General features: G+C 59.9%; 50 protein-coding genes and 1 pseudogene (2 of these 51 running past the window's edge). 23 read left to right on the top strand and 28 right to left on the bottom strand.

Annotated elements, in window-relative coordinates; genetic code table 11:
- Both DQ405_RS09700 and DQ405_RS09695 read left to right on the top strand, forming a co-directional pair.
- Nucleotides 1-1,404, top strand: partial view of an ATP-binding cassette domain-containing protein gene (locus tag DQ405_RS09700; RefSeq protein ID WP_168424020.1) — the 3' portion only. It extends 507 nt beyond the left edge of the window; only the last 1,404 of its 1,911 coding nucleotides appear in the window; its start codon lies beyond the left edge, outside the window; the stop codon is at nt 1,402-1,404.
- A 113-nt stretch (nt 1,405-1,517) separates the two neighbouring features.
- Entirely contained in the window at nt 1,518-2,210 is a 693-nt protein-coding gene (locus DQ405_RS09695; RefSeq protein ID WP_168424019.1) for a DUF6901 family protein, read from the top strand.
- 32 nt (nt 2,211-2,242) lie between these two features.
- Here the strand turns inward: DQ405_RS09695 and DQ405_RS09690 are convergent, their stop codons facing one another.
- Entirely contained in the window at nt 2,243-2,683 is a 441-nt protein-coding gene (locus DQ405_RS09690) for a universal stress protein (RefSeq protein WP_168424018.1), read from the bottom strand.
- Nucleotides 2,684-2,895: 212 nt separating this feature from the next.
- Between DQ405_RS09690 and DQ405_RS09685 the strand changes: the two genes are divergently transcribed.
- The 3 genes from DQ405_RS09685 to DQ405_RS09675 are packed head-to-tail and all read left to right on the top strand — an operon-like array spanning nt 2,896 to nt 4,731.
- Complete coding sequence (locus DQ405_RS09685) at nt 2,896-3,363, top strand: MFS transporter (RefSeq protein WP_168424017.1); 468 nt, start codon at nt 2,896-2,898, stop codon at nt 3,361-3,363.
- Nucleotides 3,364-3,415: 52 nt separating this feature from the next.
- Nucleotides 3,416-4,192, top strand: a complete 777-nt coding sequence (locus DQ405_RS09680; RefSeq protein WP_168424016.1) for a class II glutamine amidotransferase — start codon at nt 3,416-3,418, stop codon at nt 4,190-4,192.
- Nucleotides 4,192-4,731: a DUF2937 family protein gene (locus tag DQ405_RS09675; protein WP_168424015.1), complete on the top strand. Its 540-nt coding sequence runs from the start codon at nt 4,192-4,194 to the stop codon at nt 4,729-4,731. Before DQ405_RS09680 ends, DQ405_RS09675 begins: the two co-directional genes overlap by 1 nt.
- Here the strand turns inward: DQ405_RS09675 and DQ405_RS09670 are convergent.
- The 5 genes from DQ405_RS09670 to DQ405_RS09650 all read right to left on the bottom strand — a co-directional run bounded on the left by DQ405_RS09670 (nt 4,706) and on the right by DQ405_RS09650 (nt 9,007).
- Nucleotides 4,706-5,236, bottom strand: a complete 531-nt coding sequence (locus DQ405_RS09670) for a hypothetical protein (RefSeq protein WP_168424014.1) — start codon at nt 5,234-5,236, stop codon at nt 4,706-4,708. The two genes, DQ405_RS09675 and DQ405_RS09670, sit on opposite strands and share 26 nt — an antisense overlap.
- Before the next feature lie 32 nt (nt 5,237-5,268).
- Complete coding sequence (locus DQ405_RS09665; protein WP_168424013.1) at nt 5,269-6,447, bottom strand: vWA domain-containing protein; 1,179 nt, start codon at nt 6,445-6,447, stop codon at nt 5,269-5,271.
- A gap of 48 nt (nt 6,448-6,495) precedes the next feature.
- Entirely contained in the window at nt 6,496-6,894 is a 399-nt protein-coding gene (locus tag DQ405_RS09660; protein WP_168424012.1) for a GFA family protein, read from the bottom strand.
- Between the two features lie 52 nt (nt 6,895-6,946).
- Nucleotides 6,947-7,792: an AAA family ATPase gene (locus DQ405_RS09655; RefSeq protein WP_168424011.1), complete on the bottom strand. Its 846-nt coding sequence runs from the start codon at nt 7,790-7,792 to the stop codon at nt 6,947-6,949.
- A 141-nt stretch (nt 7,793-7,933) separates the two neighbouring features.
- Nucleotides 7,934-9,007 carry a DUF748 domain-containing protein gene (locus DQ405_RS09650; protein ID WP_168424010.1) on the bottom strand — a complete coding sequence of 358 codons (1,074 nt, stop codon included), beginning with the start codon at nt 9,005-9,007 and terminating at the stop codon, nt 7,934-7,936.
- 145 nt (nt 9,008-9,152) lie between these two features.
- Between DQ405_RS09650 and cysK the strand changes: the two genes are divergently transcribed.
- A complete protein-coding gene (cysK, locus tag DQ405_RS09645) occupies nt 9,153-10,127 on the top strand; it encodes a cysteine synthase A (protein WP_168424009.1) in 975 nt (324 codons plus the stop codon).
- 177 nt (nt 10,128-10,304) lie between these two features.
- On the opposite strand, the gene DQ405_RS09640 is transcribed toward cysK, so the two are convergent.
- Complete coding sequence (locus DQ405_RS09640; protein ID WP_168424008.1) at nt 10,305-11,606, bottom strand: NTP/NDP exchange transporter; 1,302 nt, start codon at nt 11,604-11,606, stop codon at nt 10,305-10,307.
- A gap of 55 nt (nt 11,607-11,661) precedes the next feature.
- Nucleotides 11,662-12,717, bottom strand: a complete 1,056-nt coding sequence (locus DQ405_RS09635) for an oxidoreductase (protein WP_168424007.1) — start codon at nt 12,715-12,717, stop codon at nt 11,662-11,664.
- 161 nt (nt 12,718-12,878) lie between these two features.
- Between DQ405_RS09635 and DQ405_RS09630 the strand changes: the two genes are divergently transcribed.
- Nucleotides 12,879-13,778: a LysR family transcriptional regulator gene (locus tag DQ405_RS09630; RefSeq protein WP_168424006.1), complete on the top strand. Its 900-nt coding sequence runs from the start codon at nt 12,879-12,881 to the stop codon at nt 13,776-13,778.
- Between the two features lie 73 nt (nt 13,779-13,851).
- Here the strand turns inward: DQ405_RS09630 and DQ405_RS09625 are convergent, their stop codons facing one another.
- From DQ405_RS09625 to DQ405_RS09615, 3 genes are all read right to left on the bottom strand, one after another.
- Nucleotides 13,852-14,295, bottom strand: a complete 444-nt coding sequence (locus DQ405_RS09625; protein ID WP_168424005.1) for a DUF421 domain-containing protein — start codon at nt 14,293-14,295, stop codon at nt 13,852-13,854.
- 9 nt (nt 14,296-14,304) lie between these two features.
- The gene (locus DQ405_RS09620; RefSeq protein WP_168424004.1) at nt 14,305-14,814 is read right to left on the bottom strand and encodes a hypothetical protein; all 510 of its coding nucleotides are present in this window, start codon (nt 14,812-14,814) and stop codon (nt 14,305-14,307) included.
- Nucleotides 14,815-15,201: 387 nt separating this feature from the next.
- On the bottom strand, nt 15,202-16,677 hold the full coding sequence (locus DQ405_RS09615) for an FAD-dependent oxidoreductase (RefSeq protein ID WP_168424003.1): 1,476 nt from the start codon (nt 16,675-16,677) through the stop codon (nt 15,202-15,204).
- A gap of 311 nt (nt 16,678-16,988) precedes the next feature.
- Here DQ405_RS09615 and grxB point away from each other — a divergent pair, with 311 nt between their 5' ends.
- Complete coding sequence (gene grxB, locus DQ405_RS09610) at nt 16,989-17,633, top strand: glutaredoxin 2 (protein ID WP_168424002.1); 645 nt, start codon at nt 16,989-16,991, stop codon at nt 17,631-17,633.
- Between the two features lie 51 nt (nt 17,634-17,684).
- On the opposite strand, the gene DQ405_RS09605 is transcribed toward grxB, so the two are convergent.
- On the bottom strand, nt 17,685-18,167 hold the full coding sequence (locus DQ405_RS09605) for a DUF1641 domain-containing protein (protein WP_168424001.1): 483 nt from the start codon (nt 18,165-18,167) through the stop codon (nt 17,685-17,687).
- Nucleotides 18,167-21,130, bottom strand: coding sequence for a formate dehydrogenase subunit alpha (gene fdhF, locus DQ405_RS09600; RefSeq protein ID WP_168424000.1), 2,964 nt, complete (start codon nt 21,128-21,130; stop codon nt 18,167-18,169). The genes DQ405_RS09605 and fdhF overlap by 1 nt, the downstream gene beginning before the upstream one ends.
- Before the next feature lie 853 nt (nt 21,131-21,983).
- On the opposite strand from fdhF, the gene DQ405_RS09595 reads away from it, so the two are divergent.
- Nucleotides 21,984-22,727: a Crp/Fnr family transcriptional regulator gene (locus tag DQ405_RS09595; RefSeq protein ID WP_274597410.1), complete on the top strand. Its 744-nt coding sequence runs from the start codon at nt 21,984-21,986 to the stop codon at nt 22,725-22,727.
- A gap of 84 nt (nt 22,728-22,811) precedes the next feature.
- Here the strand turns inward: DQ405_RS09595 and DQ405_RS09590 are convergent, their stop codons facing one another.
- The 9 genes and pseudogenes from DQ405_RS09590 to imuA all read right to left on the bottom strand — a co-directional run bounded on the left by DQ405_RS09590 (nt 22,812) and on the right by imuA (nt 35,170).
- Nucleotides 22,812-23,558 carry a glycosyl transferase family 2 gene (locus tag DQ405_RS09590; RefSeq protein ID WP_174824661.1) on the bottom strand — a complete coding sequence of 249 codons (747 nt, stop codon included), beginning with the start codon at nt 23,556-23,558 and terminating at the stop codon, nt 22,812-22,814.
- On the bottom strand, nt 23,555-24,241 hold the full coding sequence (locus DQ405_RS09585; RefSeq protein WP_168423998.1) for a DUF2064 domain-containing protein: 687 nt from the start codon (nt 24,239-24,241) through the stop codon (nt 23,555-23,557). Before DQ405_RS09585 ends, DQ405_RS09590 begins: the two co-directional genes overlap by 4 nt.
- A gap of 96 nt (nt 24,242-24,337) precedes the next feature.
- Nucleotides 24,338-26,491 (bottom strand): FAD-dependent oxidoreductase, encoded by a 2,154-nt coding sequence (locus DQ405_RS09580; protein ID WP_168423997.1) that lies wholly within the window; start codon nt 26,489-26,491, stop codon nt 24,338-24,340.
- A gap of 161 nt (nt 26,492-26,652) precedes the next feature.
- Nucleotides 26,653-27,630, bottom strand: coding sequence for an arsenosugar biosynthesis radical SAM (seleno)protein ArsS (gene arsS, locus DQ405_RS09575; protein ID WP_168423996.1), 978 nt, complete (start codon nt 27,628-27,630; stop codon nt 26,653-26,655).
- Nucleotides 27,631-27,683: 53 nt separating this feature from the next.
- Nucleotides 27,684-28,364 (bottom strand): haloacid dehalogenase type II, encoded by a 681-nt coding sequence (locus DQ405_RS09570; protein ID WP_168423995.1) that lies wholly within the window; start codon nt 28,362-28,364, stop codon nt 27,684-27,686.
- Nucleotides 28,365-28,646: 282 nt separating this feature from the next.
- Nucleotides 28,647-29,866, bottom strand: a pseudogene (locus DQ405_RS09565) (MFS transporter).
- Between the two features lie 183 nt (nt 29,867-30,049).
- On the bottom strand, nt 30,050-33,133 hold the full coding sequence (locus tag DQ405_RS09560) for an error-prone DNA polymerase (RefSeq protein ID WP_168423994.1): 3,084 nt from the start codon (nt 33,131-33,133) through the stop codon (nt 30,050-30,052).
- On the bottom strand, nt 33,130-34,545 hold the full coding sequence (locus DQ405_RS09555; protein WP_168423993.1) for a Y-family DNA polymerase: 1,416 nt from the start codon (nt 34,543-34,545) through the stop codon (nt 33,130-33,132). Before DQ405_RS09555 ends, DQ405_RS09560 begins: the two co-directional genes overlap by 4 nt.
- A gap of 7 nt (nt 34,546-34,552) precedes the next feature.
- Nucleotides 34,553-35,170, bottom strand: coding sequence for a translesion DNA synthesis-associated protein ImuA (imuA, locus tag DQ405_RS09550; protein ID WP_168423992.1), 618 nt, complete (start codon nt 35,168-35,170; stop codon nt 34,553-34,555).
- A gap of 331 nt (nt 35,171-35,501) precedes the next feature.
- Here imuA and ccoN point away from each other — a divergent pair, with 331 nt between their 5' ends.
- The 11 genes from ccoN (at nt 35,502) to rpsA (ending at nt 50,909) form a co-directional block, all read left to right on the top strand.
- A complete protein-coding gene (ccoN, locus tag DQ405_RS09545) occupies nt 35,502-36,941 on the top strand; it encodes a cytochrome-c oxidase, cbb3-type subunit I (protein WP_168423991.1) in 1,440 nt (479 codons plus the stop codon).
- 121 nt (nt 36,942-37,062) lie between these two features.
- The gene (locus tag DQ405_RS09540) at nt 37,063-37,644 is read left to right on the top strand and encodes an RBBP9/YdeN family alpha/beta hydrolase (protein WP_168423990.1); all 582 of its coding nucleotides are present in this window, start codon (nt 37,063-37,065) and stop codon (nt 37,642-37,644) included.
- Nucleotides 37,645-37,713: 69 nt separating this feature from the next.
- Nucleotides 37,714-38,355: a peroxiredoxin gene (locus tag DQ405_RS09535; RefSeq protein ID WP_168423989.1), complete on the top strand. Its 642-nt coding sequence runs from the start codon at nt 37,714-37,716 to the stop codon at nt 38,353-38,355.
- 251 nt (nt 38,356-38,606) lie between these two features.
- Nucleotides 38,607-39,683, top strand: coding sequence for an S-methyl-5-thioribose-1-phosphate isomerase (mtnA, locus tag DQ405_RS09530; RefSeq protein ID WP_168423988.1), 1,077 nt, complete (start codon nt 38,607-38,609; stop codon nt 39,681-39,683).
- A gap of 123 nt (nt 39,684-39,806) precedes the next feature.
- Nucleotides 39,807-42,614 (top strand): DNA gyrase subunit A, encoded by a 2,808-nt coding sequence (gyrA, locus tag DQ405_RS09525; protein ID WP_168423987.1) that lies wholly within the window; start codon nt 39,807-39,809, stop codon nt 42,612-42,614.
- 137 nt (nt 42,615-42,751) lie between these two features.
- Nucleotides 42,752-43,837, top strand: a complete 1,086-nt coding sequence (gene serC / locus DQ405_RS09520; protein WP_168423986.1) for a 3-phosphoserine/phosphohydroxythreonine transaminase — start codon at nt 42,752-42,754, stop codon at nt 43,835-43,837.
- Nucleotides 43,837-44,934: a prephenate dehydratase gene (gene pheA, locus DQ405_RS09515; protein WP_168423985.1), complete on the top strand. Its 1,098-nt coding sequence runs from the start codon at nt 43,837-43,839 to the stop codon at nt 44,932-44,934. The genes serC and pheA overlap by 1 nt, the downstream gene beginning before the upstream one ends.
- Nucleotides 44,935-45,015: 81 nt before the next feature.
- Nucleotides 45,016-46,125, top strand: a complete 1,110-nt coding sequence (gene hisC / locus DQ405_RS09510) for a histidinol-phosphate transaminase (protein ID WP_168423984.1) — start codon at nt 45,016-45,018, stop codon at nt 46,123-46,125.
- Between the two features lie 32 nt (nt 46,126-46,157).
- A complete protein-coding gene (locus DQ405_RS09505; RefSeq protein WP_168424049.1) occupies nt 46,158-48,368 on the top strand; it encodes a bifunctional prephenate dehydrogenase/3-phosphoshikimate 1-carboxyvinyltransferase in 2,211 nt (736 codons plus the stop codon).
- On the top strand, nt 48,365-49,051 hold the full coding sequence (gene cmk / locus DQ405_RS09500) for a (d)CMP kinase (RefSeq protein ID WP_168423983.1): 687 nt from the start codon (nt 48,365-48,367) through the stop codon (nt 49,049-49,051). Before DQ405_RS09505 ends, cmk begins: the two co-directional genes overlap by 4 nt.
- Before the next feature lie 172 nt (nt 49,052-49,223).
- Nucleotides 49,224-50,909, top strand: coding sequence for a 30S ribosomal protein S1 (rpsA, locus tag DQ405_RS09495; RefSeq protein WP_019339331.1), 1,686 nt, complete (start codon nt 49,224-49,226; stop codon nt 50,907-50,909).
- Nucleotides 50,910-51,173: 264 nt separating this feature from the next.
- Here the strand turns inward: rpsA and DQ405_RS09490 are convergent, their stop codons facing one another.
- Nucleotides 51,174-51,617 (bottom strand): MarR family winged helix-turn-helix transcriptional regulator, encoded by a 444-nt coding sequence (locus DQ405_RS09490; RefSeq protein ID WP_168423982.1) that lies wholly within the window; start codon nt 51,615-51,617, stop codon nt 51,174-51,176.
- A gap of 79 nt (nt 51,618-51,696) precedes the next feature.
- On the opposite strand from DQ405_RS09490, the gene DQ405_RS09485 reads away from it, so the two are divergent.
- Complete coding sequence (locus tag DQ405_RS09485) at nt 51,697-52,863, top strand: aminotransferase-like domain-containing protein (protein WP_168423981.1); 1,167 nt, start codon at nt 51,697-51,699, stop codon at nt 52,861-52,863.
- A gap of 37 nt (nt 52,864-52,900) precedes the next feature.
- Nucleotides 52,901-53,506 (top strand): glutathione S-transferase family protein, encoded by a 606-nt coding sequence (locus DQ405_RS09480; protein ID WP_168423980.1) that lies wholly within the window; start codon nt 52,901-52,903, stop codon nt 53,504-53,506.
- A 74-nt stretch (nt 53,507-53,580) separates the two neighbouring features.
- Here the strand turns inward: DQ405_RS09480 and folE are convergent, their stop codons facing one another.
- From folE to DQ405_RS09460, 4 genes are all read right to left on the bottom strand, one after another.
- Nucleotides 53,581-54,126, bottom strand: a complete 546-nt coding sequence (gene folE, locus DQ405_RS09475; protein WP_168423979.1) for a GTP cyclohydrolase I FolE — start codon at nt 54,124-54,126, stop codon at nt 53,581-53,583.
- Between the two features lie 117 nt (nt 54,127-54,243).
- Nucleotides 54,244-54,801, bottom strand: coding sequence for a Smr/MutS family protein (locus DQ405_RS09470; RefSeq protein WP_168423978.1), 558 nt, complete (start codon nt 54,799-54,801; stop codon nt 54,244-54,246).
- 82 nt (nt 54,802-54,883) lie between these two features.
- Nucleotides 54,884-55,201 (bottom strand): hypothetical protein, encoded by a 318-nt coding sequence (locus DQ405_RS09465; RefSeq protein WP_168423977.1) that lies wholly within the window; start codon nt 55,199-55,201, stop codon nt 54,884-54,886.
- A gap of 87 nt (nt 55,202-55,288) precedes the next feature.
- Nucleotides 55,289-55,882: a cysteine hydrolase family protein gene (locus DQ405_RS09460; protein WP_168423976.1), complete on the bottom strand. Its 594-nt coding sequence runs from the start codon at nt 55,880-55,882 to the stop codon at nt 55,289-55,291.
- A 189-nt stretch (nt 55,883-56,071) separates the two neighbouring features.
- Here DQ405_RS09460 and prmB point away from each other — a divergent pair, with 189 nt between their 5' ends.
- Nucleotides 56,072-56,992: a 50S ribosomal protein L3 N(5)-glutamine methyltransferase gene (gene prmB, locus DQ405_RS09455; RefSeq protein WP_168423975.1), complete on the top strand. Its 921-nt coding sequence runs from the start codon at nt 56,072-56,074 to the stop codon at nt 56,990-56,992.
- A 15-nt stretch (nt 56,993-57,007) separates the two neighbouring features.
- On the opposite strand, the gene DQ405_RS09450 is transcribed toward prmB, so the two are convergent.
- Nucleotides 57,008-57,498 carry the 3' portion of a hypothetical protein gene (locus DQ405_RS09450; RefSeq protein ID WP_168423974.1) on the bottom strand. It continues 295 nt past the right edge of the window, so 491 of the gene's 786 nt are visible here — the last part of the coding sequence; its start codon lies beyond the right edge, outside the window; the stop codon is at nt 57,008-57,010.

Below are 57,498 nucleotides of genomic sequence, written 5' to 3'. Positions count from 1 at the left end.
TCCGAGCCCGATCTGCTGCTGCTGGACGAGCCTACCAACCACCTGGATATCGGCGCGATCGCCTGGCTGGAAGAAGCGCTCACCGGTTTCAACGGCGCCGTGCTGTTCATCACCCACGACCGGGCATTCCTGCAGAACCTGGCGACCCGGATCCTGGAGCTGGATCGGGGCCATATGATCGACTGGAATGGCGACTACGCCAGCTTCCTGGTTCACAAGGAGCAGCAGATGGCGGCCGAAGAGACCGCCAATGCACTGTTCGACAAGAAGCTCGCCCAGGAAGAGGTCTGGATCCGCCAGGGCATCAAAGCCCGTCGTACCCGCAACGAAGGCCGCGTACGTGCGCTCAAGGCACTGCGTGCCGAACGCAGCGAACGCCGGGAGCATCAGGGCAAGGCCAATATCCAGATCGATGCAGCGGAAAAATCTGGCAAGCAGGTCATCGTCGTTGAGCATGCAAGCTTCGCCCATCCCGGCGGTGAGCCGCTCATTCGTGATTTCTCGATGGTTCTACAACGCGGCGATCGCATCGGATTACTTGGTGCCAACGGAACCGGCAAGACCACGCTGCTTAAGCTGTTGCTTGGTGACCTGCAACCTACCAGCGGTAAGGTGGAAGCCGGAACCCGCCTGGAAGTGGCGTATTTCGACCAGTTGCGTCACCAGCTGGAACTGGAAAAAACCGTTATCGACAACGTTGCGGAGGGCCGTGATTTCATCACTATCGATGGCCAGAACCGCCACGTGCTCAGCTATCTCGGCGACTTTCTGTTCAGTCCGCAGCGCGCCCGCACGCCGGTAAAGGCCCTGTCTGGCGGAGAACGGGCACGGCTCTTGCTGGCCAAGCTGTTCAGCAAGCCGGCCAACCTGCTGGTACTCGACGAGCCGACCAACGATCTGGATGTGGAAACCCTCGAGCTGTTGGAAGAGGTCCTGCTCGCCTTCCAGGGCACGGTGTTGATGGTCAGTCACGATCGGGCATTTCTCGACAATGTGGTTACCAGCACATTGGTATTTGAGGGTAACGGTGTTGTTCGTGAATACGTCGGTGGTTATCAGGACTGGCTGCGTCAGGGCGGGTCGCCCAGGCTGCTCGGGGTAGCGGAGGCCAAGGAAACGAAGGAGCCGAAGGTCGAAACGTCGCAAGGCCAACCCACGGCATCGGCCGTCGAACCCGCCCCGACCAAGAAGAAGCTCAGCTACAAAGTGCAGCGCGAGTTAGAGGCACTGCCGGGAAAAATAGACGCAGTCGAAAAAAGCATCGCTGCGTTGCAGACGGAAATTGCGCAACCTTCGTTCTATCAGCAGACTGCCGAGCGCACCGCCGAAACCCTCGCTCGCCTAGAGACGTTGCAGAAAGAACTCGACGAGTTGCTAGAGCGTTGGGCCGAGCTGGAAGGTTGAGGCGAATACGCCGGCTGGAATCGCCATGGTTGCAATTCACAGGTTCCGCCCGGCGGGACGCGGACTGTCACTGAACACACCAACGACATCTGTCAGCACTGGACGGAGCATAGATGGCAATTGATTACCGCATCGTCCTGGACGACGAACATGAGTTCAGCTATCGGATCGAACTGGACCGTGGCTACGATCACGAGGCAGCCGCACAGGCGCCTAAATGGACGCGCCTGGATCACCAGCAATGCAACAATTGCCCACTGAGCCGGGAGAATTTCACGCATTGTCCCGCTGCGGTGGATCTGCATCGGGTCATTGAAGACTTCCAAGGCCTGCCGGCTGTGAAAAAAGCGCAAGTGCGGGTACGCACACCGGAGCGCGAGTACAACAAGCTGGTGGGGCTGGATGAGGGGCTGCGGGCGCTACTCGGCGTGATCATGGCCACCAGTGCTTGCCCGGTCCTGGGCCGGCTCAAGCCGATGGCCCATCAGCATCTGCCGTTCGCCAGCAATCAGGAGTTCGTGCTGCGGGCAGTCTCGCTTTACCTGGCTCGGCAGTATTTCAATTTGCGCGAAGGCCGTCATGCCGACTGGGAGCTGCGTGGGCTGGTGCGGTCCTTTCAGCAGTTGCAGCTGGTCAACCAGGCGTTCTGGCAGCGTATCCACGACACCTGTCACGGCGACTCGAATCTGAAAGCCTTCCTTACCTTCTTCTCCATGGCGTCCAGCCTGACCTACTCGCTGGAAACCCAGCTGAAGAAGATCAGGCCGATGGTCATGAGTGCCGGTGAGGGCGTAGAGATGGCCTGAGCCCGGAGGGCTCAGGCACTCGATCCAGTTGGTTATTCAGGTTTCTTCAGCCGGACCGCCAGGACATCACAGGGCGCTCCGTGGAGGATGTCGTTGGCGGTAGATCCGAGCAGCAGCGCCAAGCCGTGGCGGCCATGGCTGCCGACTACTACTAGATCACAGCCTTGCTCCTTGGCCAAACGGTGGACTTCCTGGCGCGGTTGGCCATAGGCCAGGTGCCGTTGTTCAGTGGTCAGGCTGGGGTAACGGTCGGCGAAACCGGCCATGCGCTCACGGGCTTGATCGAATTGCTGTTGCTGAAGCATGGACAAGTCCATTGGAACATCGCCGCCAAAGGCCATGGCCATGGGCTCGATGACGTGCACCAATGCGAGCCTGGCGCCACTCGCTGTCGCCAGGGCCTGGGCTCGTGCGACGACCGGGTGACATTCGTCGGTCAGGTCGACAGCGACCAGAATATGCTGGTAGGTCATGATGGCTCTCCTGATTTATCCGTGTGACAAGTATGGCTGCTTGGCACGCTATTGGGGGCGCTGGGCCTTTATTGTTTTCAGCGTTTATACGGCGTTAGATGCATCATGACCAGCGCCATTACATCGCAAGCTGGCTGCCGGCGGGCTCGTGACTGGTATCATGCGCGCCGCCACGCGCCGGTATGTGTATCCGGCCCACACAAGAGACTGTCATGTACCTATTCGCCAACGATTATTTGCTCGCCTGGACAGCCTACGGAATTGCAGCGCTGGGTTGTCTACTGGTGTGGTTTCGCATCACGCGGCCTATGTGGCGCTGGCTGCGCGAGCCGCTGCGATTGATCGTCGCCGTGCTGCTGCTGACGCCAACCATCGTCGATCCTGCCCGGGAGCTGTTCGCTCCGGCAGTGGCGATTACTGCGTTGGATGTGCTGTTCAACGTCGGCAATAACGCCTGGCGCGCCGTTGCGGATCTGGCGCTCTACGGCCTGATCGCATTTGTGCTGTACGGCGCGCTGGTGGCGCTGCGCTGGCCGATCGAGCGTCGCCTGAAACAGCGACGCGCAGCGTCCGCAGCCGACGACGACCCGCGTACGCTGCGCGAGCGTCTCGAGGACGAGGACGAGGACGACTACCGCCCCGCCAGTCGCTACCAGACACGAACCGAACCCAGGCTGTAACGGCATCGACCCGGCAGACAGGCATGGGCAAGACGTAACGGGAGACACCTGCATGTGTGAACTGCTCGGCATGAGCGCCAACGTACCGACCGACATCCATTTCAGTTTTACCGGTCTGATGCAGCGCGGCGGGCGTACCGGGCCGCACAAGGATGGCTGGGGTATCGCGTTCTATGAAGGCCGCGGTTTACGCTTGTTTCAGGACCCCGTGGCCAGCTGCGACTCGGAAGTGGCGAAGATGGTCCAGCACTATCTGATCAAGAGCGAGGTGGTGATCGGCCATATCCGCCACGCCAACGTCGGTAAGGTCGCCCTGGTCAATACTCATCCTTTTGTACGTGAGCTGTGGGGGCAACATTGGTGCTTCGCCCACAACGGCCAGCTCACTGATTTCGACCCCGCACGGGGTTTCTATCAGCCGGTTGGGGATACAGACAGTGAAGCGTCGTTCTGCGACCTGCTTAACCGGGTGCGCACCGATTTTCCTGAGCGCGTCGCGGCCGAAGATCTCCTGCCGCGTCTGCTCGAAGCCTGCGCCGATTATCGTGCCAAGGGCGTATTCAATTGCCTGCTGAGCAACGGAGAGTGGTTGTTCAGTTTCTGCACCACCAAGCTCGCGCAAATCACGCGTCGCGCGCCCTTCGGGCCAGCCCAGCTGAAGGATGCAGAATTGACCGTGGATTTCACCGCTGAAACCACGCCGAATGACGTCGTCACCGTGCTGGCGACCGAACCGTTGACTGACAACGAGCAATGGGATGTTCATCAGCCGGGCGAGTGGACGCTCTGGCGGCTGGGCGAATGCGTTGCGCGCGGGCAGGTGCAGTGATGATCCGGAGCTATCTGCGGTTGACCCTGTTTGCCCTTGGCTTGTTGGTCGGGATTCAGGTGCCGGCCTTCATCGAGGCATACGAGCGGCACGTCGAGGCGCGCCGGATCGAGGCGCAGCAGGGCCTGCTGGGTTTTCAGGACACGGCAGGACGCTTCTTCGAGGGCAACCTGAACGCGTTGGTGGAGCATTATCGTGCCAGCGACGACCCGGTCATCCAGAGCGATGCGCGCAGCGTTGCTGCGCTTGTGGAGCGCGCGCGTTTGTTGGATAGGGAATGGCGGATCATGCAAGGGCCTTGGTTTGCCCAGGCCTGGCATGTATTGATCGGCGCTGATCGGGACTTGCGGCGCCAGGTCTGGAACAGCTATCGCTTCCAGGTTCTGCTGGCGCCTGAAGCGATTGCCTGGGGGCTTTGCTCTGCGTTGCTGCTGGCCTGGGTGATTGAGAGTATCTATCTGCTGTTGCGCCGGGCATTTTTTCCGGAGCGTCATCGACGCCGGCGGCGTACCGCTAAGCCGCTTCCGCCTGCGAAATAGTCGAACTCATCTGGCGTTGGGCTGATGATTGGCCAGAGCGATATGCCCATTCGCCCAAGATAAGCTGAAGGGCAGGTATGCAGAACGTCAAAGGTATCAACCAGCTGAGTTCGGTGCCCTTTATGATCGTAAGGGTACCGCCTCCGGTGAGCCCATCGGACAGACCGGACACCTGATACAGCACGCCAAGCACGGCGGCCCATACCGTCACAGTCTCTATCGCCAGCCAGCCACTGAACGCGACGTTGGCCAGTCTGAGGCGAGGGCGGCGAGTTGGCCTGATTGTCGCGGCTAGCCACCAGAGCAGCATTAGAGTAGACACGATCAGTTTTGCCGTGTTGATGAGTCGTTGATGTTCAAGTAGCCAGTTGGTGAATGCTGATGCCCTGACGGCGGTGTTTTGCGTGGCGGCCTCGCCTGACAGCTCGACCGTTAGTAACAGATCTCCTGCTGCGATGAATGCCGTCAACGCTACAACGGCGCACAGCGCCCATCGATTTCTCATCCCCGCGCATCCTTGCAGTCGTTAGGAACGGCTTATTTCGACAGAAACTTCATGCCTTCCTCAAGCCCGTTGAGCGTCAGCGGATACATACGATCCTCAACGAGATCACGGATGATGCCGGTCGATGCGGTATACCCCCAGGTGTCCTTGGGGTAGGGATTGATCCAAATGAGCTTCTTGTATTTCTCCATGAAGCGCTGCATCCAGACGTAGCCCGCTTCCTCGTTCCAGTGCTCGACACTGCCACCGGGCTGAGTCACTTCGTAGGGCGCCATGGCGGCATCGCCCACGAACACCACTTTGTAATCGGCGCCATACTTGTGCAGCAGATCGAGCGTAGAGGTGCGCTCGGAGGTACGGCGGAAGTTGTTCTTCCAGACCGATTCGTAGATGAAGTTGTGGAAGTAGAAGTACTCCAGGTGCTTGAACTCGGTCTTGCAGGCGGAGAACAACTCCTCGCAAACCTTCACATGGGCGTCCATCGAGCCGCCGATGTCGAACAGGATCAGCAGCTTCACGGCGTTACGCCGCTCCGGGCGCATCTGGATGTTGAGCAGTCCGCCGTCGCGGGCGGTGTGGTCGATGGTGCCATCGAGGTCCAGCTCGTCCTGCGCGCCCTGGCGAGCGAACTTGCGCAGGCGGCGCAGGGCTACCTTGATGTTGCGGGTGCCGAGCTCAACCTGATCGTCGAGGTTCTTATACTCGCGCTGATCCCAGACCTTCACTGCTTTGCCCTGACGCTTGCCGGCGTCACCGATGCGGATGCCCTCCGGGTTGTAACCGCCCGAACCGAAGGGGCTGGTGCCGCCGGTACCGATCCACTTATTGCCCCCGGCGTGCTTTTTCTTCTGCTCCTCCAGGCGCTTCTTGAACTCCTCGATCAGCTTATCCAGCCCGCCGAGTGATTCAATCTTGGCGCGCTCTTCATCGCTCAGCGAACGTTCGAACTCCTTGCGCAGCCATTCCTCTGGAATCAGCGCCTCTATGTGCTGATCGAGATTTTCCAGCCCCTTGAAGTAGGCGCCGAAAGCACGGTCGAACTTGTCGAAATGGCGCTCATCCTTGACCAGGATGGCCCTCGACAAATAATAGAACTCGTCCATATCGGCAAAAATCACGTTGTGTTTCAACGCGTTGATCAGATCGAGCAGCTCGCGTACCGACACCGGTACCTTGGCGGCACGCATCTCATTGAACAGGCCAAGCAGCATGGCAGAACCTCGGGTATACCGTCGTAACGGCACCTTGCGTTTGATGGGTCAGAGGTCTTCGTCGTGTTCCGCGAGCCCGTCGCTGATCTCGTACCAGTCCGCCTTGGAGCCGACGAAGATATGCTCCTGGGGCGGGACCGGCAGCGAGGAGTCGAGCGTGCCGGCCGCAACGCCGAGTTCATGCTCACGATTATCGACGAATTGCAGGTTGGATCCGCAGCGAATGCAGAACGTACGCGTCACATGTTCGGAGGAGTGGAAGACCCCCAACTGATCCTTGCCAGACAGGAAGTGGAACGCTTCCAACGGCACGCTTGCGTAGGTCGCAAATGCAGCGCCATGTGCCTTGCGACACATCTTGCAGTGGCAGTGGGTCAGCTCGTTGATCGGTGCGTCGATGCGGTACCGCACGACACCGCAGAGGCAACTACCGGTATGCGTTTGCATGGCTCTTCCTCCAGTAAGTGAGGCGGCCGGCTCCGCTTGGAACCGCCGTCGTTCAGCGGCTGGCGCGACGACTCATGAACGCCAGGCGCTCAAGTAATTGCACGTCCTGTTCGTTTTTCACCAGAGCGCCGGCCAGTGGCGGAATCGCTCGGGTCGGATCGCGCTCGCGTAGCACGGCTTCGCCGATGTTGTCGGCCATCAGCAACTTCAGCCAGTCGACCAGTTCGCTGGTGGATGGCTTCTTCTTCAGCCCCGGTACCTTGCGGACATCGAAGAACACGTCGAGGGCCTCGGCGACCAGATCCCTTTTGATATTCGGGTAGTGCACATCGACGATCCTCTGCAGCGTTTCGCGATCGGGGAACGCGATGTAATGGAAGAAGCATCGGCGCAGGAAGGCGTCGGGCAGCTCCTTTTCGTTGTTCGAGGTAATGATGATGATCGGCCGCTGTATGGCCTTGATGGTTTCATTGGTCTCGTAGACGTAGAACTCCATCTTGTCGAGTTCTTGCAACAGGTCGTTGGGAAACTCGATGTCGGCCTTATCAATTTCGTCGATCAGTAGAATGACCCGCTGTTCGGCCTCGAAGGCTTCCCACAACTTGCCCTTCTTGATGTAGTTGCGCACATCGTGCACCCGATCGGAATCCAGCTGCGAATCGCGCAGACGGCTCACGGCATCGTATTCGTACAAGCCCTGATGCGCCTTGGTGGTGGATTTGACGTGCCAGGTGATCAGCTTCGCACCGAAGGACTCAGCCAGTTGCTCGGCGAGCATGGTTTTGCCGGTGCCCGGCTCACCCTTCACCAGCAGCGGACGCTCCAGCGTAATGGCAGCGTTAACCGCCAGTTTCAAGTCATCGGTGGCGACGTAAGACTGGGTGCCTTCAAACTTCATCGGGGTTTCCTTGATCGGGCCTGGCACGCAGGCGCTTCATGTTTTGGTTAGACGATCGACTATAAGGGATGGGCTCCTCAGTGTGAACGCGAGCGGATCATTCAGTCACTGAATGGGCGCGGACATTTTGCCTGTTCCCGTTTATTCATCGTCTTCGCTCAATGAACGCTCGAAGCGGGCCGAGAACGCCTCGACGAAGGCATTTCGCAGGATCGCGATGAATGTTTGAAAGGGGCTGACATCGGCATTCTTCGTGCTGCCGGAGAGCTCCACCCGCGTCGCGAACTGATCCTTGCTCTGATTCTGCAGAACTTCCTCACCGCCACCGACCACTGCTTCCCAGATGCCACGGAAGAACCCCTTGTCTTCGTTTTCAACGTCCTGCTCGAAATTGAAAACGTCGACGTTGTGCAACAGAGGCTTGATATAGCCCGACAGCTCGCTGTCGTTGGCCTCGACCTCCATGACCAGATCGCCGGTGCCGCCTGCAAAATCGAAATTGCCGTAGGCGTTGCTGAAGTCGTTCAGCTTCGTCAGATCCACGCCGGTCACGCGCAGGTTCACTTCAAAATCTTCCCAATTGGTATAGGGATCGAAGTTCGCGGTGGCTTCCATCGGGGCGTGGTTGAGAAACTTGGCGGTGCCTTCGAATGTGGCGACGCGGCCCTGTCCATCGGCCGTGTTGGTCAGGTTGTAAAGGCTTGCGTTGATCGCATTGGCGTAGAGATGTACCTGCGGATCGGACTCGAAGTTGCGAAACGACAGTTGACCGTCGACCACGCGGAGTTCGTTCAGGGTAAAGGGCGTCAGCTCTTCCAGCCGCTCACGCCAATCGACACCTTCGCCGGTCTGCGAGTCGCCGGTGTCCTCGCCATCGACGAAATTCAGCTGTGGCTGTTCCAGCGTCACCTCGCCGACCAAAGCTTGCTCTTCCCAAAGAGCGCGCCAGCTCAAGCCGATATCGATCGTGGGTGCGGTGAACAGCGGTGCCTGGACTTCTTCGTTCTTCTTTTCGATGAGTACGCCGTCGGCTCGGTAAGCGCCACGCCACCAGGCCAGATCAACATCATCGACATGACCTCGGTATTCGCCCATGTCTGCCAGCTTATCGTTCAGATAATTGAGCACCAGGTAAGGTAGGGCGAGGTGAACGATCAGCAGTAGCAGGGCGATTGACAGCAGTATCCAAAACGGAATCCGGTAGCGTTTCTTCATGATGGGCCTGGTCTGGTCGAGGGAGTCATCGCTGAATGGCTTACCTCTGGGTGGACCCCCACACGCATCGGTGAGTTCGGCTGGACGAGTCATCAGACTGGGCATAGGCTCATCAGTCCGTTTTTCCAATTGCAGGGACACTGTCATGAGTCGCATCTTCGCTGACAATGCGCAGGCCATCGGGAATACCCCGTTGGTCATGATCAATCGGCTGGGCCCGAAGGGCGTCACCATCATGGCCAAAATCGAAGGCCGCAACCCGGCACACTCAGTGAAATGCCGGATCGGCGCCGCGATGATCTGGGATGCCGAGAAAAATGGCCTTCTCAAACCGGGCATGACCATCATTGAGCCGACGTCGGGGAATACCGGCATTGGCCTGGCTTTCGTCGCGGCGGCACGTGGTTACAAGCTGATGCTGACCATGCCGGCGTCCATGAGCCTGGAGCGACGCAAGGTACTGAAGGCGCTCGGAGCGGAGCTGGTGCTTACGGAACCGGCAAAAGGCATGAAGGGCGCCATCGAGAAAGCGGCAGAAATCGCTGCGTCGGACCCAGAGCTTTATTACCTGCCACAGCAGTTCGAAAACCCATCCAACCCGGCGATCCACGAGAAGACCACCGGGATGGAGATCTGGAACGACACCGAAGGCAACATCGACGTGCTGGTCTCCGGCGTCGGTACAGGCGGCACCATCACCGGTGTGTCGCGCTACATCAAAAACACCAAGGGCAAGAAGATACTCAGCGTGGCGGTCGAACCGATCAGTTCGCCTGTGATCAGCCAGACGCTCGCTGGGGAGGAAGTCAAACCCAGCCCACACAAGATTCAGGGCATCGGTGCTGGCTTTGTGCCGAAGAACCTAGATCTGTCCATGGTCGATCAGGTCGAACAGGTGAGCGACGAGGAGTCCAAGGCCATGGCGCTGCGCCTGATGCGCGAAGAAGGCATCCTCTGTGGCATCTCTTGCGGCGCGGCCATGGCTGCGGCGGTGCGCATGGCTGAACGTCCTGAAATGCAAGGTAAGAATATCGTGGTGATCCTCCCTGACTCCGGCGAGCGTTATCTGTCCACCATGCTGTTCGCCGATATGTTCGGTGAGCAGGAACTGCAACAGTGATTCTCGCTGCGCCGGCCTGCTTTTGCGGCGCCGGCGCAGTGTCTGATTCCTCGGTGTTCTGTTTGCCACGCGGTTCCGTAGCGCCTGCGCCACCGGCTAGTCCCTCCTGCCGCTTTACGAACCGGCGCACATAGCGACGCTTGACGAGCGATCGAATAGGCGTTGGTACCGTCACCCTCAATCGGCAGTCATCGGCTGCGCCTGCTTGTCTGCCTGATTGCCGAGACGCCACCCGAGATAACCCCACAGCATCGCGCAGATGGCGCCGACCACCGCCACGAGCCCCGTGCCCTGGCCAAGCATGTCCAGCGCGCTCTTGACCCAGCCGCTCATGGCATCGCCGGCGCGATAGACGACGGTATCAATGAAGTTCTTGGCCTTGTACTTGCTCTCGGCGTCGAGGGGCGCGAACAGCATTTCCCGGCCCGGTCTGACGAAGGCGTACTCACCGATACGTCGCACGATCATCAGGGCTGCGAGCATGGCGAAGCTGGGCGCCAGGGCAAGTCCGAGAAAGCCGATGCTCACGATCAAGGGCACGATCATCAGGAGCATGCGGACCCCCAGCTTCTGCGCGACGCGCCCCGCGATGAATACTTGCGACAGCAAGGCGCCGGCCTGGACGATCAGATCTATGGTGCCGAACACGCGGATCTGTGCGTTGCGGTCCGGAAACAGCTCGGCCACCAGGCGCGCCTGCTCGAAATAGAGGAACGTATTGGCGGTTGCCAGCAGTACGACGAAACCGGCGATACCCATCAGATAGGGTGACTGCAAAACCCGGGTCATGCCGCTAAAAGGGTTGCCGGGTAACGGCCTGCGCGTGCTTTCAGCTGGCGCCGCGCCCGGGCGACCGGCTCCGCCTACCTCACGCCAGCGCATCAGCAGGAATTTGAGTGCGAGCGCTACCCCGAGCAGCAGACTGGCGAGCAGCATGAGTCCCGCTTCGCCCAGGCTGGCAACCAAGAGCGCGCTGAGCGCCGGTCCCACCAGTCCGCCAACGCTTGCTCCGGCGGCAATGAAGGCGAACAGGCGTTTGGCCTGATGCGCATCGAACACGTCCGCCATCAGGCTCCAGGCAACTGACACGACGAACAGGTTGTAGACCGATATCCAGACAAAGAAGACCCGGGCCATCCAGGCGTTGTCTCCGTGATGCTGGAACAGAACGCTGAATATCAGCAGGTTCACGCTGAAGAAACCGAACACCCAGTCGATGAAATGCAGACGCGGTACTCGAGAACTGAGCCAGGCGAACAGCGGTACCGCGACGAGCATGGCGACGAAGGTGGCGGTGAACAGCCATTGCAGGTTGTCTACGCCCGCCGCGACGCCCATCGACTCGCGGATGGGGCGCAGCATGAAGTACCCGGCGAACAGGCAGAAAAACAATAGAAAACCAGACAGTGCGGCGTGCAGTTCATGGTCTTCTGCATTGATTGCGACACTCAGGCGATGTGAGACGGATACCGTGCTCATGGAGCAGCTCCTGCAAGGCGAAGGGCGGCGGGACGGGAAATAGATTCTTGCGTGTTCAGGGGTAGGCCACGCCAGTGAGACGTTCGGACAGTTGCCATAGCTTGTCAGCGTCTGCACGCGTCGTGGCGGTCTCAGGCGTTTGGGCAAAGCCCAGCGGTCCGCGCTTTTCTTCCTCACCGGTTGGACCGTAATAGGCGCCACCTATCGCCTCTGGCGCGGTCGCGGCATACAGCGTGGAGAGTGCACCTTGAGCGGCGGAGTGGTACTCGTCCCGATCCTCTGCCCACCTCATGCCAAACTGGCTGTCCAGCCCCGGGCCGCGTTCGACCAGTTCGGTAACGGCAACGCCCGGATGCGCCGCAATACTGCGGACACCCCAGCCGGATGCTTCGCTGCGCCGTTGCAACTCGAATGCCCACTGGAGTACGGCCAGCTTGGATTGCGCATAAGTGGCGTAGGGGTTGTATGTCTGTTCGGCCTGCAGGTCGTTGAAGTTTATCGTGCCGCGGCTGGCGGCGATACTCGACAGGCTGATGACGCGACCATCATCGCTCTCGCGCAACAATGGCATCAGCAGTCCGGTCAGCGCGAAGTGCCCGAGATAGTTGGTCGCCAGCTGCAACTCGTAGCCATCGGCAGAGATCTTGCGTTGCGGCGGTGCCATGATGGCGGCGTTGTTGATCAGCACATCCAGCCGCGCCAGGCGCTCGTTGAGGCGCGTAGCCAGGTTGCGTACCGAGGCCAGGTTGGCCAGATCCACCGCTTCGAATCGTACGTCCGCATCCGGTACTTGTTGGCGTATCCGCTCGATCGTCTGCTGTCCTCGCTCGGCGTTGCGGGCCGCAATGATGACCTCAGCGCCGGCACGGGAAAGGGCGAGGGCGTCCTCGTAACCCATGCCGCTGGTGCCGCCGGTAATCAGGACGATACGGCCTTCCTGCGATGGCATGTCGCTGACCGTCCAGTCCGGCTTCGGCGGCACGCGATTAGCGGCTTCGGTTGTAAAAGCGGCTGCTAGCGCAACACTGGCGAACACGGACCTGGTTATCTTCATAAGATGGCGGGCGCGGCTGATGCCACTCGGTTCAGGCGTGGTTGTTCTTCCCCACATAATTGCGTCCTCATCGTCGTTCAACGGGAATGACCATGGCTCTGGCTGAGCGGGTGGTCGACGCGGGCAGTATCACCGTCCGAGAACGCCGTGATAATCGGGGTGTCTGTGGACGGGCTGTGCGGTGAGTCGTACAGTTGGGCGCGGCCAGGAGAAACCCGATGCGTCAACCCAATCTGACTGATGTTGCGCTTTTCGCCGCGGTGGTCGAGGCGGGAGGCTTTCGTTCCGCTGCGCAGAAACGCGGCATGTCGGCGTCTTCGCTGAGCGATTGCATGCGCCGCCTGGAACGCGATGTAGGCCTTCGCCTGCTCAATCGCACCACTCGCAGCGTCACGCCAACCAGTGCTGGGGCGCGTTTGCTCGAACGTCTGCGCCCGGCGCTTGAGGAAATCAGTGCTGCATTCAACGATCTTGATGATGAAGCCCAGCGTCCGGTTGGTACATTGAAGCTGAACGTGCCCGTACCGGTGGCACGTTACGTTCTGCCTGACATGCTGAGCCGCTTCCTCGCGCTCTATCCCGGCGTTAACGTCGAGGTGGTCATGGAGAACACGTTCATTGATGTCATCGGGGCCGGTTATGACGCGGGGGTGCGCTACGAGGAGAGTCTGGCCAAGGACATGATTGCTGTCCCCATCGGACCTAGGCGACAGCGCTTCGTCGCGGCTGCAGCGCCAGCTTACTTGAAGGCTCACGGCACGCCTCAGCATCCCGATCAGCTGACCGACCATCAGCTGATCGGTCATCGTTTCGAGAACGGCAAGATTGGCATTTTTGAATTTGAGAACGACGGCCGAATCCTGCGGGTTCCACCTCGGGGACAGCTAGTGACGTCTTCACATGACCTCAGGATCAGCTCCGCCATCAAGGGGCTTGGCATCGTTTATATCTTCGAAGACTTCCTCCGCGAGCCGCTTGAGGATGGTCGGCTGAGCCCTATCCTTCAGCAGTGGTGGCAATCCTTCGACGGACCCTATTTGTATTACCACGGGCGTCGTCATATGCCGTCACCGCTCAGGGCCTTCGTCGATTTCGTTAAATCCGAGGCGCAGCAGTAAAGCCAGCTTGCATTGGTAACGGGACTGGCTGATACGGTTCTCGGCCGGGCGTACGACGGGGCGCCAGAAAGAGTTACCCGTTTGGAATGATTGAAATCTTCCCGTCCTTTTCCAGAATGGCGAACTTGATCTGGTCAAGCCGCTCCAGGCCCTGCGAATTCCGTGCAGCTTCCAGAATATCGCTTTCATCTATCCGAGCCTTCTTGGCTCGATAACCCAGCATCTGGCCATGTTCGACGATTATGATTGGCTCGCCATCAATGATTTTGGCGAACCATAGCGACCTGCGTTTGGTTAGGGACAAGGCGATATCAAACCCTACCAGCGATACGATAACAATGGCTGCGTTGGTAACTGAAAAGTCGTCACCTAGCAGCGCCTGTTGTGTTGCCTCACCAATGATAAGAAGTAACACGAAATCAAAGGTGGTCAGGTCCGAGAGTGTTCTTCTACCCGCTATTCGAAAAACAATCAAAACTATTAAGTAGATCGCGGCGGCGCGGAGTACAGAGTCCATGGCAGCACCTTATGGGTAGATGAACTGAGTAAATGCAATGTGCTCTCCATCAGCATGTACCGCGCTTTCGGTTAAACCCAGCCCGCTCGGACGCAAGCTGAAATAAGCCGTGGTTCGGCCTTCAGGACCTGATTGAAATCTCAGTCGAAGTCCACGACCGAAGCTTTCTGAGCTGATCGGCTCAGGTTGTATGCTTTCAATGGTGAAACTCTCAAGCATGTCGCCATCCAGCGTCAGCCATACTTGCCCATCCTTACCGGCCCGGGTATTGATCTTTATTTCCGTGGATGCGCCGTGTCGCTCGAAACGTTGGTATTGGACTTGTATATCTCCGGCTGCAGTTTGCGCGATAACTCTGCTTAAGGGGCCGGTGCTAAACACGCCCGTAAATGTGATCAGTATTATTCCAATCAATATGGTCCAGCCGATCCGCTCTGTTTTCCACATTCTTGACTGCAGCACCATATCTTCTTGGATGGGATAGTTTCGGCTGCTGAGCTCATCTGTTCTAGAAGACATCCGAGGCCCCCTGACGATCGTTGAAGGACGGTAATCAGTAGAGATGGCAAGCGAAGCATAAGTTCGCCGGTCATCCCGGTGGACTTGTACGCTGTGGTTATGGGCTTTTTAGCTTAGTAAAAGAGAAAGGACTTGCTTGCTTGAGAGTTAAACTGCTATTTCGAAACGGTTTAACTGCGGGGCAGCCTTGCCTTCCGATCCGGTGCACCAATTGGAAAATTCTTTAAAAATTTTTGCGGCGTGAACGGCAAAAACACAGGCGCCGCGAACGCCCGTTGGCATGTCGATGCGAACGTATGTCGGCGTTGCGGCTGGCTGATGACTACAGCGCCGGGGAGCTGGAGGAGCGCCGGCGATAATCCGCTGATCCGAATGGGTTCTCCGTGATCAAAGCGGCCTGGCTGGTAGCGGCTGGCGAGCGGGGCCATGGATGACTTCGCCATTTGCCTCGAATATCGAACCGTGGCACGGGCAGTCCCAGGTGCGGTCGGCGTTGTTCCAGGTCACGGTGCAGCCCATGTGTGTGCAGGCCGCGGCGACGCCGTGCAGCATGCCGGAGTCGTCTCGCCACACCGCAATCTTCTCATCGCCACGGGTGATAACGCCGCCCTCGCCGTGACCGATGGTTTCCGTTCCTTCTACCAGGGACTGGCTGTCGCCGCTCTGGTTGTAGTCGTCCGGGGCCGGTCGTTTGAGATCGAAGAGGTCCTTCCATGGCCGGCGACCGGTAATAATCTGACGAGCGATGCCCAGCCCGGCGGCGGTGCCGTTGCTGATTCCCCAGGCGTTGAAGCCGGTGGCGACGAAGAGTCCTGGCGATTGCTCCGGATCCGGCTCGCCGACGTAGGCCATGCGATCAGCGGTGTCGTAATCCTCGTTGCACCAGCGCCATACCGCTTCGCCGACCGGAAGATTGCTCCGTGCCCACTGTTCCAGGTCAACGAAGCGTCGCGCTACGTCGCCGTCCTGGCCGGTGTTGAAACGCGGGCCGAGCACAACCAGCAGCGGGCCTTCAGCATCGCGACCCATACGTATCGAATGGGTGGGCTCTTCGATCCCGATGAACATCCCCTCAAGATGCGCGTTCTCTTGCTGACGGAAGGCCATCGCTACGTGGCAGCGCGGCTGGGTAGGGCCGACGAGATCGACCGGCGTCTGGACCGGCATGTGTGTGGCGAGAATCACCTGGTCGGCATCGACGCTTCCACCCTCGAAGCCGACCTGCCAACGGCCATTGTGCTCGAAGCTCTGCGCGCGGGTCCGTTGGTGGATGCGTCCACCGCGCGCCTGTACCACACCGGCCAGCCCTACCAGGTAGCGGGTCGGATTGAATTGCGCCTGGTCCGGAAACTCCAGGGCGCAGGCGGTCTGGAAGGGTAGCGGCGCTTGCTCCAATACCCGCGCGGCGAAGCCGAGACAGCGCGCTGCTTCGGCTTCCTGCTCGATGGCCGTTCGCGATTGCGACGAGCAGGCGTAGGCAAAGGCGGACTGACGCTGATAGTCGCAATCGATCTGGTGGGTTTCGACCCAATCACGAATCCGCTGCACGGCTTCACGATTGGCATCGGCATAGCATTGCGCCAACTCCTGGCCGAAGGTGTCGATCAGGTGCCGGTAGATGAGTGCGTGCTGGGTCGTGACTTTTGCCGTAGAACGTCCGGTGACCTGCCTGCCAATTTCCCGTGCCTCCAGCACCATGACGGACTTGCCTGCTTCGCACAGAGCCATGGCGGCGCTCAGTCCGACGATGCCGGCGCCGACCACTACGACGTCACTTTCGGCGTGCCCGGTCAGGCGGGGAAAGTCGCTGCGTGGCGCGTTAGCGTTCCAGCAGCAATCGGGGGTGGCGGAGAGCGCGGGCATGGTAGGTCCTCGTTGGCTGAATCCGTCTGCAGTAGAACGACCTTGCTCGGCCAGGTTCCGACCACTAGGCGGGAGGGCTGCCGAGGGCAGGCGTTTGCCTGCACTGTCGCATGCGCCTGCGTGATGTCGCGCTCACTGGCGGGGCAGGGGCTTTCGTGGGGCCGCGCCCGAGAAGCGGCGGTGGGCCGGCACCAAGGTACTGCTGCGTTTCGCCACGGCGTTGTTGGCCCTCTCGTCGGTTCCAGGGCGAACGACAAAACCGGGACCGATTATTCCGGTCATTCCCTTTGAACCCCATGCGGATTTGACCGATGAAGCTCTATTACTACGAACACTGTCCCTTCAGCGCCCGGGTGCGCATGGCATTGAACCTGAAGGGGATCGAAGTCGACGGTGTGGTGCTGCCGGCCGACGACGAGCAGACCATCACTCAACTGATCGGTAAGCACCAGATACCGGTGCTCGTGCGTGATGACGGCACGCCAATGGCCGACAGCATGGATATCGTCAGATACCTTGATGGGCTCGACGGCCAACCCATTATTCAGGAGCCGGACACTGCCGCGTTAAAACAGTGGCTCGAGCCCTTTGTGCCTAACCTGCAGTATCTCGGTTATCCGCGCTGGACGCAGATCGGTCTGGAGGAGTTTGCCAGCCCCTCGGCCTACGAGCATTTTCGCAAGAAGAAAACCGAAACCATCGGCGACTTCGACGCGGCCTTGGCGAATACCGAGGCCAAGGCGCGCGAGGTCGATGCACAGCTGGGGCGGCTGCAGGAGATCGTCGACCTGACGCCGCCGCATCAACAACCGCGCTGGGATGACATCACACTGTTTCCCATGCTGCGCAGCTTGAGCGTGGTGAAGGCCGTCGAGTGGCCTGAGGACGTGCGCGCCTACACCGTGACCCAGGCGCGGTGGTGCGGACTGGACACCTTTTTCGATCGCGCGCTCTGAACGCTTCGAACCCTCAAGCCGCTACGAACCTGAGCACCGCGGCGGCGTGCTTCACTGCTCCGTTTGCTTGCCGCTGAATTCGGTGATCGGCTTGTCGACCTCCTTGTCCAGTCCGCTGGCGAACGTCTTGAGCCCTTCGATGATCGGCATCAGTGCGGCCCATAGCTCGTCGTCATGCAGCATCTTGTAGGCGCCGGTTACACCGGGCGCTTCGTCGTGCTTGTCGTCCGGCTTGTATCGTCCGACGGCACCAAAGGCGGCCTGGAAGGCAAACACCATCTTGTAGAACTGCGCCGGCTCGATCCGCGACAGCGCCATGCCGAGGATCGACAAGTTCTGAATGGCATTGAGTGAGCCTTCCTTGCTCACACCGTCGATCAATACCTTGAGCAGGCGGTCGTGTGAGCCGGCCAGGTCGTTTGCCAAGCGCAGCACGCCGCGCTGATGCAGCGTTTCCAACAGGGTGTCGAGTTCTTCCTGTGCGCTGGGGCCAATCGGGGTCGGCTTGACCTCGTAGTTCAATCGTTGGGCCATCAGAATCTCTCCGGGTGCGGGGCTTGGGCGGGCGGCGCGATGTAATCGTCGCGGTACCACTTCACCTCGACAGGCACACCATCGGTCGGCGTGCGCTTGGCATGGCGGAAATTGTTCGGCGGCAGGGGTGGCTCGCCCTTCTTCGGCAACACTTCGAGCTTGACTGCGGTCTCCTTGTAGGCCGGAGTGTTTACGTCGGGGTCGTGGTGCTCTCCGGTGAGCAGGTTGAGGCCCGGCTTGCCCTGGTGAATCGGCATGAACAAGGTTTTGCCAGCGACCCGGTCGGTCACGGTGGCACGCACCTCCACCGAGTCGCGACGCGAGGTGATCTTCACCCATGTGCCGTCCTCGATTCCGCGTTCGGCAGCCAGCTCCGGGCTCACTTCGACGAACCAATTCGGCGCCTGCGACCAGATGCGTGGGCCGCGCCCGGTCTGGTTGGTGCCTTGGAACTGCTCAAGCATGCGGCCGTTGTCGAGCATGATGTCGTATTCGCTGTCGGCGGCTTCCGCCGGTTGTTTCCATTCCAGCGGGAAGAGTACGGCCTTGCCATCGTCGGTGTGGAAGCGCTCGGTATAGAGCAGCGGCGTGGTGCTGCCATCGGTTTGCATCGGCCAGAACAGCGACTGCCAGCCCTCCAGCCGTTCATAGCTGACGCCTTGGAACATGGTGGCGATGCCGGCTACCTCGTCCATGATCTGGCTCGGGTGGGTGTAGCCCCAATCGTGGCCCATTCTGGCGGCGAGGTCGGTGAGAATCTGCCAGTCCGGCCGGCTGTTCCCCAGCGGCGGCAGCACTTGGTAGAAGCGCTGGATACGCCGTTCGGTATTGGTGAAGGTGCCGTCCTTTTCGACCGAGGGTGCGGCCGGCAGCACGACGTCGGCGAACTCGGCGGTGCGGCTCATGAAGATATCCTGCACGACCATGAAATCGAGGCTTTCAAAACCGCTGTGCACGTTCTTGCTATTGGCGTCGGAGAAGGCGGTCTCCTCGCCGATGATGTACATCGCTTTGACGGAGCCCTCGTCGGCGCCTTGGACCATGGTGAAGTTGTCGTTGCCCTTTTCCAGCGGCAGACGGTCCTTCGGCACGCCCCAGGCCTCGGCCCACTTGTCGCGGTTCTTTTCCTCGGTGACCTTCTCGTAACCCGGGTACATGTTCTTCAGGCAGCCGAAGTCACTGGCACCCTGCACGTTGTTGTGGCCGCGCATGGGGTAGCCGCCGGTGCCGGGACGGCCGTAGTTGCCGGTGACCAGCAAGAGATTCGAGAGCGCCGTGCTGGTATCCGAGCCGTGGCTATGCTGGGTGATGCCCATGGCCCAGAGCAGGCAGACCGACTTGGCTTGGCCGATCAGCTCGGCGGCCTCGATCAGCTTGTCCTTGGCAATGCCGGTTACCTCGGCGGCGAAGTCCATGGTGAAGGGCTCGAGCGACTTCTTGTATTCCTCGACCTGATTGACCCGGGCGTCGAGGAACGCCTGGTCCGCGTAACCGTGCTCGAACATATAGCGCGACAGCGCCGAGGCCCAAACCATGTCGGTGCTAGAGTTCGGCCGCAGATGGATGTCGGCGCGCTCGGCCATCTCGTGCTTGCGTGGGTCGAATACCACCCACATCTGTCCACGGTGCTTTTTCTGCGCCTTGAGCTTGGACGCGATTACCGGGTGGTTTTCAGCCAGATTGCTGCCGACGATGACGATCAGCTCGGCCTTTTCCATGTCCTCGATGGTGCCCGAATCGCCCCCGTAGCCGACCGTGCGGAACAGGCCCTTGGTGGCCGGGTTCTGACAGTAGCGCGAGGAGTTATCGACGCTATTGGTACCGATGATCGCGCGGGCAATCTTCTGCGTCAGATAGGCCTCCTCGTTGCTCGCCTTGCTCGAACCGATAAAGCCGATGGCGTCCGGGCCATGGATGTCGCGAATCTGCAGCAGGCGATGCGCGACCAGGTTCAGTGCCTCGTCCCAACTGGCCTCGCGGAACTTACCGTTTTCACGGATCAGTGGAGTGGTCAGGCGTTTTGGGTCGTTGACGAAGTCCCAGGCGAACTTGCCCTTGATACACGTGGAGATCCCGTTGGCCGGTGCGTCGACCACGGGCTGTACCTTGAGGATGTGCCGGCCGCGGGTCCACATCTCGAAGGAGCAGCCGACTCCGCAATAGGTGCACACGGTCTTGGTGCGCTTGATCTCAGGCTGGCGCCAGTGCAGGTCCATTTTCGAGATGGCGGTGATCGGCCGCGCGCCGATGGTCTCCTCGAGCTTTTTGACCATGTCGATCATAGGCCGCTTGATGTCCTGCGGCAGTGCCGTGAAAGGTCCGGCGTCGGGTTGCATGGTCTTTTCCAGTAACGCGTTGCATGGGCAGACGGTGACGCAGTGGCCGCAGCTTACGCAGCTGGAATCGTCGATCGGCTTGCCGCCGTCCCAGAGCACGCGCGGATGCTCCATGCTGAAGTCGATCGATAGCGTCTCGTTGACCTCAACGTTCTGGCACGCCTCGACGCAGCGGCCGCAGAGGATGCACTGGTCGGGATCGTAGGTGTAGAAGGGGTTGGAGTGGTCCTTCTCGTAGGGCTTGCGCTTGAACTCGTAACGCTGGATCGGCGGATTGATCTGCGCATAGGTGTTATGCAGCGTGCAGTCGCCGGTGTTGTGCTCGCATAGGGTGCAATACAGCTCATGCTTGGCTACCAGCCGGTCCATGCCTTCTTCACGCGCGGCACGGGCTTCGGCGATCTGGCTGGTGATCTCCAACCCGTCGCGGGCCTCCAGCGTGCAGCCGCGCACCAGCTCGCCGCCGACCTGTACCCAACAGACGTCGCAGGTTTGCGGCGAGCCGAGTGCCCGGTGATAGCAGACGTGGGGCAGGTCGATGTCATGGCTGGCGAGGAAGTCGACCAGCGGAGTGCCAGCTTCCCCGGTCAGGGCTTTGCCATCGAAATGGATCGTGCAGTCGGTCATCAGGCCTCCGTCGTTGTTATCGGATGGATACGTTCGGCGTCCTGGCCTGGTGCCGGCACGGTCCGGCGTTAGCTTCGGTCCTTTTACCCTTCGCCTGGGAGAGAGGCGGCGGGCGGACCTGTTGTCTTAAGGTGACTGGCTCGGGCCGGAAAACGTTCCCGTACCTCTGTGGACTGGCATGGGCAGGGAATCATCTGATGCTGGGGCGGCGCGGTGTTCTGGCTGGTACTGATGTTTACGCTTTTGCTGACCGATCTGATAACCCGTTCTGGCGTGGACGGCGGTATCTTCGCGCCCGTTCCCTCGCCAATCAGCAGGCAATCAAGGCGAACCCGGCGTTATGTCGAACCGGTGCGAAAAGCGTTCGGCGTCTTCTTCATCTGTCGCTGTTTTGGTTATTGAAGCGAGGAAAGCGCTCATCTCACTGATAGCGCAAAAATATTGATATCAATAGGCATCAGGTTTCATTTTCGGTGAACGCAGCGACGCCATAGGATGCGTGTCGCTGTTGCGGCTTCCAGCTCGCGATTGTTGTGAACACACCTTGGTGGCCGTCTCGAGTTGATTGACCGCAGGCAGAGATGGGTGATTCGAAGGATCGAGGCGTTGGTCGCATCATTCAGCCGACCCGAGATTCGCCAGCCATGAAGCTGTGCTGAACCCGCCAAATCAACAGCAATGATTACGTCGTAAACGCTGAGTCGTTGCATTAGCGATGGTATGAACCGATGCTCAAATCCTGCACTGATCGAAACCTGCCTGGAGCGGGAAGCCGTTGATTAAATTCCCGACGGTCCCTCGATGCCAGCGGTGCGTGAGAGCCAATCAGTGTTTTCCGGCGGCCTTGAATCGCATGGATCTCATCGCTGTGGATCGACTCATAACGCAGGGCCCGGTCCTGGACAAGGGCGATGTGCTAGTCAGTTCCGGCCAGGCAGCCCGATCCCTATACATGGTACGAACCGGCTCCGTGCGCAGTTCGAACGTCGATAGTGATGGTAACGAACGGATATTCGGCTTCGTTCTGGCAGGTGATTTCGTCGGTGCCTCTGCACTGTATGACGGTAATTTCAGCGACACAGTGACTGCGATGCAAACCACTACCGTCTGCGACATTTCCATCGATGCACTGAAGCAAATCAGCGCGAGCAGCCCTGCGCTGAACCATTTCTTGCTGCGGATTCTCAGCCGGGAATTGCTGTATAGCCGGCAAGCTCGGCTGCGGTTGGCGGCTCCCCGATCGAGAACACGAGTCGCTCGATTCATCGTGCATCTCATGGCGCAACTGACGGCGCGAAACCTATCCGCAACTCGCATACGGCTGCCAATGGCGAGGCGGGAATTGGCCAATCACCTGGGGTTGGCGGTCGAGTCCGTATCGCGAGCGCTCTCGGGCTTCCGGTCTAAAGGGATTCTCGAGGTCAGCGGACGGGAAATGATCATCCGCTCACCTGAGCGTCTTTACCGTATAGCGGACGAGAGCCTTTTCAACCGAGCACCCGATAGCGACGAAACCCTTTGTGGGCAAGGCTTACCGGACGCGCATCGCCACGGAGAGCTCGAAAACAGAGGCATTCGAATGGCGGCGAACGGATAAACACCCGACTGTCTATTCGTATCGAATGACGCGACTGGGTCAGGCCGCTGAGTGCAACTGGCATCCACAGTCTCAGCGATGTCATCACCGTTCTTCCGGCGTGTCCTCACCGGTTGCTTCGCTGCTCGGTGTGTTTTTTCCGGTGTACAGCCGCGCAAGTGTGAAGGGGGAAATGTTGAGCATGAAACCCAAGGCCAGCAGGCGGTTGCGCCAAGTGCGACGCCACCAGCCATCGCGCTTCCAGCGGCGCGAGCTGACCCGCAGCCCGTGCTCGATTCGGTAAAACTGCCCATGGCCCCGCAACCCCCGCACCAGCGGCACCTCCTCGAAGAGCGGCCAAGGTGCGTGCTGCCCGACAGCGAAGTAGGCCGCGCGCCTGGCGAAAATGCCTTGGTCGCCGTAGGGCACACCCACCTGATTGCGCCAGGCCACCAGCCGCTCGATCATTCGAGCTTGCCAGTCGTGCGTGTCGCTGAAGCGGAAGGCGAAATAGCCACCGCTGGCGCCACCCTCGATGGCGCATCGAACCGCGGCCAATGGCTGGCCTTCCAGATGGGCATCGGCATGCAGAAACCAGAGCACGTTGTGCTCAGCCAGCGCGGCGCCCTGACGCAGCTGCTCGCCGCGCGACGGCGCTGCGGGTGACCAGAGCGCGTCGAGGTGCTGGCATAACCTATGGCAATGCTCGCTGGTGGCCGCATCGACAACGATGATTTGCAGCGGGACACCATCCTCTGCTTCCGCCCGGCGCAGTTGCAGAAGCAAACGTTCGAGGTGGGATTCGTCCTTCCAGCAAGGGATGATCACGCTGATCTGAAAAGAATGAGTCATAGCGGCGTTACACCGCGTCGGCTCAGCGCCTGCAAGAAGTGGCGGCGGGCGACGCGGGGATCGCCCGCCAGTTGCAGCTGGGCAAGTGATAAGTCCGCTTGCTCATCAATGTCGAACGACTCTCCACAGCAAGCGACCGAGTGACCTGCGCTGCGGCAGATATCCGCAAGCGCCGGGCCAAGGCTGGCGGTGCTCCAGGGTAGCGCGGCCAGATTTGGCCAGGGCCGGTTCGAGGCCATCAGCACCACGCCGCCGTCCCGCGCACCGAGCAGTACCGTATCGATTTCGTCCAATGCTGCACGCACACGTTGATAGTCTCTGGGCGTCAGGGCTGGCGCGTCACTGCCGATGAACACCAGTCGTTGATGACCTTGCTCGCGCAAGGCCTTGTCCAGCGCATTCAACCGTTCACCGAGGTTGCCGGTGCCTTGCGCTATACAGATGGCTTGTGGCGCCTGCGCATGGGCCCAATCACAGGCCCCACCGTGATCCGGCGAGATGATGGTCGCGCCGGGCCATGCATCGAGATCTTCCAGCGCGCAATCAAGGAGTCGCTCGGCAATACGCAATGCCTGTTCCGCACCAATCTGGGCCGCCAGACGCTGCTTACCGTGACCGAGGGCGGGTCGTTTGCACACCAGCACCAGAGTGGGATGATTCGATACGTTCTGTTCGATAGTCATTGAGCAGGCTCAGTAAGATCGAGGCGAGGTTAGAACAAGGTGCGGCACGGTTCGATGGCGGCATCCGCTGGCGCCCGTCTTTAGCTTGGCACCGTTCTATCGAGGCGCAGATCGGAGTCGCCAGCGATGGAAGCGGGCCAGCCAGCGCAGCGCCCTGGCTGGCGCATGAGCGCGCTTCCATTCTCCTGCGGCATATTTGTTGGCCTCGGCGAGGGTCGGGTAAATGTGGATGGTGCCCAGGATTTTGTTGAGACCCAGGCCGTACTTCATGGCGGTAACGTATTCGGTGATCAGGTCGCCGGCATGGGCGCCGACGATCGTGGCGCCGAGGATGCGGTCTTTGCCCGGTACGGTCAGCACCTTGACGAAGCCATGCGCGGTCTCGTCGGCGATGGCTCGATCGAGCTCATCCATGCCGAAGCGGGTGACTTCATAGGCGATGCCCTGAGTCGTGGCTTCCTGCTCGTTGAGACCCACATGCGCGACCTCTGGATCGGTAAAGGTGGCCCAGGGGATAACCCTGTAATCCACCTTGAAGCGTTTGAAACCGCCGAACAACCCGTTCACCGCGCCATACCAGGCCTGGTGTGCGGAAACATGGGTGAATTGGAAGGGGCCGGTCACATCACCCACGGCGAAGATGTTGGGGAAGCGCGTTGCCAGGTATTCATCGGACGCCAGGGTGCCATCGTCTCGGACCTCCAGATTCAGCTCCTGCGCACCGAAACCTGTGGCGTTAGCGGCGCGCCCCAAGGCCAGCAACACCTGGTCGAAAGGCAAGGCAACTTCGGTATCGCCGGCAAGATCGGCGCAGATGAGCTGCCGCTGACCGTCGATCAGCTCGAAACGCACCGCGTTGTGTTGAAGCCGTACGTCCACGCCATCGGCGCGCAAACCAGCCAGGACGGCGGCACTGGCGTCAGCGTCCTCCCTGGGTAACAGACGCTCATTGCGTTGAACCAGAGTGACTGCGCACCCGAGACGCTGGAACGCCTGTGCCAGCTCGCAGCCGATCGGGCCGCCGCCGAGTACCAGCAGGTGTTTCGGCTGCTCGCGCAGTGCCCAGACGGTATCGGAGGTCAGCGGTTCGACCTGCTCGATACCCGGAATTTTCGGTATTTTCGGACGGGCGCCGGTGGCGACCACAATGGCGCGGGTGCTGAGGCGCTGGCCATTGACCTCGACCGTCCATGGGGAGGTGATCCGGGCCTCGCCCTCGATGATTTCTACCCCTAGCTTGGTGTATCGCTCGATCGAGTCGTGTGGCTCCACCGTGGCCACCACACGCTGGATACGCTCCATGACTGCGGCGAAATCCACCGCGCCGCCGACTGGCGCGAAGCCAAGTTGGTCGGCTTTCTTCAACTCCTGGGCGAATTTGGCGGAGCGGATCAGGGCCTTGGACGGGACGCAGCCGGTGTTCAGGCAATCGCCACCCATCTTGTGCTTCTCGATCAGGGTGACCTTGGCGTTTACTGCCGCGGCGATATAGGCACTGACTAACCCGCCGGAACCGGCGCCGATAACGATCAGGTTGCGGTCGAAGTGACGAGGTTTGCTCCAGCCGGCGTAAACCTTCCGCGCCTTGAACCAGCCCAGCGCCTTGCGCGACAACAAGGGCAGCAGGCCCAGCAGAACGAAGGCGCCGATCAGCCCCGGCGAAAATATTCCGCCTAACGAATTCAGCTGCCCGAGTTCGCGCCCGGCATTCACATACACCAGCGTGCCAGGCAGCATGCCAAGTTGGCTGACCCACCAGAACGTGCGCACCGGCAGTTTCGTCAGGCCCATGGCTAGGTTGATAAGGAAAAACGGAAACACCGGCACCAGACGCAATGCAAACAGGTAGGTGGCGCCTTCACGAGCGATACCCGTGTTGATCCCGGCCAGGCGCTGCTTGAAGCGCGCCTGCACCCAATCGCGCAACAAATAGCGGCTGATCAGCATGGCGAGGGTGGCACCCAACGTAGACGCAAAAGACGCGAGCAGGGTGCCGCTAATCAGGCCAAACAATGCGCCACCCACGAGCGTCATCAGGGCCGCGCCTGGCAGAGAAAGCGCGGTGACCAGGACATAGATAGCAAAGAAGGTACTGCCCGCGAGCCACGGATGGGCCGTCACCTGGGCGTCAAGGGCCGCTTGCTGCGCTTTCAGGTTGGTGAGGCTGAGATATTGACTGATGTCGAAGACAAAGAAGCCGGCAAGCAGCACGATCATCAAGACCAGCAATGCGAGTTTACGGCTATTCATCCGAATCGATCTCCAGTGGCACATCGCTCGAAGCCACCAAGCATGGCCTGTTCGAGCTGATCGGCGCAGGCAAAGCAAATGCGTGCGCGATAGGCCCGTAGACGACCAGAAACCCCCAGAAGAAAAGCCCGGTCGCATCGCTGGTATGCATGTGAATATCCCTATTCGACCAGACTGCCGCCGCAACTTGATCCTTGCCCGGCGGTGCAGGCATAGCAGTGGTCACGAGTCGCGATAGGGTTGCCCACCAGATTCGTCGTCTCGAGCAGGTTGCGTAGATGTGCCCGGTCGCGGCCAATCAGGCCATCAAGCGCCATAGGTAGTTCGAGCATGTGATTGAAATCGCAGTCGTACAGGTAGCCCTGCCAGTCAACGCTGATCAGGCTGCGGCACATCACTGCGTCGAGGTTCGCCGGTCGATAGCTGTCGCGCAGCAACTGCATGTAGGTGCTGAACTGGCCCTTGCTGACCAGGGTACTGCCGAAGCGGGCGATGGGTTGGTTGGTAATGGTCAGCAAATGGTTGAAGCGGATGCCGAAGTCCTGCGCAAGATGCGCTTTGTAATCCGCTTCGAGTTGGGCTTGGGCTGGTGGCAGGCTGGGCCCCTGCGGGTTGTACACAAGGTTAAGGACCAATCCGCTGTCGTCTGCGCCGTAGCCGAGCCGGTTGAGTTGGCGCAGCCCCGAGATACTGGCCTCGAACACGCCATCGCCACGCTGTTTGTCGACGTTTTCCTGTGAATAGCAGGGCAATGAGGCAGTGACCTCAACGCCCTGATCGGCGAGAAATACCGCTAGGTCCTCGTATCCCGGCTCGCTCAATATCGTCAGATTGCAGCGATCGATTACCCGCAGCCTTTCACGCCGTGCGTGGGCGACGATCTCACGAAAGCGCGGATGCATTTCCGGCGCGCCGCCGGTCAGATCCAGCGTGCGCACCGGATGCGCATCAATCACCCGATGCAGCAGGGCCAGACTGTCATCGGTCATGGCCTCGGTGCGCGTGGGGCCGGCGTTCACGTGGCAATGCAGACAACGCTGATTGCAGCGGTAAGTCAGATTGACCTGCAGGGCCTCGAGTGTGCCCCGGCGGATCGGAGGAAACTCCAGAGCATTCAGGAGGGGAAGCATGGCATGCATGGCGATGATGCTCTTCGGATAGATGTTTGTTGGAGTCGTTATCCGGGCCGCTGTTACAGACTGAATTCGCGCAGGTGACTTGCGAGTCCGTTGAGGCTTTCCAGCGTGACATCCGGCTCGATCCCCCAAGGGTCGAACTGAACGCTTGGATCGCGGCGTAGCCATGCGGTCTTCATGCCAGCGTGCGCTGCTCCCAGCACGTCGAATGGATTCCCCGAGACCAGGCAGATCCGTTCGGCAGGTTCCTCGCAGACCTTTGACAGATGAGCATAAACCTCTGGTGCTGGCTTGAAGGAGCGCACGGCTTCGACACTCACGACCGCCGTGAAGGCATCGGCAATACCGGCCTGTTGCAGTAGACGGTCCACTGCGTCCTGACTGCCGTTGGAGAAGGCATAGAGGGCGAATCCGCTACCGCTTAGCTGCTGCAGGCTGGCCTGGACATCCGGGAAGGCATCCAGCTCGCTGTAGGCGAGCATCAACTGCTCGATAGTTGTCTGGTCCAATGTGTGCCCGTGCTCCCGGCATGCGTAAACCAACGCGTCCCGAGTGCAGACAGAAAAATCGCGGTAATCGCGCATCAGGCCCCTGCGGAAACTGTATTCCAGCTGCTTTTGACGCCACAGCCGCGATATAGCAGGCGCCGGTTCACCGAACAGCTTAGTCAACTTGCCCAACACCGCCTGGGTGTCGATGAGTGTTCCATAGACGTCAAACGCCAGCGCATTAATCATGGGTCGAACTCCTTTTGGTCATAGTCGAGGGGAGGTGGAAGGGTTCCTTGCGGCCGGGTACGGCGAGCGGCAAATCCTTGAAATAGTGCTTAGGCTCGCGGTCAAGACATTCAGCAACTATTCCAACCATCTGTTCCACACGCCTGTGGATGACATGTTCGCTGATCGAGCCTGGAAGCAGGGCTGATCGATCTGTTGAAGCAGCATCAGGGCAGGGCTCGGGACACGGCAGCGTAGGAACGGCAGCCTTGCCTGGACCGGAGCGTTCAGGCATGTGCTGCGTCAGTTGCGTTTGGTCTCGGTAGACGGCAGGAAGATCGTGAGCATGCCCAGCAGCGGCATGAACGAGCACAGTAGGTAGACGTATTCAATTCCGCGCAGGTCAGCCAAATGACCCAGTGCTGCTGCTGCGATCCCGCTGAAACCGAACATCAATCCGAAGAACACACCGGCGATCATCCCGACGTTGCCGGGTACGAGTTCCTGTGCGTAGACAACGATGGCCGAGAAGGCAGAGGCCAGGATGAAGCCGATAATCACGCTGAATACGCTCGTCCAGAACAGGTCGAGATAAGGCATTGCCAACGTGAAAGGTGCCGCACCAAGGATCGAAAACCAGATCACGGCCTTGCGTCCGATTCTGTCGCCGATCGGCCCGCCGAAAAAGGTTCCGGCTGCCACGGCGCCTAAGAACAGAAACAGGTGCAGTTGAGAACTGGCAACGGAAAGGTCGAACTTCTCGATCAGGTAGAACGTGAAATAGTTGGTGATACTCGCCATGTAGATGTATTTGGAGAGCACCAGCAGAGCGAGGACGCTCAGCGCTGCTGTGACTTGCCGGCGGGAAAGCCCGTGGGTGGGTTGGGCTCCCGCCTTTTTCTTGTAAGTGTTCAAGTGGCCGCGATACCACTGACTCAGCCTGTATTGCACACCGATGGCAAACAGCCCGAACAGGCCAAACCACAAGATGTTGCTCTGACCAAAGGGCACGATGATGGCGGCTGCCAGTAAGGGTCCGATAGCCGTGCCTGCGTTTCCGCCGACTTGGAATGTCGATTGAGCCAAGCCAAAGCGCCCCCCGAAGCCAGGCGAGCCACACGCGATGTTTCGGGGTGGAAGGTGGATGAGCCAATGCCGATCAGCGCCGCTGCCATGAGTATGGACGGGAACGTGTCCACGGCACTTAGCAGCAGGATGCCGATCAAGGTACAAACCGCACCGGTTGGCAACAGAAAGGGTTTGGGGTGCCGGTCGGTATAGAGGCCAATCCAGGGTTGCAGCAGCGAGGCGGTCGCCTGGAACGTCAAGGTGATCAAGCCTACCTGGGTGAAGGTCAGGCCATACTCGGCCTTGATCAGCGGATAGATCGCCGGCAGGACAGCCTGAATCAGGTCATTGATCAGGTGGGCGAGAGCGCAGGAAAGGATGATGCCCATCGCCAATGGACTGGCTGTAGCGTCGCCGGAAAGTGGTGCTGCAGCCTGGACACTGGATGTCGCCATTGATAGACACCTGATCTGTGTGAGTTTGAAGCCTGGGTACCAGTACGACCAAAATCCATAGGATATGAGACGCAGCGTTCTACCGATATTGGCGTTTTCTATATTGGGAGAACAGCAGTAATCAACTACCCGAGTGATTGCGGATTCAGCAGGCTGTATCGCCCTCGATCGTGCGTGCGGGATTTATTGGAAGTCCCGACTGCGTATATCCAGCCCGGTCAGCAGAGGCGTGAGGTCGTTCAGGCGCCCGGCGATGACGTGACGTACGCCGTTCGCTGATTCCAGATGGCCGTCGATCCGCAGCAGCTGCGATTGAATCAGCACCCTTCGCTGGCGCTCGGCCAGATCGCGCCAGACCACTACGTTAATCATGCCGAACTCATCTTCCAGGGTAACGAAAATCACACCGCTGGCGGTCTGTGGGCGCTGGCGACCGATCACCAGGCCGGCAACGCTGACTGGGCGGCCATGCTCTAACTCGGTCAGGTTGCGCGAGCTGCGACAGCGCAGGCCCCTGAGATGATCGCGTAGCAGGGCCAGCGGGTGCGGACCAAGTGTGGTGCCGAGGATCGCGTAGTCGGTCAGGAGATCTTCACCTGCTGAGGGAAGGGGCAGGGGCACAGGTGCTTCCTGTGGTGCAAGTTGCTCAGCGAACAACGGCAACTGTGGCTCGACCCCGGCCACTGCCCAGCGTGCCTGATGACGATGCCCGGCGAGGCCGTGCAGCGCGCCGGCATCGGCCAGCCGTTCGCGGGCACGGGTATCCAGCCCGGCGCGGAGACACAGGTCATCGACGGCAACGAATGGTTGAATCTGACGTGCTGCTTCGATGCGCCGCGCATCCTCTTCGCGAAAGCCGCGTACCAGGCGTAGGCCCAGGCGGATCGAAGGTTGCTCGTTGCCGGTCGGCTCAAGGCTGCAATCCCAGTCGCTGTGGTGGACATCCACGGGACGGATTTCCAAGCCATGGCGGCGGGCGTCCTGGAGAATTTGATCGGGATTGTAGAAACCCATCGGCCAACTATTGATCAATGCGCAGGCGTAGGCGGCTGGTTCGTGGCATTTCAGCCAGCAACTGGCATAGGTGAGCAAGGCGAAGCTGGCGGCGTGGGATTCGGGAAAGCCATAGCTGCCGAACCCTTTGATCTGCTCGAAGATGCGTGCGATGAAGTCCGCCTCATAACCCTTGGCGAGCATGCGCTCGGTCAGGCGCTTGCGATGGTGCTCCAGGCCGCCATGACGCTTCCAGGCGGCCATGGACCGGCGCAGTTCGTCGGCTTCGCCGGGGGTGTATTCGGCGGCAATGATGGCCAGTTCCATCACTTGCTCCTGAAACAAAGGCACACCAAGGGTGCGTTCGAAGACGGGTATCAGTTCGTCGGATGGGTAATCCACGGGTTCTTCTTTATTACGTCGGCGCAAGTAGGGATGAACCATGTCGCCCTGAATCGGCCCCGGCCGCACGATGGCGACCTGTATCACCAAATCGTAAAAGGTCTTGGGGCGCAACCGCGGAAGCATGGCCATCTGCGCCCGCGACTCGATCTGGAACACGCCAACCGTATCGGCGCGGCTGATCATGTCGTAGGTCGGGCGGTCTTCCTGCGGCAGCGTGGCGATGGTCCAGCGTGTACCGCGATAGCGTTCGATCAGGTTGAAACAGCGGCGCAGAGCGCTGAGCATGCCAAGTGCGAGGACATCGACCTTGAGCAGACCGACCAGGTCGAGGTCGTCCTTGTCCCACTGAATCACTGTGCGCTCGGCCATGCTGGCATTTTCCACCGGCACCAAGGTTTCCAGGGAGTGCTCGGAGATGACGAAGCCACCGGGATGCTGTGAAAGGTGACGAGGAAAGCCAATCAGCTCGCCGGTCAACACCAACACCCGGCGCAGCACGGGGCTGCTCGGGTCGAAACCGGCTTCACGCAAGCGCTCGTCGTCGGGAATCCGGTCGCTCCAGCGTCCGCAACAATCGGCCAGTGCATTGACCTGGTCTGGCGGCAGGCCGAGTGCCTTGGCTACGTCGCGCAAGGCACCCGTGGCGTGGTAAGTGCTGGCCACGGCAGTCAGTGCGGCGCGAGTGCGGCCATAACGGCGAAACACATACTGAATGACTTCCTCGCGGCGTTCGTGCTCGAAGTCGACATCGATGTCCGGTGGCTCGTTGCGTTCGCGGGAGAGAAAGCGTTCGAACAACAGCCGGCTGCCTGTACGCATGGGATCGAGTTCGGTGATGCCCAGTACGAAGCACACCGTGGAGTTGGCAGCCGAGCCGCGACCCTGGCAGAGAATCCCCTGCTTACGGGCCCAGCGGACGAGGTCATGAACGGTAAGAAAGTAACTTTCGTACTTTAATTCGGCGATCAGTTGCAGCTCATGTTCGATCTGTGTACGAACCTTTACCGTTACGCCTGCTGGCCAGCGCCAGCGAGCACCTTCCTCGACCCGTTCGCGCAGCCAGGAGGTGGCGCTGTGGCCCGCAGGTACCAGTTCATGCGGGTAGTGGTATTCCAACTGGCTGAGATCGAACCGACAGCGCTCGGCGATGCGCAGCGTTTCGGCGAGCAGTTCGGGTGGGTACAGCTGGGTCAGTTCCTCGTTTCGGCGCAGATGGCGTTCGCCGTTAGGGAATAGATAGCGTCCGGCCTCCGCCACCGGCAGGTGATGCCGGATCGCGGTCATGCAGTCTTGCAGGGCACGGCGTCCGCGAGCATGCATATGCACATCGCCGCAGGCCACTGCGGGTATGTTCAGGCGTGTGGCCAATGTCTGGCATTGGCGCAGGCGCAGCGTATCGTCCGGTCCTCGATGCAGCTCGATGCCCAACCAGAGGCGCTCTGGAAAGCGCTCGCGTAGCCAGCGGCCCTCGTCGTCGGCATCAGGCTGGTGGGTAATCCAGATGGCTAGCAGTCCATCCAGCGGCTCGCTCAGGTCTTCAGTGAGAAGCTGATAGCGACCTTTCTCGGCGCGGCGTCGGGCGCGGGTGATCAGCCGGCACAGGGTCTGATAGCCAGCGAGGTCTTCTACCAGCAGGACCAGTTTTGGTCCGTCTTCGATCTGGATTTCGCTACCGATAATCAGTGGCAGGCCAATATCCTTCGAGGCCTGCCAGGCCCGTACGATGCCGGCCAGCGTGCATTCATCGGTAATGGCCAGAGCCTGATAGCCGAGGCGTGCGGCGCGCTCGAAGAGTTCGCGGGCACTGGAGGCGCCCCGCTGGAAACTGAAGTTGGACAGGCAATGCAGTTCGGCGTAGCCGGCCATCATGCGAACCAGCCGTGCAACAACAGCGGGCCTCCATCCGTGATCTGACGAAAAGCCCAGCCGCGCTGGCCATTGCGGGTTTCCACCAGGTAATAGTCACGGCGCACATCGCGACCGTCCCACCACCCGGATTCGATTCGCTCGGGGCCGGCGAGAACGCGAAGGGAGGCTTCGTGCAGTGGTTTCGACTCGGCCAGAAGCCACCCGGGGCGAGGACCGGCACCCGTAGGAAGCTCATTCTGAGCTGCATGCTGCGTCTGCCATGCGCACTCGGGACGGTGATCGGCTCGAGCGCCGAGCCCTTGCACGGCGTCGTCACCCAGGCGGGCCCGCAAGCGCTCGCGCAGTTGTTCCCAAGGCAATGATTGCTGTGGGCGCTCGTCGAACAGTTCACGATGCTCTGGGACGAAGGCCGGCAGCTCGCGCGCGACCAGGCGCACCGCCAGTACCGGTGCCGGCAGCTGCAGTTGCTCCAGGCGGCCACGGGTCAGCTCGAACAGCATGGCCGGATCCCGTTCGGCGCTGAGCAGGCCGACCGGCATCTGGCTGTCGGCCAGGTTGCGGTGCTCCAGAAGCAAAGTGAAGCGCTGCACACCGCTGTCACGGCCGGCCAGGTATGCGGCGAGATCGGCGGTCAGGCGGCGCAGCGGAAACAGCAGTGCCTGATTCGACTCGACCTCGAAATTCAACTCAATTCGAGCATCGAAGCGGTCTGGCGGCCGATAGAAATCCAATGCCAAAGGACGATGCTCAAACAGAGTGTCGAGGTGTCTCAATACTTCTGCGGGGAAGCGCCGCGCCAAGCCATCGCGGGGCAGGGCGAGGACCTGCTTCAGTGTTCGCAGACCCATGCGGACAAAAGCGGTCGCCACTTCACGCGGCAGCCCGATGCGTTCTATCGGCAGTGGACCCAGCACGCACCGCAATGTCTCGGAATCCATCACCGCCAGGCCGTCATGTACGTTAGCCAGGATACGCGCGGCGGCCGGGTTGGGCGCCAGGGTGATGCGATGGCCAAAGCCCAGCGTGGTGAGTTCCTCGCGCAGACGCGCCTCCAGGCGAGGCCAGGGGCCGAACAGGCCGAGGCTGGATTGCACTTCCAGTAGCAGACAACGCGGGTAATGCAGGCTGACTTGCGAACTGAAACCGTAGGCCCAGGCCGCGAGGAATTGCTGCCAGCGCTCGATCGAGGCCAGGTCATAGTCGGCAGTGGCGAAGCCGCGAGTCAGCGCCTGGGCGGCGATCAAAGATTGCCCCGGCCTGAGGCCGAGAGACCGTGCGGCCGGATTAACCGCCTGCAACACGCGACGTTGTGGTGTTCCACTCAAGAGCGCCAGTGGCGCCCCGGCATTGGTGCGGTTGCGCAGCACACCATCCATGGCCAGTTGCGGTAGCAGGATGCAGACCCAGAGCATGGCCATCTCAATGGCACGCCGCAGTGGGAATCGGGCGCGCCGGCGCCAGGCCGCCGCGGCACTTGAGCACACGCAATTGTGCCGGTTGGGCTTCGACAGCCAGGCGCAATGCCGCCGGCGAAGGGTTGATCGCCTCACTCAGTGGGCGATAGGCAAAAGCCAGCGTTTGACCGGTTTCGGCGGCGACCTGCAGGCGACGCAGGGCGCGATCATCGGCTTGCTGCGGCCAGCACAGCACCGCCCCGCAACTGCCTGAGCGCAGGCATTGCTCGGCGGCCCACAAGGCGTCGCGGCCCTGAGCGCTGATAATCGTCAACTGACGAAGATCGACACCAGCAGCCAGCCAGGCATGGGGATAGGGCCTATGAGGTGGCGCCACCAACACCACGCGTTCGTTGGCCGTGGTCAGTCGCGCCAGGGTCGGCCAGAGCAGGCGCAGTTCGCCGATGCCGGTACTGGCGAAGAGAATTTCGCTCAATGCCGATCTCGGCCAACCACCGCCGGGCAACGCTGCATCCAGCACGGCATGCCCAGTTGGCTGGGTGTCGGGCAATATGATTCTGGCCTGGCCGCGCCACAAACGGCGCGCATCGAGCAGATGGTTAAGTGCGACCTCGGATGACATGACGATGGATATCCGGACTACTGTATATGGATACAGTATTGTGCTGCCGGGATGATGGTCAAGCTGGAGCGATAAAAACGCCTGCAATCGAGCTGAGTTACTTTCCTTGAGAGTTGGTCTCGCCAAGGAAAATCCATCAGCCATCGCTGATAGTTGCTATGAGTATTTCAAATTTGTATCAAAATTATCTTATTTAAAGCTCATCAATATTCGTTATCTTTATTTTATTTTTCACCACACACTTTCCGAACTCCGCTCAATTGCTATCACGCCGATTTGACCAGCTGGCCAGTAACGGCGTTCAGCTATCACTCATCTGTTTGGGAATGCTATGACCGCTGCACCTTTTATTGAGACGACCCCGATATACAACTACGAGGTTGTCCGTCGCTTTACTCTGATGACGCTGTTCTGGGGCGTGCTCGGGATGGGCATGGGAGCTATCCTCGCGGCTCAGCTGGTCTGGCCGCAGCTCAACCTTGGCTTGCCATGGACCAGTTTCGGGCGCCTGCGTCCGGTCCACACCAATCTTGTGATTTTCGCGTTCGGCGGTGGAGCGCTGTTCGCGACCTCGTTCTATGTCGTCCAGCGCACCTGCAAGGTGAGGTTGATTTCGGACTGGTTGGCTAATTTCGTGTTCTGGGGCTGGCAGGCGGCGATTGTCGCCATGCTGCTCAGCTACCCGCTCGGCCTCACATCCTCCAAGGAATATGCCGAGATGGAGTGGCCCATCGCGCTCTGGATGACACTGGTATGGGCGGCGTATGCCTATCTATTCATCGGCACGATCGCGCGGCGCCGGACTCAGCACATCTATGTCGCCAACTGGTTCTACGGTGCCTTTATCGTCGTGACGGCGATGGTGCACGTCATCAATCACGTCGCCATTCCGGTGACCCTGTTCAAGTCCTACTCGGTCTATTCCGGCGCCACGGACGCGATGATTCAGTGGTGGTACGGCCACAGCGTGGTGGGTTTCATTCTCTCGGTGGGCTTTCTCGGGATGATGTACTACTTCGTGCCGAAGCAGGCCGGGCGGCCGGTGTATTCCTATCGCCTGTCCATCGTGCATTTCTGGGCAATCATCAGCCTGTACATCTGGGCCGGTCCGCATCACCTGCACTACACGGCGCTGCCGGATTGGGCGCAGAGCTTGGGGATGGCGATGTCAGTGGTACTGTTGGCTCCGAGCTGGGGCGGCATGATCAACGGAATGATGACGCTGTCGGGCGCCTGGCATAAATTGCGCACCGACCCGATCCTGCGCTTTCTGGTGGTATCCCTGGCGTTCTACGGTATGTCCACCTTCGAGGGACCGATGATGGCCATCAAGACCGTCAATGCGCTATCCCATTACACCGACTGGACTATCGGCCACGTTCACGCCGGCGCCCTCGGCTGGGTCGCGATGATTTCCATCGGCACGCTCTATCACATGATTCCCAAACTCTGGGGACGCGAGCAGATGTACAGCGTGGGGCTGATCAACACCCACTTCTGGTTGGCGACTATCGGCACCGTGCTCTACATCGCTTCGATGTGGGTCAACGGCATCACCCAAGGGCTGATGTGGCGTGCGATCAACGACGACGGCACGCTGACCTATTCCTTTGTCGAAGCGCTTGAAGCCAGCCATCCCGGCTATCTGGTGCGCCTGATTGGCGGCGGCACCTTTGTTCTGGGCATGCTGCTGATGGCATACAACGCCTGGCGTACTGTTCGCTTGGCGGATAGAACTGCCATCGAGTCTGGGGCTGTGCAGCTAGCCTGAGCAAAGACGAGTCGTTCGGCTGTCTTTTTTGAATAAGTTATAAGTAAATAATTTCTTATTCTTTTTCGGGCTGTTGTGCTTGTGTCTAGACTGGCTTCCATTACTTCGGAGGCACACCGCGATGCGCAGCGAATCGATCCGTTATGTGATAGTGCCCGGTTGGCAAGGTTCGCCTGATGACCACTGGCAAAGCCATTGGCAGCGCAGCCTTCCTAACAGCGCGAGGGTAGAGCAGTCCGATTGGTTGGGCCCTCGCCGCGAGCAATGGGTTGCCGAGCTGGATCGCAGCATCGCTATGAGCGCCCATCCAGTAATCCTTGTCGCGCACAGCCTGGGCTGCATCACCGTCGCACATTGGGTTGAGCATGCCTCGGTCGACACGCTGCAGCGGGTTCGTGGTGCACTGCTGGTCGCTCCGGCCGACGTGCAGCGTACCGGCTGCCCTGACGCCCTGCGTAATTTCGCACCGATTCCACGCCAGGTTCTGCCCTTTCCAAGCCTGTTGATCGGCTCCGACAACGATGCCGCCGCTACAGCGGATCGGGCTATCGAGCTGGGCCTCGATTGGGGGAGCGACACCGTCATTCTGGGTGGCGCCGGCCATATCAACACCCAGTCGGGGCATACCCGTTGGGAGCAGGGCTTCGCCTACCTGTATCGCCTGCAAAATCGTATCGCCCAGCAGGCCCGTAAGACGGCCTGAGATAAAGGATCAGGACCGACCGCCTCAATGCGGTCGTTATCAGCGCAACTGCATGAGGAGAGAGAAGACATGAGCATCCGTCTCGGTGACATCGCACCCGATTTCGAACAGGACTCCAATGAAGGCCGCATCCGCTTTCACGAATGGCTCGGTAACAGCTGGGGCGTGCTGTTCTCTCACCCGGCAGACTTCACGCCGGTCTGCACCACCGAGCTCGGCTTAACCGCCAAGCTGAAAGATGAGTTCGCCAAGCGCAACGTCAAGGCCATCGCGCTGTCAGTGGACCCGGTTGATTCGCATGTGAAATGGATTGATGACATCAACGAGACCCAGAGTACGCGGGTCAACTTCCCGATCCTGGCTGACGCCGATCGCAAGGTGTCCGAGCTGTACGACCTGATTCACCCCAATGCCAACGACACGCTAACGGTACGCTCGCTGTTCGTCATCGATCCGAACAAGAAAGTGCGTCTGATCATTACCTATCCGGCGAGCACCGGGCGCAACTTCAATGAAATCCTTCGCGTGATCGATTCACTGCAGTTGACCGACAACCATAAGGTCGCGACGCCGGCTAACTGGCAGGACGGCGACGAGGTGGTGATCGTGCCTTCGCTTCAGGATGAAGAGGAGCTCAAGCAGCGCTTCCCGAAGGGCTATCGCGCAGTGAAGCCGTATCTGCGCCTCACTCCGCAGCCGAATCGCGAATAGGTCGCAGGTCGACGCAGTTCGCGTCTGCCGATCGCGCGAACGGCCTTTGCTTGTGCTGGAAAAATCAGTCGATTAGGATTCGCGCCCGGGTATGGAGGCGCGAGTGTTCTTATCACTCCGCATGACCCTATCGAATGTTGAAGCCCGGTTCGGAGACGACCGGGCTTTTTCATGCGCCGGCTCGCCGTTGTGAACGGACCGGTTACGTCCCTGATGGTCAGGGGCGCCAGTAAAAAAGAGAGAGGATTGCCATGCGCGAACGCTTGTTGGCCGCGGAAAAAGTGAAGGCTATCGAGTGGCAGGACGGGCAGCTGCGTTTGCTCGACCAGCGCAAACTGCCGCTAGAAGAGGTGTGGCACACCTACGATTCTGCGGCAGCTGTTGCCACGGCTATCCGCGAGATGGTTGTACGCGGCGCTCCGGCAATCGGTATCAGCGCGGCCTATGGGCTGGCACTGGGGCTCAGGGCTCGGCTCGCCGAAGGCAGCGACTGGCGTGCGGCGCTGGAAGCAGACTTCAAGGTGCTTGCCGATTCACGCCCGACCGCCGTCAACCTGTTTTGGGCGCTGAATCAGATGCGTGAGCGGCTCGACCGTCTGAAGCCAGGTGAAGATCCGTTGGCAGCTGCTGAGGCCCAGGCTATATCCATTCATGCCAGTGATCGCGAAGCCAACCTGACCATGGCGCAGTTCGGTGTCGATCTGATTCGCAAGCACCAGGGCAATCCGCAGAACCTGCTCACTCACTGCAATACCGGTGCGTTGGCTACCGGTGGTTTCGGAACCGCGCTTGGCGTGATCCGCGCGGCGCACCTGGAAGGGCTTGTCGAGTGCGTTTACGCCGACGAGACCCGCCCCTGGCTGCAGGGCTCGCGGCTGACCGCATGGGAACTGGCAGGCGAGGGCGTGCCGGTCACGCTGAATGCCGACTCGGCTGCGGCGCATTTAATGAAGACACGCGGCATCACCTGGGTGATTGTCGGGGCCGATCGAATTACCGCCAATGGTGACGTTGCCAACAAGATCGGCACCTACCAGCTCGCCGTCCTGGCCATGCACCATGGCGTGCGGTTCATGGTGGTGGCGCCAAGCTCGACCATCGACATGGAGCTGGAAACCGGCGACGACATACCGATTGAGGAGCGTACCGGTAGCGAGTTGCTGGAGGTCAACGGCCAGCGGTTCGCGGCGGAGGTCGATGCGTTCAATCCGGTATTCGATGTGACGCCAGCAGATCTCATCGATGCCATCGTGACCGAAAAGGGCATAGTCGAGCGACCGAGCGCGGCCAAGCTCGCCGCCTTGATGAGCCGCAAGCGACTCCATTGAGCACCTGGCCACGCCCGGGACATCTCTTCCCGGGTGTGCATCCTGGAGCCTCCGGCTCGCCAGCTGTGATACTATCCCGCGCTTAATCGCAGGACCCTGCTGACTATAAGGAACCAGGCTTCCATGGGCGAACTGGCCAAAGAAATCCTCCCGGTCAATATCGAAGACGAACTCAAGCAGTCCTACCTCGACTACGCCATGAGCGTAATTGTCGGGCGGGCGCTGCCGGATGCGCGCGACGGATTGAAGCCCGTGCATCGTCGTGTGCTTTTTGCCATGAGCGAGCTGGGTAACGACTGGAACAAGCCATACAAGAAATCCGCCCGTGTGGTCGGTGACGTGATCGGTAAATACCACCCTCACGGTGACTCGGCGGTATACGACACCATCGTGCGGATGGCGCAGCCTTTCTCGTTGCGTTACATGCTGGTCGATGGCCAAGGTAACTTCGGCTCGGTCGATGGCGATAATGCCGCCGCCATGCGTTACACCGAAGTGCGGATGGCCAAGCTGGCCCACGAGCTGCTGGCCGACCTGGACAAGGAAACCGTCGACTGGGTGCCCAACTACGATGGCACCGAGCAGATTCCGGCGGTCATGCCGACCAAGATTCCGAACCTGCTGGTCAACGGCTCCAGCGGTATCGCCGTGGGCATGGCGACCAACATTCCGCCGCACAACCTCAGTGAAGTCATCGACGGTTGCCTGGCGCTGATCGAAAACGCCGATATCACCATTGATGAACTCATGCAGTTCATTCCGGGGCCGGACTTCCCGACCGCGGGCATTATCAACGGTCGCGCCGGCATCGTAGAGGCCTACCGCACCGGTCGCGGACGCATCTATATGCGTGCCCGCTCGACCATCGAAGACATCGACAAGGTCGGTGGCCGTCAGCAGATCGTCATCACCGAACTGCCTTATCAGCTGAACAAAGCGCGGCTGATCGAGAAGATCGCCGAGCTGGTCAAGGAAAAGAAGCTCGAAGGTATCACCGAGCTGCGCGATGAGTCCGACAAGGACGGCATGCGCGTAGTGATCGAGCTGCGCCGCGGTGAAGTGCCAGAGGTTGTCCTCAACAACCTCTACGCTCAGACCCAGCTGCAGAGCGTGTTCGGCATCAACGTGGTGGCGCTTATCGACGGCCAGCCGCGCACGTTGAATCTGAAGGAGTTGCTTGAGGCCTTCGTGCGTCATCGCCGTGAGGTCGTCACCCGCCGGACTGTTTATGAGCTGCGCAAGGCGCGTGAGCGTGGGCATATTCTCGAAGGGCAGGCGGTTGCGCTTTCCAATATCGACCCGGTTATCGCCTTGATCAAGGCGTCGCCGACGCCGGCTGAAGCCAAAGAGGCGTTGATTGCCGAGGCGTGGGAGTCCAGTGCTGTCGAGTCGATGGTGGAGCGTGCCGGTGCTGACTCCTGCCGTCCTGAAGGCCTCGATCCGCAATACGGCCTGCGCGACGGAAAATACTACCTCTCACCGGAGCAGGCCCAGGCCATTCTGGACCTGCGCCTGCATCGCCTGACTGGTCTCGAGCATGAGAAGCTGCTCAGCGAATATCAGGAAATCCTGACCCAGATCGGCGAACTGATCCGCATCCTGACCGACCCGGTACGCCTGATGGAAGTCATCCGTGAGGAGCTCGAAGGCGTCAAGCGCGACTTCGGCGACGCACGTCGTACCGAGATTCTTGAAGCGCGTCTGGACCTGACACTGGCGGACCTGATCACCGAAGAAGAGCGCGTCGTCACCATCTCCCATGGCGGCTATGCCAAATCGCAGCCGCTGGCGGCCTATCAGGCGCAGCGTCGCGGTGGACGAGGCAAGGCGGCCACAGGCGTCAAGGAAGAGGATTACGTCGAGCACCTGCTGGTTGCCAACAGCCACACCACGCTGTTGCTGTTCTCCAGCAAGGGCAAGGTGTATTGGCTCAAGACGTATGAGATTCCCGAGGCCTCGCGCGCATCGCGCGGTCGGCCGCTGGTCAACCTGCTGCCGCTGACCGAAGGCGAATACATCACCGCCATGCTGCAAGTGGATATCGAGGCCGCGCGTCAGCAACAGCTGAACGGCGACGACGATGTCGAAGATGCGGAAATCATCAGCGAAACCGATGAAGCTGAAGAGCTCCTCGAAGGTGACGAAACCGACGAGTCGGTAGACGAGCCGACCGGCACCTACATCTTCATGGCGACCGCCAAGGGCACCGTGAAGAAGACCCCGCTGTCTCAGTTCAGCCGCCCACGCAGTGTCGGTCTGATCGCGCTCGGCTTGGAAGAGGGCGATACACTGATCGCCGCTGCGGTGACCGATGGCGCCCGTGAAGTCATGCTGTTTTCCGATGGCGGTAAAGTAATCCGCTTCAAGGAGAAGCATGTGCGCACCATGGGTCGCACCGCCCGTGGCGTTCGCGGCATGCGCCTGCCCGAAGGCCAGCGTCTGATCTCCATGCTGATTCCCGAGCCCGATGCGCAGATTCTCACCGCGAGCCTCAATGGCTACGGCAAGCGCACCGTGATCGACGAGTTCCCACGTCGCGGTCGTGGTGGCCAGGGTGTTATTGCCATGGTGACCAACGAGCGCAACGGCCCCTTGGTCGGTGCTGTCCAGGTGCAGCAGGGCGAGGAAATCATGTTGATTTCCGATCAAGGCACGCTAGTTCGGACCCGTGTCGATGAGGTTTCATCGCTGGGTCGTAACACTCAGGGTGTCACGTTGATCAAGCTGGGCAAGAACGAACATCTGGTTGGCCTCGAGCGGGTTCAGGAACCCTCTGAGGAGGACGTCCTGGACGATATCGAAGCGGTTATCGACGAGGATGCCCTGGATAAGGAAATGCCCGTTGTCAGCACCGAGCCAAGCGAAGATGACTTGCTCGGCGGCGGGGGGGACGTTCCGCCAGACGTAGTGCCTACCGACGACGACAACTGATCAAGCGACGGCGCAGCCCCTAAAGGCTTCGCCGTCGTTTCGTTGCAGACCCTGCTGCATGAAGGAATGGCAAGCTCTGAGATGACCTTAGGTCGCGAACAGAGCGAGCAAGTATCGACCGTTTTGAGAGAACGAAGATGAGCAAACGCGCCTTTAACTTCTGCGCCGGCCCGGCCGCGCTTCCTGAGGCGGTGCTGCAGCGCGCCCAGGCTGAACTCCTCGATTGGCAGGGCCGCGGTTTGTCCGTGATGGAAATGAGCCATCGCAGCGACGAATACACGGCGATCGCTGAGAAGGCTGAGCAGGATTTACGCGATCTGCTGAGCATTCCCTCGAATTACAAGGTGCTGTTTCTGCAGGGTGGTGCCAGCCAGCAGTTTGCCGAGATCCCGTTGAATCTGCTGCCCGAGGGCGGCGTCGCGGATTACATCGACACGGGTATTTGGTCACGCAAGAGCATTGAAGAGGCTAAGCGTTTCGGCCATATCAATGTTGCTGCCAGCGCCAAGCCTTACGATTACTTCGCGATTCCCGGCCAGAACGAGTGGGCGCTCAGCGACAATGCGGCCTATCTGCACTACGCCAGCAACGAAACCATCGGCGGTTTGCAGTTCGATTGGATACCGGAGCTTGGCGACACGCCGCTGGTAGTCGACATGTCTTCTGACATCCTCTCGCGTCAGCTGGATGTTTCCCGGTTCGGCCTGATCTATGCGGGCGCGCAGAAGAACATCGGCCCATCGGGTTTGGTGGTAGTGATCATTCGCGAGGACCTGCTCGGTCGTGCGCGTTCCAGCTGCCCGACCATGCTGGATTACAAGGTCGCCGCCGACAACGGCTCCATGTACAACACGCCTGCGACCTTCTCCTGGTATCTCTCCGGCCTGGTATTCGAATGGCTGAAAGAGCAGGGTGGCGTTGAAGCGATGGAGCAGCGCAATCGCGCCAAGAAGGAGCTGCTCTACGGGGTAATCGATTCCAGCGACTTCTATTCCAACCCGATCTCCAGCAATGCCCGCTCCTGGATGAACGTGCCGTTCAGGCTGGCCGACGAGCAATTGGACAAGGCATTTCTGGTTGGGGCTGAGGCCCGCGGACTGCTCAACCTGAAAGGTCATCGCTCGGTCGGCGGCATGCGTGCCTCCATCTATAACGCGGTGGGCCTGGATGCCGTCGAGGCGCTGGTGGCCTATATGCGCGAATTCGAGAAGGAGCGCGGCTGATGAGTGATGTCGACCGGCTGAAGGCGCTGCGTGTACGCATCGACAGTCTCGACGAGAAAATTCTCGAGCTGATCAGCGAGCGTGCCCGTTGTGCTCAGGACGTCGCGCGGGTCAAGACCGCATCACTGGCCGAAGGCGAGGAGGCGGTGTTCTATCGTCCCGAGCGTGAAGCCTGGGTGCTCAAGCACATCATGGAGCTGAACAAGGGGCCGCTGGACAACGAAGAAATGGCGCGCCTTTTTCGGGAGATCATGTCGTCCTGCCTGGCTCTGGAGCAGCCACTGCGAGTTGCCTATCTCGGGCCGGAAGGTACCTTCTCACAGGCCGCAGCGCTCAAGCATTTCGGGCACTCTGTAATCAGCAAGCCTATGGCTGCCATCGACGAGGTGTTTCGTGAGGTGGTCGCCGGTGCGGTCAACTTCGGCGTGGTGCCGGTGGAAAACTCCACTGAGGGTGCGGTCAACCACACCCTCGACAGTTTTCTGGAGCACGACATCGTCATCTGCGGTGAAGTCGAGTTGCGTATCCATCATCATCTGTTGATCGGCGAAACGACCAAGACCGACCGCATCACTCGCATCTATTCCCATGCACAATCGCTGGCGCAGTGTCGCAAGTGGCTGGACGCGCATTATCCGAACGTTGAACGCGTGGCGGTTTCCAGCAATGCCGATGCAGCCAAACGGGTGAAAAGTGAATGGAACTCCGCTGCGATCGCAGGCGACATGGCCGCCCAGCTTTATGGCCTTAGCAAGATTGCCGAAAAGATCGAGGACCGCCCGGATAACTCCACGCGCTTTCTCATCATTGGCAGCCAGGAAGTTCCGCCTACTGGCGATGACAAGACCTCGATCATCGTTTCTATGCGCAACAAACCGGGCGCGCTGCATGAATTGCTGATGCCGTTTCATTCCAATGGTATCGATCTCACACGGATCGAAACTCGTCCTTCTCGCAGCGGTAAATGGACCTACGTTTTTTTCATCGACTGCATCGGTCATCACCAGGAGCCGCTAATAAAGGATGTTCTGGAGAAGATCGGGCGAGAGGCGGTGGCACTCAAGGTGCTGGGGTCCTATCCGAAAGCGGTACTTTAAAAACAGCCGCAAGCGTCGAGCTACGAGCCACAAGCACTGGCTTTTTCTTGCCGCTTGCCGCTTGAGCTTGAGGCTTAATGTATGAGCTGTGATTTCCTCGCCCTGGCTCAGCCAGGCGTGCAAAAACTGTCGCCCTACGTGCCGGGCAAGCCGGTGGACGAACTGGCTCGTGAACTCGATCTCGATCCCGCTACGATCGTAAAACTGGCCAGCAACGAAAACCCGCTGGGCCCCAGCCCGAAAGTCATCGAGGCGATCCGGGCACAGCTCGACGAGCTGACCCGGTATCCCGATGGCAACGGCTTCGAACTCAAGCAAAAGCTGGCCGAGCGGTATGGCGTCGCCATCGAACAGGTGACGCTCGGCAACGGCTCCAACGATATCCTTGAACTGGTCGCGCGTGCCTACCTTGCCCCAGGCCTGAATGCGGTATTCAGTGAGCATGCGTTCGCGGTCTATCCCATCGTCACCCAGGCTGTCGGTGCGCAAGTGAAGGCGGTCCCGGCCCGGCAATGGGGCCACGATCTGAAGGCCATGCTGGCGGCTATCGACGAGAACACTCGTGTCGTGTTCATCGCCAACCCCAACAATCCCACTGGCACTTGGTTCGGCGCCGAGGCGCTGCAACGCTTTCTCTCCGGTGTGCCGAACCATGTATTGGTCGTGCTGGACGAGGCCTATATCGAGTATGCCGATGGAGGAGAGCTGCCGGATGGATTGAGTTTCCTGGCTTCGCATCCCAATCTGCTGGTTTCCAGGACGTTCTCCAAAGCGTACGGGTTGGCTGCGTTGCGTGTGGGTTATGCGATCTGTTCGGCAGAGATTGCCGACGTGCTGAATCGGGTGCGTCAGCCATTCAATGTCAACAGCCTCGCGCTTGCGGCGGCTTGTGCCGCGTTGGACGACATTCGGTATCTGACCGAGAGCCGGGCTTGCAACGCGGCCGGTATGCTTCAACTCGAGGCTGGTTTCAAGCAGATGGGATTGGATTGGATTCCCTCGAAAGGCAACTTCATTGCGGTCGACTTCGGTTGTGATGCGGCTCCCGTGAATCAGGCATTGCTGCGCGACGGCGTTATCGTTCGGCCGGTCGCCAGCTATGGGATGCCGACTTTCCTACGGGTTTCCATCGGCACTGAAGCGGAAAATATCCGTTTTCTGGATGTCTTGCGCAAGGCGCTCGGACGTTGAGCAGAAACGTGGAACCGCTTCCAGATGTGCCAATGGTGCGGCGACTGGTCGTTGTCGGTCTGGGGCTGATTGGTGGCTCGTTCGCGAAGGGGCTGAGGGAAGGCGGGCTCTGTGGCGAGGTGGTCGGTTTCGATCTGGACGCTCGCTCTCGCGAACTAGCCGTCGAGCTTGGTGTAGTGGATCGCTGTGCTGATAGCCTTGCGGAAGCGTGCCTGGGGGCGGATGTCATTCAGCTGGCCGTTCCGATCCTGGCGATGGAGCGCGTGCTGGCGGAGCTTGCGTCCCTTGACCTCGGGAGCGCTGTGCTGACCGATGTTGGCAGCGCCAAGGGCAACGTGGTGCGTTGTGCCGAAAAACAGTTCAGAAGAATGCCACCGCGTTTCGTGCCCGGGCATCCGATAGCCGGCTCGGAACAGAGCGGTGTAACGGCTGCCGAAAGCACGCTCTTCCGGCGACACAAGGTGATCCTGACGCCGTTGGAAGGCACTGATCCAGCCGCACTGGCGCTTGTCGACGGGCTTTGGCGCGCGCTGGGTGCGGATGTCGAGCACATGGGCGTTCAGCATCATGACGGCGTCTTGGCGGCTACCAGCCATCTTCCCCATCTGCTGGCTTTCGGTTTGGTGGACTCGTTGGCGAAGCGGAACGAGAATCTCGAGATATTCCGTTATGCCGCCGGCGGGTTTCGCGACTTCACCCGCATTGCGGGCAGCGATCCGGTGATGTGGCACGACATTTTTCTCGCCAACCGCGAGGCGGTGCTGCATACCTTGGACGATTTTCGTGCCGACCTCGACGCGCTACGCGCCGCGGTCGATGAAGGAGACGGGCATACGTTGTTGGGCGTGTTCACGCGCGCCAAGGCTGCCCGCGAACATTTCAGCAAAATACTGGCTCGCAGAGCCTATGTGGACGTTATGCATTCCAAAGATCTGATCTTCCTCGCCAGCCCTGGCGGCAGCCTCAACGGTCAACTTCGTGTGCCAGGCGACAAATCCATCTCCCACCGTTCGATCATGCTCGGCTCGCTTGCCGAAGGTACCACCGAGGTGGACGGTTTCCTCGAGGGCGAGGATGCCCTCGCGACCATTCAGGCATTCCGCGACATGGGTGTGGTCATCGAAGGGCCGAATCAAGGGCGCGTTACCGTCCATGGCGTTGGCCTGCACGGCCTGAAGCCGCCGCCAGGCCCGATCTACCTCGGCAATTCCGGTACCTCGATGCGCCTGCTGTCCGGGCTGCTGGCCGCTCAGCCCTTCGATACCACTCTGACGGGGGACGCTTCGCTGTCCAAGCGACCGATGAATCGCGTGGCCAAGCCACTGCGCGACATGGGAGCGGTGATCGAGACAGCGGCCGAAGGGCGCCCGCCATTGACCATTCGCGGCGGTCAGAAGCTGTCCGGCATGCATTACGAGATGCCGATGGCCAGCGCACAGGTCAAATCCTGCCTGCTCCTTGCCGGTCTTTACGCCGCAGAGAAAACATCGGTGACCGAGCCTGCACCGACGCGGGATCACACCGAGCGGATGCTGCAGGGCTTCGGCTACCCGGTGAAGGTCGAGGGAAGTACTGCCACGGTCGAGCCCGGTCATAAGCTGCGTTCGACGCAGATTGAAGTGCCCGCCGATATCTCTTCGTCCGCATTCTTCATGGTTGCGGCCAGTATCGCGCCAGGCTCCGACGTTACGCTTGAGCACGTCGGGGTCAACCCGACCCGTACCGGTATCATCGATATCCTCAAGCTGATGGGGGGCGATATCGAACTGACCAACTTGCGTGAAGTGGGTGGCGAGCCGGTTGCGGATATCCGTGTTCGCGCTGCTCAGCTCCGGGGTATCGATATACCTGAAGACCTCGTCCCGCTCGCAATCGACGAGTTCCCGGTGCTGTTCGTCGCGGCGGCCTGTGCGGAAGGGCGAACGACATTGCGCGGTGCCGAGGAACTGCGGGTCAAGGAGTCCGACCGTATCCAGGTGATGGCCGATGGTCTGCAAACACTCGGCGTCAAGGCCACTCCGACCCCGGACGGGATTATCATTGAGGGCGATGCGGCCTTTGGCGGCGGCGAGGTCTGGGCCCACGGTGATCATCGCATCGCGATGTCCTTCAGTGTCGCTGCGCTTCGAGCCAGTGCGCCGATCCGCATCCACGACTGCGCCAACGTCGCCACGTCGTTCCCGAACTTTCTTGCACTGGCCGAGCGGGCTGGGATGCGTGTAAGTGTGGAGGGTAATTCATGATCAGCCAGGTCCCGGTCATAACCATTGACGGCCCGAGCGGCTCCGGCAAGGGCACAGTTGCGGCGCTGCTGGCGGCCAAGCTGGGATGGAATTTTCTCGATTCCGGTGCACTTTACCGTTTGCTTGCCTTCGCTGCGCGCAACCATGGCGTCGACCTGACCAACGAGGAATCGCTCAAGGTTCTGGCCGCTCATCTGGATGTGCAATTCGGTGCGGATAAAAACGGTCATGGGATGCGGATCGTTCTCGAAGGCGAGGAGGTCACCCAGGCGATTCGTAACGAACAGGTTGGGGCCGGGGCTTCGCAGGTTGCGGCGTTGCCTGCTGTGCGCGAGGCGTTGTTGCAGCGTCAGAAGGCATTCCGCGAACCGCCTGGACTCGTCGCGGATGGTCGTGACATGGGAACTGTGGTTTTTCCTGACGCGCCCTTGAAGATATTCCTCACCGCCAGCGCGGAGGAAAGGGCGCGCCGGCGCTTCCTGCAGTTGAAGGCCAAGGGTGATGATGTTAATCTCGCGAGTCTTCTCGATGAGATACGGGCGCGTGATGAGCGTGATACCCAGCGTGAAGTGGCTCCGCTGAAGCCGGCAGACGATGCCGTACAGCTGGATTCGACCGAGCTATCCATCGAGCAGGTGTTAGGACAGATTCTGAGCGAAGTCGCCAAGCGCGATTTCGCCTGATGACTGGCTGCCACAGGGCGGCTCGACGGTTCCTGAGGTTCAGGACTGTTAACAAGGAGGCATGTGGGAGACCAGAGCTAGTCCCACAGGCCTTTTTTTATATGAATGAACCCACGTTATCTGGGATGTGGAGATTGGGCGGATCCTCGCCCGAAAAACAGCAGGAATACACATGAGCGAAAGCTTTGCAGAACTTTTTGAAGAAAGCCTAAAAACCCTCGACATGCAGCCGGGTGCGATCATCACCGGCATCGTGGTCGACATCGATGGTGACTGGGTCACCGTCCATGCCGGTCTGAAGTCCGAGGGCGTCATCCCGGTCGAGCAGTTCTACAACGAGCAGGGCGAGCTGACCATCAGCGTGGGTGACGAAGTTCACGTTGCGCTGGACGCGGTTGAAGATGGCTTCGGTGAAACCAAGCTGTCCCGCGAAAAAGCCAAGCGTGCCGAGTGCTGGATTGTTCTGGAAGCGGCTTTCGCAGCTGAGGAAGTGGTCAAGGGCGTTATCAACGGTAAGGTTAAGGGCGGCTTCACGGTCGACGTTAACGGCATCCGTGCGTTCCTGCCAGGTTCCCTGGTTGATGTCCGTCCAGTGCGTGATACCACTCACCTGGAAGGCAAGGAACTCGAGTTCAAGGTCATCAAGCTGGACCAGAAGCGCAACAACGTTGTCGTTTCCCGTCGTAGCGTCCTGGAAGCCGAGAACAGCGCCGAGCGCGAAGCGCTGCTGGAATCGCTGCAGGAAGGCCAGCAGGTCAAGGGTATCGTCAAGAACCTCACCGACTACGGCGCATTCGTCGACCTGGGTGGCGTGGACGGCCTGCTGCACATCACCGACATGGCCTGGAAGCGCATCAAGCATCCTTCCGAGATCGTTAATGTTGGCGACGAGATCGACGTCAAGGTGCTGAAGTTCGACCGCGAGCGCAACCGCGTCTCCCTGGGTCTGAAGCAGCTGGGCGAAGACCCATGGGTTGCCATCAAGGCCCGTTACCCGGAGAACACTCGCGTAATGGCGCGTGTTACCAACCTCACCGACTACGGCTGCTTCGCCGAGCTGGAAGAGGGTGTCGAAGGCCTGGTGCACGTTTCCGAAATGGACTGGACCAACAAGAACATCCACCCGTCGAAGGTCGTACAGGTCGGCGACGAAGTGGAAGTCATGGTTCTGGACATCGACGAAGAGCGTCGTCGTATCTCCTTGGGCATCAAGCAGTGCAAGTCCAACCCATGGGAAGACTTCTCCGGCCAGTTCAACAAGGGCGACCGCATCTCCGGCACCATCAAGTCGATCACCGATTTCGGTATCTTCATTGGTCTGGACGGCGGCATCGACGGTCTGGTTCACCTGTCCGACATCTCCTGGAACGAAGCCGGCGAAGAAGCTGTGCGTCGCTTCAAGAAGGGCGACGAGCTGGACACCGTCATTCTGTCGGTTGATCCGGAGCGTGAGCGCATCTCCCTGGGCATCAAGCAGCTGGAAGACGATCCGTTCTCCAACTACGCGGCCGTCAATGACAAGGGCAGCATCGTTCGCGGTACCGTGAAAGAAGTTGACGCCAAAGGCGCCATCATCGATCTGGGTAACGATATCGAAGCCACACTGAAAGCCTCTGAAATCAGCCGTGATCGCGTTGAAGATGCGCGTAACGTCCTGAAAGAAGGCGAAGAAGTCGAAGCCAAGATCATTAGCATCGACCGCAAGAGCCGCGTTATCAGCCTCTCCATCAAGTCGAAAGACGTTGAGGACGAGAAGGACGCGATGAAGGAACTGCGTACCAAGCAGGACGTAGAACCAGCTGCCGGTCCGACCACCATTGGTGATCTGATCCGCGCGCAAATGGAAAACCAGAACTAAGTTCTGTAATCCAGTTGAAAAAGGGCGACTTCGGTCGCCCTTTTTTGTGCCCGTGTCCCGGTCCTGAATAAGGTTTTACACTTTCGTCTTATCCATCGATAGAACGCTCATGGCAGAAGGTGCGCGGCGCAGTCAGCGGGCCGTAGCTGCCTGTCAGGTCCTGAGCAGGCAACCGTTTTGTATCAAAAGATGGCGTCTCGCCTGGAAGTGCGATTCCGCTGGCTCGTATCTATGCAGGCTTCGCTTGATATGCGCCGAGCGTGGTTAATCTTGTGTCGCACCGCCCGCTAGCGCTTGGTTCACCTCTAGCCAGCCGGCTACTGCCTCGTCTCCTATTTGCTTGAATACCCGTTCGAGTAGGCGTACCTGCTCCCGTCTAAGTGCCTGCTCCAGCTTGGCGCCTTCAGGCGTGAAACGCAGCATGCGCTTGCGCTTGTCGTCTTCCGCCGTTCGGCTTTCTACCAGATGCATCTCGATGAGCTGCCGCAGCGGTATGTTCAGTGCCTGCTTGCTTACACCGAGATAGCCGAGCAACTCTTTCACGCTGAGGTCAGGATAGCTGGCGATAAAGAACAGAATGCGATGATGAACTCGAGACAGTCCGCGGCGGGCAAGCATCTCGTCCGGCTTGGCTGTGAAAGCCTGATACCCAAGGAAGAAGCTCTCCATGATCTGGCGCTGAATTGTGCTTTTTTTTAGGTCAGTCATATTGACGTATTCGCGGTCGTAGGCGTAATTTAAGTCAAGTAGTTTGACTCATTTTATTCCACTCTGCATCTGGTGCCCCATGGCCTTCTCCGAACGCGTCGACCGCCTGAAAAGCTCGCTGATCCGTGAAATTCTTGCCGCTGCGCAGCGCCCCGAGGTGATGTCGTTTGCCGGAGGCCTTCCCGCCGAATCGATGTTGCCAAGGGTCGAGTGGGCACAGATGCCGGCGAGCATGGGTCAGTACGGTATGAGCGAAGGGGAGCCTGCATTGCGCGAAGCCATCGCCGCTGAAGCGCGTGCGCTCGGCGTCGCCTGTTCGGCCAGCCAGGTGCTGATTGTCAGCGGCTCCCAGCAAACCCTGGATCTGGCGTCGAAGCTGTTCATTGATCGCGGCACCGAGGTGTTACTTGAGGCGCCGACTTATCTGGCCGCGCTACAGGCATTTCAGTTGTTCGGTGCCGATTGTCTGGCGGTACCGCAGGAAGCCGATGGGCCGTCGCTGGTCGCGCTGCGTCAACGGCTGGAACAGCACAAGCCTGCCTTTGCCTACCTGATCCCGACGTTCCAGAACCCTTCAGCGGTTCGCTATAGCGAAGAAAAACGTGACGCGGTAGCGGCGCTCCTCGATGAGTTCAATGTGACTCTGATCGAAGATGAGCCCTATCGCGAGCTGGTTTTCGACGACGGCAGCGCCCGGCCCATCGTCAGTCGAATGCGTAAGGCAAGTTGGATATACACCGGTACGATCTCCAAGACGCTGCTGCCGGGCCTACGGGTCGGCTATTTGATCGCGACTCCGGATCTGTTTCCGTATCTGCTGCGGCTGAAGCAATCGGCCGACCTGCATACCAACCGCATTGGCCAGTGGCAGGCGCTGCAATGGCTGGGAAGTGAGCAGTACCTTTCGCACCTGAACGAGCTGCGCCGCTTCTATCGCCTGCGCCGCGATGCGATGCAGGCGGCGCTGGAGGAGCATTTTAGCGACCTTGCCGATTGGCAGCTTCCTCAGGGTGGGCTGTTCTTCTGGTTGCAGGTGAAGCGGCCGGTGGATACGCGCACCTTATTGAAGCCGGCACTGGCACAGGACGTGGTGTTCATGCCTGGCGAACCGTTTTTCATCGATCCCGAGCGTAATCCTGGATATTTACGGCTTAACTTCAGCCATGTTGCGCCAGAACGCCTGGGAGAAGGCATACGGCGGCTAGCCGGCGTGGTGCGCGAGGCCGATGTGATCGAGGCGGCTTAACCAATATCAGGACGCTGCGTTGCCCCAGGGGGAAGAAATGGCGTACAGGGTTTATGGCGATCATCGGTCCGGCAATTGCTACAAGGTGAAGCTGATGCTGCATTTGCTCGGTAGGGATTATGAATGGGTTCCGGTGGATATCCTCCGCGGTGAAAGCCGTGAAGAGTCCTTTCTGAAAAAGAACCCCAATGGCAAGATTCCTGTGCTCGAACTTGAGGACGGCGTCTGCCTGTGGGAGTCGAATGCGATCCTCAATTTCCTTGCGGAGGGGTCGGAATTTCTCCCTTCGGATCCGCGTCTGCGCACTCAGGTTCTGCAATGGCAGTTCTTCGAGCAGTACAGCCACGAGCCGTTTATCGCAGTGGCGAGGTTCATCAAGGTTTATCTAGGGCTGCCAGACGATCGTCTTGATGACTATGCGGCCAAACAGCTGGACGGCTACCACGCACTGGACGTCATGGAGCAGCAGCTGGTGCGCACGCCGTATCTAGTGGGTGACCATTACTCGATTGCGGATGTCGCGTTGTATGCCTATACGCATGTGGCCGAGGAGGGCGGTTTCCGGCTGGACAGCTACCCGGCAATTTGTGGGTGGCTACAGCGCGTTGCCAGTCATCCGCGGCATGCGGGTATGTTCGATTAGGCGGGAAGGCGTAACGCAGCGATAAGCTGTGGGAATGGGCTGAGAGGACCGTGCCGTCCTCCCAGCCTGCCCGGCTACCTGACCAGGCCGAGAAACTCGCTGCGGGTCGCGGCGTTTTCGCGGAACTGTCCAAGCATGACCGAAGTGACCATCGACGAGTTCTGCTTCTCGACGCCGCGCATCATCATGCACATGTGCTGCGCCTCGATGACAACCGCCACGCCCCAGGCGCCAGTAACCGTCTGAATCGCCTCGGCGATTTCTCGCGTGAGGTTCTCCTGAATCTGCAGGCGACGGGCATACATCTCGACGATCCGTGCGACTTTCGAAAGCCCGAGTACCTTGCCGTTGGGCAGGTAGGCGACGTGAGCCTTGCCGATGAACGGCAGCATGTGATGCTCGCACAGAGAGTACAGCTCAATGTTCTTCACCAGCACCATTTCGCTGTTGTCAGAGCTGAACAACGCTCCGTTGGTGACTTCTTCCAGTGTCTGCTGGTAGCCCTTGCACAGGTACTGCATGGCTTTGGCGGCGCGCTTGGGCGTATCGAGTAGGCCCTCGCGGTTGACGTCCTCGCCCAGTTGGCCAAGGATCGCGGTGTAGTGTGTTTCCAGGGACATGTGACTACCTGTCAGGCTTGCGAAAAAGCGCGAATGCGAAGGTTAGGGGGTCGGCCGCTGGGCTGCAAGCGTCACGCATCATGAATAATGAGCAGATCGAGGCGCCTGAGGCGACGATCACTCGTCGCGGCCTTCGAGCATGGTGCGCTTGAGGATCACATAGACCGCACCGGTGCCGCCATGTCTCGGCAGGCAGGAAGTGAAACCGAGAACCTGCGGATGCTGGCGGAGCCAGGTGTTGACATGACTCTTGATCAGCGGACGCTTGCCATCGATTCGTGCGGCCTTGCCGTGCGTGACCCGTACGCAGCGAATCTCGAATTTGCATGCTTCGGCGAGAAAGTCCCAGAGCAACTCGCGGGCCTTCTCGACGCTCAGTCCATGCAGGTCCAAACTACCCTCGAATGGGATCTGGCCGGCTTTTAGCTTGCGCATCTGGCTGTCCTGAACGCCGTCTCGTACCCAATTCAATTCATCTTCTGCCGCGACATCGATGACGAATTGGTCGGATAGCCCATCGATGCGGGTTTCGCCGTCACTGATAACGGCATTGGCTCGCCGCGTCGCTATCTGCGCTTTGTTGCTGCGTGGTTTGCCTGTGTCGGCGCGATCATGTTCGATCGGCTTGACGCCGCGAACCGCCGATTTGAACAGGGAAAAATCGTCTTCTTGCATGGGGCCTCCGCGTTTGCCGGCGATTTTACCCCAAAGCTTTTGCCGCTTGCCTGTACGGTGTAGGGCAGTCGTTGCTGCTTGATCAGCGCTTCTTTTTCAGGCCGGGGGACATGCTCAAGCCGCTGGGTTCACGCAAGCGGCGGCGTACGCGACGCCTGATGAACATGCCGAACAGCAGCAGGATCAGGCCCGTTATCAGCAGCGTCACCGCAGCCTCGCGATCGAGGGCCATGCTGACAACGGCTTCGTGATTGCTGAACAGCGATGCTGCGCCAGAGCCGGCCAGAAGTACACCGACGATAATCAGCAGCAGGCCGAGCGCTGCAGCGAGTCGCGCCCCCCAGCTTCGCTGTTGGCGAGGGCGAAGGCGGCGTGCATCGAATCCATCGGTTCGTTTCATTGCAGTTACCTCGTCAGAACAGGCGGAGACCGGGACCTGCCCGGTCAGGTTCATTCAGTATCAGGTAACGCTTTACCGCTCGGTGGCTTACGCCAGGGCTGCTGCGTCGCTCACGCAAACGGCGAAATTGTCTGCAAGAATGGTCATCTCCATCCGATGCACCTGTGCGGCGTCAATTGCACCGTCTCCCATCGGTAGATCACGGGTGGCGCAGGCCTTGTCCACCAGCGTACAGCGGTATCCGTAGTCTTTCGCAGCGCGCACCGTGGTGCTCACACTGGAGTGAGTCATGAATCCACAAACGATCAGATCAAGACGGCCGTGCTGCTGCAGCAACTCGTGCAGCTTGGTGCCGGCGAACGCGTTGGGTAGCGTTTTGCCAATCACGGTTTCGCCAGGAAGCGGCGCCGCCTCCGGCATGATCTGCCCGCGTAGGCCCTGTGGATCGAACAGCCCGCCCGGGATTCCAAGGTGATGAACGTGCACGACGGGCGCGCCAGCTGCGCGAGCGGCGGCGAGCACGCCGCCGATTTCTGCGAGCGCCGAGTTCAGGTTCGGCAGTGCAAGGGTCCCCGTCCGGTATTCTTCCTGAGCGTCTATGACCACAAGGGTCGCGTTAGCCAGAGTCGCCGGTGCATAGCTGCGGCCACTGAGCTGTAGCATGGTCTGTGGCTTGGACATGACTGACTCCTTGTTTTGAGAGGGGCATGATTGTGGCGCCAGATGACCAATATGTGAACTGCCCAAGGTAATGAATTCGCCATTTGAATTGTGGGTATTAGGCAATACGCCACCATATCGGGTGATATGCGCTGAGAAAGTCGAGCGGGCATCGGCTAAACTTTCGCGCTTTTGACAGGAGATGCCGCCGTGACTGCTTCGCCTTCCCGCTTGCGTACCTTGCGCGATCACATTCGCTGGGCCGTCAGTCGCTTCCAAGCCGAGCAATTGTTCTTCGGTCATGGTACGGATAATGCCTGGGACGAGGCGCGCCAACTGGTGCTTGGCGCTCTGCATTTGCCATGGGAAATGGCCGACAGCTATCTCGATTGCCGTCTGGAAGATGATGAGCGAGATCATCTCCAGGGCCTGCTGCGCCGAAGAATCGAGGAGCGCGTGCCCACCGCTTATCTGCTCGGGCAGTCCTGGTTCTGCGGGCTTCCGTTTATCGTCGACGAACGGGTACTGATCCCGCGTTCGCCAATCGGACAATTGATCGACCGCCGTTTCGAGCCATGGCTGGCGGGCAATCCCGCGCGGATTCTCGATCTGTGTACGGGCTCAGGTTGCATCGGTATTGCCTGCGCCTACGAGTTCCTCGAGGCCGAGGTGGTGCTGGCTGATCTGTCTTTCGAGGCACTTGAAGTGGCCAACCGAAATATCGAGCTGCACGGCCTGGAAGATCGTATCTATACCGTGCAGAGCGATGGGTTCGATGGGTTACCCAAGCAACGTTTTGACCTGATCGTATCCAATCCGCCGTACGTGGACGCAGAAGACTTCGCTGACATGCCAGACGAATACCACCATGAGCCAGCCTTGGGGCTGGCCTGCGGCGATGATGGCCTGGATCTCGTACGGCGCCTGCTGGCCGAAGCGGCAGATCACCTGACCGAAACCGGCACGCTGATCATCGAAGTCGGTAACAGCCAGGTGCATGTCGAGGCGCTGTACCCCGAAGTGGACTTTACCTGGTTGGAGTTCTCAGACGGGGGGCATGGGGTGTTTCTGCTCTCTGCAAGCCAATGCCGTGAGCATCAGGCGTTGTTTCGTGAGCGAATCGCGCGGTAGGGAAATGCGCCGGCATCAGCGCATCGCGATCCACATCAACAGCCCCGCTTGAAATAGCGCGAATGCAATGAGGCAGGCGATAGTGAACCTGAGCGTGCCGTCTTCGCGGCGAAACCGGCTCAGACGCTCCTGGATATCGCTGTTCTTGGTTTCCAGTTCCAAGAGGTTGCGATCGGCCTGTTCAAGCATCGCCGCGGCATTTTGAAGGTCGATGATCTGCACTTTCTCGGTATTCCAGTCGGGTCGCAGCGAGCTGACACGAGGCGCGCCGTACGTTGCCTTGAGCTGCTGAGGCTCGGGATAGAGCACATCGAAGCCTTGGCTCAGCAGGCAATGATCGCGTCGGATGCGCATTTCTTCGCCAGTTATATCCTTAGCCGGGAGCGCTCCCCCCTCAACCAGATAGTGCGCCCAACGCTTCTGCGCCCAGAGCGCCCCCTGCGCCAGCAGAAAACGCCCGAGTCCACGGTTGACCGGCGCTATATGTAGACCGCTATCGGGGCCGA

This window comes from Pseudomonas sp. SST3 (genome assembly GCF_003325755.1).
This window is presented reverse-complemented; position numbering and strand designations above follow the sequence as displayed.

Excerpts from the sequence above, each read along its gene's own strand:
- DQ405_RS09470 (WP_168423978.1), bottom strand. The coding sequence starts at position 54,801 with ATGCAAGAAGACGATTTTTCCCTGTTCAAATCGGCGGTTCGCGGCGTC.
- DQ405_RS09555 (WP_168423993.1), bottom strand. The coding sequence starts at position 34,545 with ATGCTCTGGGTCTGCATCCTGCTACCGCAACTGGCCATGGATGGTGTG.
- imuA (WP_168423992.1), bottom strand. The coding sequence starts at position 35,170 with ATGTCATCCGAGGTCGCACTTAACCATCTGCTCGATGCGCGCCGTTTG.
- DQ405_RS09480 (WP_168423980.1), top strand. The coding sequence starts at position 52,901 with ATGGCGTACAGGGTTTATGGCGATCATCGGTCCGGCAATTGCTACAAG.
- DQ405_RS09540 (WP_168423990.1), top strand. The coding sequence starts at position 37,063 with ATGCGCAGCGAATCGATCCGTTATGTGATAGTGCCCGGTTGGCAAGGT.
- arsS (WP_168423996.1), bottom strand. The coding sequence starts at position 27,630 with ATGCATGCCATGCTTCCCCTCCTGAATGCTCTGGAGTTTCCTCCGATC.
- DQ405_RS09620 (WP_168424004.1), bottom strand. The coding sequence starts at position 14,814 with ATGTCTTCTAGAACAGATGAGCTCAGCAGCCGAAACTATCCCATCCAA.
- grxB (WP_168424002.1), top strand. The coding sequence starts at position 16,989 with ATGAAGCTCTATTACTACGAACACTGTCCCTTCAGCGCCCGGGTGCGC.
- DQ405_RS09670 (WP_168424014.1), bottom strand. The coding sequence starts at position 5,236 with ATGAGAAATCGATGGGCGCTGTGCGCCGTTGTAGCGTTGACGGCATTC.
- DQ405_RS09580 (WP_168423997.1), bottom strand. The coding sequence starts at position 26,491 with ATGAATAGCCGTAAACTCGCATTGCTGGTCTTGATGATCGTGCTGCTT.
- DQ405_RS09505 (WP_168424049.1), top strand. The coding sequence starts at position 46,158 with ATGGTGCGGCGACTGGTCGTTGTCGGTCTGGGGCTGATTGGTGGCTCG.
- DQ405_RS09560 (WP_168423994.1), bottom strand. The coding sequence starts at position 33,133 with ATGATGGCCGGCTACGCCGAACTGCATTGCCTGTCCAACTTCAGTTTC.
- serC (WP_168423986.1), top strand. The coding sequence starts at position 42,752 with ATGAGCAAACGCGCCTTTAACTTCTGCGCCGGCCCGGCCGCGCTTCCT.
- DQ405_RS09570 (WP_168423995.1), bottom strand. The coding sequence starts at position 28,364 with ATGATTAATGCGCTGGCGTTTGACGTCTATGGAACACTCATCGACACC.
- mtnA (WP_168423988.1), top strand. The coding sequence starts at position 38,607 with ATGCGCGAACGCTTGTTGGCCGCGGAAAAAGTGAAGGCTATCGAGTGG.
- DQ405_RS09685 (WP_168424017.1), top strand. The coding sequence starts at position 2,896 with ATGTACCTATTCGCCAACGATTATTTGCTCGCCTGGACAGCCTACGGA.
- DQ405_RS09665 (WP_168424013.1), bottom strand. The coding sequence starts at position 6,447 with ATGCTGCTTGGCCTGTTCAATGAGATGCGTGCCGCCAAGGTACCGGTG.
- DQ405_RS09590 (WP_174824661.1), bottom strand. The coding sequence starts at position 23,558 with ATGACTCATTCTTTTCAGATCAGCGTGATCATCCCTTGCTGGAAGGAC.
- hisC (WP_168423984.1), top strand. The coding sequence starts at position 45,016 with ATGAGCTGTGATTTCCTCGCCCTGGCTCAGCCAGGCGTGCAAAAACTG.
- ccoN (WP_168423991.1), top strand. The coding sequence starts at position 35,502 with ATGACCGCTGCACCTTTTATTGAGACGACCCCGATATACAACTACGAG.
- DQ405_RS09595 (WP_274597410.1), top strand. The coding sequence starts at position 21,984 with ATGGATCTCATCGCTGTGGATCGACTCATAACGCAGGGCCCGGTCCTG.
- pheA (WP_168423985.1), top strand. The coding sequence starts at position 43,837 with ATGAGTGATGTCGACCGGCTGAAGGCGCTGCGTGTACGCATCGACAGT.
- DQ405_RS09535 (WP_168423989.1), top strand. The coding sequence starts at position 37,714 with ATGAGCATCCGTCTCGGTGACATCGCACCCGATTTCGAACAGGACTCC.
- DQ405_RS09695 (WP_168424019.1), top strand. The coding sequence starts at position 1,518 with ATGGCAATTGATTACCGCATCGTCCTGGACGACGAACATGAGTTCAGC.
- DQ405_RS09660 (WP_168424012.1), bottom strand. The coding sequence starts at position 6,894 with ATGCAAACGCATACCGGTAGTTGCCTCTGCGGTGTCGTGCGGTACCGC.
- rpsA (WP_019339331.1), top strand. The coding sequence starts at position 49,224 with ATGAGCGAAAGCTTTGCAGAACTTTTTGAAGAAAGCCTAAAAACCCTC.
- gyrA (WP_168423987.1), top strand. The coding sequence starts at position 39,807 with ATGGGCGAACTGGCCAAAGAAATCCTCCCGGTCAATATCGAAGACGAA.
- DQ405_RS09490 (WP_168423982.1), bottom strand. The coding sequence starts at position 51,617 with ATGACTGACCTAAAAAAAAGCACAATTCAGCGCCAGATCATGGAGAGC.
- cmk (WP_168423983.1), top strand. The coding sequence starts at position 48,365 with ATGATCAGCCAGGTCCCGGTCATAACCATTGACGGCCCGAGCGGCTCC.
- DQ405_RS09625 (WP_168424005.1), bottom strand. The coding sequence starts at position 14,295 with ATGGACTCTGTACTCCGCGCCGCCGCGATCTACTTAATAGTTTTGATT.
- DQ405_RS09655 (WP_168424011.1), bottom strand. The coding sequence starts at position 7,792 with ATGAAGTTTGAAGGCACCCAGTCTTACGTCGCCACCGATGACTTGAAA.
- cysK (WP_168424009.1), top strand. The coding sequence starts at position 9,153 with ATGAGTCGCATCTTCGCTGACAATGCGCAGGCCATCGGGAATACCCCG.
- DQ405_RS09635 (WP_168424007.1), bottom strand. The coding sequence starts at position 12,717 with ATGTGGGGAAGAACAACCACGCCTGAACCGAGTGGCATCAGCCGCGCC.
- DQ405_RS09640 (WP_168424008.1), bottom strand. The coding sequence starts at position 11,606 with ATGAGCACGGTATCCGTCTCACATCGCCTGAGTGTCGCAATCAATGCA.
- DQ405_RS09460 (WP_168423976.1), bottom strand. The coding sequence starts at position 55,882 with ATGTCCAAGCCACAGACCATGCTACAGCTCAGTGGCCGCAGCTATGCA.
- DQ405_RS09605 (WP_168424001.1), bottom strand. The coding sequence starts at position 18,167 with ATGGCCCAACGATTGAACTACGAGGTCAAGCCGACCCCGATTGGCCCC.
- folE (WP_168423979.1), bottom strand. The coding sequence starts at position 54,126 with ATGTCCCTGGAAACACACTACACCGCGATCCTTGGCCAACTGGGCGAG.
- DQ405_RS09485 (WP_168423981.1), top strand. The coding sequence starts at position 51,697 with ATGGCCTTCTCCGAACGCGTCGACCGCCTGAAAAGCTCGCTGATCCGT.
- DQ405_RS09465 (WP_168423977.1), bottom strand. The coding sequence starts at position 55,201 with ATGAAACGAACCGATGGATTCGATGCACGCCGCCTTCGCCCTCGCCAA.
- DQ405_RS09630 (WP_168424006.1), top strand. The coding sequence starts at position 12,879 with ATGCGTCAACCCAATCTGACTGATGTTGCGCTTTTCGCCGCGGTGGTC.
- DQ405_RS09585 (WP_168423998.1), bottom strand. The coding sequence starts at position 24,241 with ATGACTATCGAACAGAACGTATCGAATCATCCCACTCTGGTGCTGGTG.
- DQ405_RS09615 (WP_168424003.1), bottom strand. The coding sequence starts at position 16,677 with ATGCCCGCGCTCTCCGCCACCCCCGATTGCTGCTGGAACGCTAACGCG.
- DQ405_RS09675 (WP_168424015.1), top strand. The coding sequence starts at position 4,192 with ATGATCCGGAGCTATCTGCGGTTGACCCTGTTTGCCCTTGGCTTGTTG.
- DQ405_RS09680 (WP_168424016.1), top strand. The coding sequence starts at position 3,416 with ATGTGTGAACTGCTCGGCATGAGCGCCAACGTACCGACCGACATCCAT.
- DQ405_RS09690 (WP_168424018.1), bottom strand. The coding sequence starts at position 2,683 with ATGACCTACCAGCATATTCTGGTCGCTGTCGACCTGACCGACGAATGT.
- fdhF (WP_168424000.1), bottom strand. The coding sequence starts at position 21,130 with ATGACCGACTGCACGATCCATTTCGATGGCAAAGCCCTGACCGGGGAA.
- DQ405_RS09650 (WP_168424010.1), bottom strand. The coding sequence starts at position 9,007 with ATGAAGAAACGCTACCGGATTCCGTTTTGGATACTGCTGTCAATCGCC.